This is a genomic window from Glutamicibacter sp., assembly GCF_050701915.1.
Lineage (GTDB): Bacteria > Actinomycetota > Actinomycetes > Actinomycetales > Micrococcaceae > Glutamicibacter.
Genome location: NZ_JBOGEG010000022.1, coordinates 1 through 54,442, shown reverse-complemented (window position 1 = coordinate 54,442; position 54,442 = coordinate 1). Strand labels below are relative to the sequence as shown.

At 62.1% G+C, this 54,442-nt stretch carries 58 protein-coding genes and 1 tRNA gene (1 of these 59 cut by a window edge); 32 read left to right on the top strand and 27 right to left on the bottom strand.

Translation table 11 applies throughout. The features are described 5' to 3' along the window. Both ACRDT3_RS13110 and ACRDT3_RS13105 read right to left on the bottom strand, forming a co-directional pair. Positions 1-701, bottom strand: partial view of an endonuclease/exonuclease/phosphatase family protein gene (locus ACRDT3_RS13110; RefSeq protein WP_431493394.1) — the 5' portion only. The gene continues 340 nt to the left of window position 1, outside the view; the window shows 701 of its 1,041 coding nt (coding positions 1-701); the start codon lies at positions 699-701; the stop codon falls past the left edge of the window. 70 nt (positions 702-771) lie between these two features. After that, the gene (locus ACRDT3_RS13105) at positions 772-2,442 is read right to left on the bottom strand and encodes a thiamine pyrophosphate-binding protein (RefSeq protein WP_431493393.1); all 1,671 of its coding nucleotides are present in this window, start codon (positions 2,440-2,442) and stop codon (positions 772-774) included. A 451-nt stretch (positions 2,443-2,893) separates the two neighbouring features. Here ACRDT3_RS13105 and ACRDT3_RS13100 point away from each other — a divergent pair, with 451 nt between their 5' ends. Further along, positions 2,894-3,175, top strand: coding sequence for a hypothetical protein (locus ACRDT3_RS13100; protein ID WP_431493392.1), 282 nt, complete (start codon positions 2,894-2,896; stop codon positions 3,173-3,175). A 60-nt stretch (positions 3,176-3,235) separates the two neighbouring features. Here the strand turns inward: ACRDT3_RS13100 and ACRDT3_RS13095 are convergent, their stop codons facing one another. Next, on the bottom strand, positions 3,236-3,397 hold the full coding sequence (locus ACRDT3_RS13095; RefSeq protein WP_431493391.1) for a hypothetical protein: 162 nt from the start codon (positions 3,395-3,397) through the stop codon (positions 3,236-3,238). A gap of 9 nt (positions 3,398-3,406) precedes the next feature. Here ACRDT3_RS13095 and ACRDT3_RS13090 point away from each other — a divergent pair, with 9 nt between their 5' ends. Then, positions 3,407-3,532: a hypothetical protein gene (locus tag ACRDT3_RS13090; protein ID WP_431493390.1), complete on the top strand. Its 126-nt coding sequence runs from the start codon at positions 3,407-3,409 to the stop codon at positions 3,530-3,532. 59 nt (positions 3,533-3,591) lie between these two features. Here ACRDT3_RS13090 and ACRDT3_RS13085 read toward each other — a convergent pair whose 3' ends face one another. Further along, positions 3,592-5,073, bottom strand: coding sequence for an amino acid permease (locus ACRDT3_RS13085; RefSeq protein ID WP_431493389.1), 1,482 nt, complete (start codon positions 5,071-5,073; stop codon positions 3,592-3,594). Positions 5,074-5,431: 358 nt separating this feature from the next. Between ACRDT3_RS13085 and ACRDT3_RS13080 the strand changes: the two genes are divergently transcribed. Then, the gene (locus tag ACRDT3_RS13080; protein WP_431493388.1) at positions 5,432-6,892 is read left to right on the top strand and encodes an HNH endonuclease; all 1,461 of its coding nucleotides are present in this window, start codon (positions 5,432-5,434) and stop codon (positions 6,890-6,892) included. A gap of 123 nt (positions 6,893-7,015) precedes the next feature. Here ACRDT3_RS13080 and ACRDT3_RS13075 read toward each other — a convergent pair whose 3' ends face one another. Then, the gene (locus ACRDT3_RS13075; protein WP_431493387.1) at positions 7,016-9,847 is read right to left on the bottom strand and encodes an FAD-binding and (Fe-S)-binding domain-containing protein; all 2,832 of its coding nucleotides are present in this window, start codon (positions 9,845-9,847) and stop codon (positions 7,016-7,018) included. Positions 9,848-9,977: 130 nt separating this feature from the next. Here ACRDT3_RS13075 and ACRDT3_RS13070 point away from each other — a divergent pair, with 130 nt between their 5' ends. From ACRDT3_RS13070 to ACRDT3_RS13030, 9 genes are all read left to right on the top strand, one after another. After that, positions 9,978-10,646, top strand: coding sequence for a GntR family transcriptional regulator (locus tag ACRDT3_RS13070; RefSeq protein ID WP_431493386.1), 669 nt, complete (start codon positions 9,978-9,980; stop codon positions 10,644-10,646). A gap of 4 nt (positions 10,647-10,650) precedes the next feature. Further along, positions 10,651-11,103, top strand: coding sequence for a hypothetical protein (locus ACRDT3_RS13065; protein WP_431493385.1), 453 nt, complete (start codon positions 10,651-10,653; stop codon positions 11,101-11,103). Between the two features lie 119 nt (positions 11,104-11,222). Next, complete coding sequence (locus tag ACRDT3_RS13060) at positions 11,223-12,608, top strand: rhodanese-like domain-containing protein (protein WP_431493384.1); 1,386 nt, start codon at positions 11,223-11,225, stop codon at positions 12,606-12,608. 32 nt (positions 12,609-12,640) lie between these two features. Further along, on the top strand, positions 12,641-13,180 hold the full coding sequence (locus ACRDT3_RS13055) for a rhodanese-like domain-containing protein (RefSeq protein WP_431493383.1): 540 nt from the start codon (positions 12,641-12,643) through the stop codon (positions 13,178-13,180). Positions 13,181-13,183: 3 nt separating this feature from the next. Next, on the top strand, positions 13,184-14,053 hold the full coding sequence (locus ACRDT3_RS13050; RefSeq protein WP_431493382.1) for a sulfite exporter TauE/SafE family protein: 870 nt from the start codon (positions 13,184-13,186) through the stop codon (positions 14,051-14,053). After that, the gene (trxA, locus tag ACRDT3_RS13045; protein ID WP_105658979.1) at positions 14,050-14,394 is read left to right on the top strand and encodes a thioredoxin; all 345 of its coding nucleotides are present in this window, start codon (positions 14,050-14,052) and stop codon (positions 14,392-14,394) included. Before ACRDT3_RS13050 ends, trxA begins: the two co-directional genes overlap by 4 nt. Positions 14,395-14,421: 27 nt before the next feature. Continuing rightward, positions 14,422-14,700, top strand: a complete 279-nt coding sequence (locus ACRDT3_RS13040) for a metal-sensitive transcriptional regulator (protein WP_105658980.1) — start codon at positions 14,422-14,424, stop codon at positions 14,698-14,700. A gap of 23 nt (positions 14,701-14,723) precedes the next feature. Then, complete coding sequence (locus ACRDT3_RS13035) at positions 14,724-14,882, top strand: hypothetical protein (protein WP_166650877.1); 159 nt, start codon at positions 14,724-14,726, stop codon at positions 14,880-14,882. A 114-nt stretch (positions 14,883-14,996) separates the two neighbouring features. Next, complete coding sequence (locus ACRDT3_RS13030; protein ID WP_431493381.1) at positions 14,997-15,980, top strand: diaminopimelate dehydrogenase; 984 nt, start codon at positions 14,997-14,999, stop codon at positions 15,978-15,980. A 20-nt stretch (positions 15,981-16,000) separates the two neighbouring features. Here ACRDT3_RS13030 and ACRDT3_RS13025 read toward each other — a convergent pair whose 3' ends face one another. From ACRDT3_RS13025 to ACRDT3_RS13005, 5 genes are all read right to left on the bottom strand, one after another. Further along, positions 16,001-16,453 carry a pyrimidine dimer DNA glycosylase/endonuclease V gene (locus ACRDT3_RS13025; RefSeq protein WP_431493380.1) on the bottom strand — a complete coding sequence of 151 codons (453 nt, stop codon included), beginning with the start codon at positions 16,451-16,453 and terminating at the stop codon, positions 16,001-16,003. A gap of 9 nt (positions 16,454-16,462) precedes the next feature. Then, positions 16,463-16,888: a DUF779 domain-containing protein gene (locus tag ACRDT3_RS13020; RefSeq protein WP_431493379.1), complete on the bottom strand. Its 426-nt coding sequence runs from the start codon at positions 16,886-16,888 to the stop codon at positions 16,463-16,465. Between the two features lie 168 nt (positions 16,889-17,056). Beyond that, entirely contained in the window at positions 17,057-18,088 is a 1,032-nt protein-coding gene (gene adhP / locus ACRDT3_RS13015; protein ID WP_431493378.1) for an alcohol dehydrogenase AdhP, read from the bottom strand. Positions 18,089-18,237: 149 nt separating this feature from the next. After that, positions 18,238-19,761: an aldehyde dehydrogenase gene (adh, locus tag ACRDT3_RS13010; RefSeq protein ID WP_431493377.1), complete on the bottom strand. Its 1,524-nt coding sequence runs from the start codon at positions 19,759-19,761 to the stop codon at positions 18,238-18,240. 164 nt (positions 19,762-19,925) lie between these two features. Then, on the bottom strand, positions 19,926-21,146 hold the full coding sequence (locus ACRDT3_RS13005; protein WP_431493376.1) for a GAF domain-containing protein: 1,221 nt from the start codon (positions 21,144-21,146) through the stop codon (positions 19,926-19,928). 209 nt (positions 21,147-21,355) lie between these two features. On the opposite strand from ACRDT3_RS13005, the gene ACRDT3_RS13000 reads away from it, so the two are divergent. The 7 genes from ACRDT3_RS13000 (at position 21,356) to ACRDT3_RS12970 (ending at position 27,157) form a co-directional block, all read left to right on the top strand. Beyond that, positions 21,356-21,706, top strand: a complete 351-nt coding sequence (locus tag ACRDT3_RS13000; RefSeq protein WP_431493375.1) for an ArsR/SmtB family transcription factor — start codon at positions 21,356-21,358, stop codon at positions 21,704-21,706. An 11-nt stretch (positions 21,707-21,717) separates the two neighbouring features. Further along, on the top strand, positions 21,718-22,701 hold the full coding sequence (locus ACRDT3_RS12995; RefSeq protein WP_431493374.1) for an SRPBCC family protein: 984 nt from the start codon (positions 21,718-21,720) through the stop codon (positions 22,699-22,701). 58 nt (positions 22,702-22,759) lie between these two features. Then, positions 22,760-23,461: a demethylmenaquinone methyltransferase gene (locus ACRDT3_RS12990; protein ID WP_431493373.1), complete on the top strand. Its 702-nt coding sequence runs from the start codon at positions 22,760-22,762 to the stop codon at positions 23,459-23,461. Between the two features lie 160 nt (positions 23,462-23,621). Next, positions 23,622-24,404 (top strand): CPBP family intramembrane glutamic endopeptidase, encoded by a 783-nt coding sequence (locus ACRDT3_RS12985; RefSeq protein WP_431493399.1) that lies wholly within the window; start codon positions 23,622-23,624, stop codon positions 24,402-24,404. 212 nt (positions 24,405-24,616) lie between these two features. Further along, positions 24,617-26,221, top strand: a complete 1,605-nt coding sequence (locus ACRDT3_RS12980; protein WP_431493372.1) for an ABC-F family ATP-binding cassette domain-containing protein — start codon at positions 24,617-24,619, stop codon at positions 26,219-26,221. Positions 26,222-26,296: 75 nt separating this feature from the next. Beyond that, positions 26,297-26,548, top strand: coding sequence for a hypothetical protein (locus tag ACRDT3_RS12975; RefSeq protein ID WP_431493371.1), 252 nt, complete (start codon positions 26,297-26,299; stop codon positions 26,546-26,548). Positions 26,549-26,566: 18 nt separating this feature from the next. After that, positions 26,567-27,157: a dienelactone hydrolase family protein gene (locus ACRDT3_RS12970; RefSeq protein WP_431493370.1), complete on the top strand. Its 591-nt coding sequence runs from the start codon at positions 26,567-26,569 to the stop codon at positions 27,155-27,157. Positions 27,158-27,236: 79 nt separating this feature from the next. On the opposite strand, the gene ACRDT3_RS12965 is transcribed toward ACRDT3_RS12970, so the two are convergent. Next, complete coding sequence (locus ACRDT3_RS12965; RefSeq protein ID WP_431493369.1) at positions 27,237-27,425, bottom strand: hypothetical protein; 189 nt, start codon at positions 27,423-27,425, stop codon at positions 27,237-27,239. A 4-nt stretch (positions 27,426-27,429) separates the two neighbouring features. Next, positions 27,430-27,502, bottom strand: a tRNA-Lys gene (locus tag ACRDT3_RS12960). Between the two features lie 160 nt (positions 27,503-27,662). Between ACRDT3_RS12960 and ACRDT3_RS12955 the strand changes: the two genes are divergently transcribed. The 4 genes from ACRDT3_RS12955 (at position 27,663) to ACRDT3_RS12940 (ending at position 31,489) form a co-directional block, all read left to right on the top strand. Then, the gene (locus ACRDT3_RS12955; RefSeq protein ID WP_431493368.1) at positions 27,663-28,328 is read left to right on the top strand and encodes a hypothetical protein; all 666 of its coding nucleotides are present in this window, start codon (positions 27,663-27,665) and stop codon (positions 28,326-28,328) included. A 63-nt stretch (positions 28,329-28,391) separates the two neighbouring features. Further along, positions 28,392-29,603, top strand: coding sequence for an MFS transporter (locus tag ACRDT3_RS12950; RefSeq protein ID WP_431493367.1), 1,212 nt, complete (start codon positions 28,392-28,394; stop codon positions 29,601-29,603). A gap of 237 nt (positions 29,604-29,840) precedes the next feature. Then, entirely contained in the window at positions 29,841-30,455 is a 615-nt protein-coding gene (locus tag ACRDT3_RS12945) for a hypothetical protein (RefSeq protein ID WP_286134404.1), read from the top strand. A 5-nt stretch (positions 30,456-30,460) separates the two neighbouring features. Continuing rightward, positions 30,461-31,489, top strand: coding sequence for an inorganic phosphate transporter (locus ACRDT3_RS12940; RefSeq protein ID WP_431493366.1), 1,029 nt, complete (start codon positions 30,461-30,463; stop codon positions 31,487-31,489). Here ACRDT3_RS12940 and ACRDT3_RS12935 read toward each other — a convergent pair. From ACRDT3_RS12935 to pstS, 7 genes are all read right to left on the bottom strand, one after another. Beyond that, a complete protein-coding gene (locus ACRDT3_RS12935; RefSeq protein ID WP_431493365.1) occupies positions 31,486-31,683 on the bottom strand; it encodes a helix-turn-helix transcriptional regulator in 198 nt (65 codons plus the stop codon). The two genes, ACRDT3_RS12940 and ACRDT3_RS12935, sit on opposite strands and share 4 nt — an antisense overlap. Beyond that, positions 31,683-32,174, bottom strand: coding sequence for a hypothetical protein (locus ACRDT3_RS12930; protein ID WP_431493364.1), 492 nt, complete (start codon positions 32,172-32,174; stop codon positions 31,683-31,685). Before ACRDT3_RS12930 ends, ACRDT3_RS12935 begins: the two co-directional genes overlap by 1 nt. After that, entirely contained in the window at positions 32,174-32,647 is a 474-nt protein-coding gene (locus ACRDT3_RS12925; RefSeq protein ID WP_431493363.1) for a hypothetical protein, read from the bottom strand. Before ACRDT3_RS12925 ends, ACRDT3_RS12930 begins: the two co-directional genes overlap by 1 nt. A 203-nt stretch (positions 32,648-32,850) precedes the next feature. Continuing rightward, positions 32,851-33,630, bottom strand: coding sequence for a phosphate ABC transporter ATP-binding protein PstB (gene pstB, locus ACRDT3_RS12920; protein ID WP_105659000.1), 780 nt, complete (start codon positions 33,628-33,630; stop codon positions 32,851-32,853). A 47-nt stretch (positions 33,631-33,677) separates the two neighbouring features. Continuing rightward, positions 33,678-34,817 carry a phosphate ABC transporter permease PstA gene (gene pstA / locus ACRDT3_RS12915; protein WP_431493362.1) on the bottom strand — a complete coding sequence of 380 codons (1,140 nt, stop codon included), beginning with the start codon at positions 34,815-34,817 and terminating at the stop codon, positions 33,678-33,680. Further along, positions 34,817-35,752, bottom strand: coding sequence for a phosphate ABC transporter permease subunit PstC (pstC, locus tag ACRDT3_RS12910; RefSeq protein WP_431493361.1), 936 nt, complete (start codon positions 35,750-35,752; stop codon positions 34,817-34,819). The genes pstA and pstC overlap by 1 nt, the downstream gene beginning before the upstream one ends. A 119-nt stretch (positions 35,753-35,871) precedes the next feature. Continuing rightward, entirely contained in the window at positions 35,872-36,987 is a 1,116-nt protein-coding gene (gene pstS / locus ACRDT3_RS12905; protein ID WP_431493360.1) for a phosphate ABC transporter substrate-binding protein PstS, read from the bottom strand. A 212-nt stretch (positions 36,988-37,199) separates the two neighbouring features. Here pstS and ACRDT3_RS12900 point away from each other — a divergent pair, with 212 nt between their 5' ends. From ACRDT3_RS12900 to disA, 3 genes are read left to right on the top strand one after another with little or no spacing between them, the layout of a single operon-like run. Further along, entirely contained in the window at positions 37,200-38,342 is a 1,143-nt protein-coding gene (locus tag ACRDT3_RS12900) for an FUSC family protein (RefSeq protein ID WP_431493359.1), read from the top strand. Between the two features lie 35 nt (positions 38,343-38,377). Then, the gene (radA, locus tag ACRDT3_RS12895) at positions 38,378-39,772 is read left to right on the top strand and encodes a DNA repair protein RadA (protein ID WP_431493358.1); all 1,395 of its coding nucleotides are present in this window, start codon (positions 38,378-38,380) and stop codon (positions 39,770-39,772) included. A 34-nt stretch (positions 39,773-39,806) separates the two neighbouring features. Further along, entirely contained in the window at positions 39,807-40,880 is a 1,074-nt protein-coding gene (disA, locus tag ACRDT3_RS12890) for a DNA integrity scanning diadenylate cyclase DisA (RefSeq protein WP_431493357.1), read from the top strand. Between the two features lie 6 nt (positions 40,881-40,886). Here the strand turns inward: disA and ACRDT3_RS12885 are convergent, their stop codons facing one another. Further along, positions 40,887-41,504 (bottom strand): hypothetical protein, encoded by a 618-nt coding sequence (locus tag ACRDT3_RS12885; RefSeq protein WP_431493356.1) that lies wholly within the window; start codon positions 41,502-41,504, stop codon positions 40,887-40,889. A gap of 123 nt (positions 41,505-41,627) precedes the next feature. Here ACRDT3_RS12885 and ACRDT3_RS12880 point away from each other — a divergent pair, with 123 nt between their 5' ends. Then, positions 41,628-42,536: an A/G-specific adenine glycosylase gene (locus ACRDT3_RS12880; protein WP_431493355.1), complete on the top strand. Its 909-nt coding sequence runs from the start codon at positions 41,628-41,630 to the stop codon at positions 42,534-42,536. Positions 42,537-42,600: 64 nt separating this feature from the next. After that, entirely contained in the window at positions 42,601-43,401 is an 801-nt protein-coding gene (locus tag ACRDT3_RS12875; protein WP_431493354.1) for a DUF1206 domain-containing protein, read from the top strand. 5 nt (positions 43,402-43,406) lie between these two features. On the opposite strand, the gene ACRDT3_RS12870 is transcribed toward ACRDT3_RS12875, so the two are convergent. Further along, entirely contained in the window at positions 43,407-43,916 is a 510-nt protein-coding gene (locus ACRDT3_RS12870; protein WP_431493353.1) for an amino-acid N-acetyltransferase, read from the bottom strand. 130 nt (positions 43,917-44,046) lie between these two features. Between ACRDT3_RS12870 and ACRDT3_RS12865 the strand changes: the two genes are divergently transcribed. Genes ACRDT3_RS12865 through ACRDT3_RS12850 form a run of 4 tightly spaced genes read left to right on the top strand, consistent with a single transcriptional unit; the run spans position 44,047 to position 46,580 of the window. Next, a complete protein-coding gene (locus ACRDT3_RS12865) occupies positions 44,047-45,264 on the top strand; it encodes an MFS transporter (RefSeq protein ID WP_431493352.1) in 1,218 nt (405 codons plus the stop codon). Between the two features lie 57 nt (positions 45,265-45,321). Continuing rightward, positions 45,322-45,666 carry a helix-turn-helix transcriptional regulator gene (locus tag ACRDT3_RS12860; RefSeq protein ID WP_431493398.1) on the top strand — a complete coding sequence of 115 codons (345 nt, stop codon included), beginning with the start codon at positions 45,322-45,324 and terminating at the stop codon, positions 45,664-45,666. Between the two features lie 48 nt (positions 45,667-45,714). After that, complete coding sequence (locus ACRDT3_RS12855) at positions 45,715-46,122, top strand: VOC family protein (protein WP_431493351.1); 408 nt, start codon at positions 45,715-45,717, stop codon at positions 46,120-46,122. 11 nt (positions 46,123-46,133) lie between these two features. Next, positions 46,134-46,580, top strand: coding sequence for an iron chaperone (locus tag ACRDT3_RS12850; RefSeq protein ID WP_431493350.1), 447 nt, complete (start codon positions 46,134-46,136; stop codon positions 46,578-46,580). Between the two features lie 32 nt (positions 46,581-46,612). Here ACRDT3_RS12850 and ACRDT3_RS12845 read toward each other — a convergent pair whose 3' ends face one another. The 6 genes from ACRDT3_RS12845 to ACRDT3_RS12820 all read right to left on the bottom strand — a co-directional run bounded on the left by ACRDT3_RS12845 (position 46,613) and on the right by ACRDT3_RS12820 (position 54,209). After that, positions 46,613-47,080 (bottom strand): hypothetical protein, encoded by a 468-nt coding sequence (locus ACRDT3_RS12845; protein WP_431493349.1) that lies wholly within the window; start codon positions 47,078-47,080, stop codon positions 46,613-46,615. A gap of 91 nt (positions 47,081-47,171) precedes the next feature. Next, on the bottom strand, positions 47,172-49,685 hold the full coding sequence (locus ACRDT3_RS12840) for an ATP-dependent Clp protease ATP-binding subunit (RefSeq protein ID WP_431493348.1): 2,514 nt from the start codon (positions 49,683-49,685) through the stop codon (positions 47,172-47,174). A 269-nt stretch (positions 49,686-49,954) separates the two neighbouring features. Further along, entirely contained in the window at positions 49,955-50,275 is a 321-nt protein-coding gene (locus ACRDT3_RS12835; RefSeq protein ID WP_105659017.1) for a histone-like nucleoid-structuring protein Lsr2, read from the bottom strand. Between the two features lie 137 nt (positions 50,276-50,412). Then, the gene (locus ACRDT3_RS12830) at positions 50,413-50,580 is read right to left on the bottom strand and encodes a hypothetical protein (protein WP_166650875.1); all 168 of its coding nucleotides are present in this window, start codon (positions 50,578-50,580) and stop codon (positions 50,413-50,415) included. Between the two features lie 2 nt (positions 50,581-50,582). Then, positions 50,583-52,097 (bottom strand): lysine--tRNA ligase, encoded by a 1,515-nt coding sequence (lysS, locus tag ACRDT3_RS12825; RefSeq protein ID WP_431493347.1) that lies wholly within the window; start codon positions 52,095-52,097, stop codon positions 50,583-50,585. Positions 52,098-52,235: 138 nt separating this feature from the next. Then, a complete protein-coding gene (locus ACRDT3_RS12820; RefSeq protein WP_431493346.1) occupies positions 52,236-54,209 on the bottom strand; it encodes a M13 family metallopeptidase in 1,974 nt (657 codons plus the stop codon). Positions 54,210-54,442: the final 233 nt, after the last annotated feature.

The window sequence follows — 54,442 nt, the reverse complement described above, 5'->3', positions numbered from 1 at the left end:
TCATCAACCTGGCGCGCCTTGGCGAATTCTTGGTCCTGCGCATCCGGCTGGGTTTGGGTCGCGAGAATATGCACCGGCTCGCCACGGTATTGGATGGGAATGTCCCACAGTCCGGTGCTCATCACCGGACTGGAAGCGGCCAGCACACCAGAGAAGTCGGTGTGGTGCATCATGTCGTGGGCAACGTCTTGCCACTTGAGCTGGGAAACGCTGGTGACCTGGTCTTGCGCGATCGGGTACTTCGATAGCACGACAATCGAACCCTGCTCGGCAAATGCGGCCTGGCCCCAAGCATCCTCAGCGCTGCCGATCACGCCGTCAGCGTTCAGATCGGCACCGCTTTGCAGGCCCTTGGATCCCACGGCCAGGTAGGAATACTCGTATTCCACATCGGCGCGGGCATCATCGGGATTGTTCAGATACTGGTCATTCAGTGCATCAACCGCGTCCTGGGTGGCGTCCATATCGGTCAGCACCACCACGTCTGCATTGGCGCTGCTGATCTTGTCCGCAACCTGGGCTGCCTGGCGGTCGGATCCGCGCATCAGATTTGCGGGCAGCTCTTCAGGGGTTTCGCCGCTGAGGTTTGCCTGGATGGTTGCCACGCGAAGCGAGGTCTCGGAAAGTTGGGCGGCACTGGCACCTGTTGAGTCGCCGGCTCCAGTGGGTGCAGCAAAAGCGCCGGTTGCGGGGAAGATCAAAAGTGCCCCTAAACCCAGACTTGCTGTTCCTACTAATAACTTGCGCACTCAACCACCCTACGACGTTCGGCTACCGCTTTCCAGCACCTTTACCGGATTGTAATGCCGCAGCCGCGGCGGCCTTCTTGTTCGCGGAAAGGACTTCTTCCATATAGGGAGCACGCACATGCGTCGACACACGGGCATCCACCAGGCACACGCCACGGGCTCCGGCATCAACCCATTGCTGGACCCCGGTGAGGTCTTCGAGCGTGTCAACGCGGATTCCAGTGGCTCCCATGGCGTTGGCAATGGAGGAGAAATCGACGGTAGGGATCAGCATCGGGTCTTCGTGCAGGCCGACGGATCCGTACTGGTGGATTTCCGCTCCGTACGCGGAGTCGTTATAGATGACGATTACGCCACTTTCCACGGTGCGCACGATCGATTCGAGGTCCGCCAGGCCCATCAGGAAGCCACCGTCGCCGGCGGCCAGCACGATCGTGCGCCCCTCGGCCGCAGGTGCTGCGCCCACCATGGAGGCAATGCCCAGGCCGATGGACTGGTACGCGGTACCCACACAGCTCAAGGAGCGCGCACCGGAGGTCGACCAGTACATAGGTCCCCAGCCAATGAAGTGGCCGCCGTCTTGTACCAGCACGCGATTGGCCGGCAGGATCTTCTCCAGTTCGCTGGCCACGCGGCGCGGATCAAGCTGCCCGTCGGCGGCCTGTTCGTCACCGGCCGGACGGGCGCGCAGGCCAGACAGGTCCAGGGATGAACGCCATCCACCCTGCGCCTGCTCCACCGCACCGAGCAGGTCCGCGGCGGCCAGTGCCGCATCGGCGGTGGCGAAATAGTCCACGCGCGGGTTGGTGGCGGCGCACCCCAGGTCGATCTGGATCAGGGTGGCGTCCGCCGCAACCAGATCGCCAAAACGCATGGTGAACTGGTTCAGCGAGGCGCCGAGTACCAGCACCGTATCGGCCTGCGCGATGATCTGGGCGTTGGCCTCGGTGGAGAAACCGCCGGTGATGCCCAAATCGAACTCGTAGTCCAGCAGGTCGCGGGCCAGCAGCGTGCCCGAGGTGGTGGCGTCCAGCTTCCGCGCCAGCGACTGGACCTGCCCTGCGGCGTCAATCGCGCCACGGCCATAGAGGATATGGGTGCGTTGCGAGGCGTTGAGCTTTTCGGCGATCTGCTCCAGTTGGGTGGAGTTCAGCTGCGGCGCCGGAGGGGTGCTGCGCAGGGATGCGAAATCCGGCAGCTGCTTTTCGAGGGAATCCGCCGCGGCCAGATCATAAGGAATAGCCAAAACGACCGGCATCCGTTCGCGCAGCGCATGGGCGGCCGCCTCCAGAGCGGTGGCACCCGGGTTGTTGCGGTCAACGACGTAGCGGGGTGCTCGCACTGCTGTATCGATTGCGGCCTGGTCGACGTCCCAGCCACGCAGGCCCGAAGTTGGCGCGTCGCCGGTGACGAACAGCAGGGGGGTTCGCGCCGCGGCTGCTTCAGCCAGGGCGGTGATGGTATTGGTGTAGCCGGCACCGTAAGTGGTCGAGGCGATGGCCAGCTTGTTGGCGATGCGGAAGTACGCGTCGGCTGCCGAAACGGCGGCCGATTCGTGGCGTACGGCGGTGTAGTCGAAGCCGGCACGCACTGCGGCGTCGAGGAAGTGGGCGTTGCCGTTGCCCATCAATCCGAAGATCCGCGGGGACAGCGGCTTAAGGGCATGGGCAATGGCAGCTGAAACGCTAGACATTATGGACTCTTTTCAAGAAATCGTGCTGAAGAAATTCCATATATGTCTGCCGTTACCGGTTGCTGGGCCGCAACGGGTATCGCCCCTTTTGAGAGCGCCGGAACCAGCTGGAGCTACGTTCCTGACTCACTGATGATAAGGCAGGAACCGCGCTTGGCGCTAGGCCGCTCACGCCCCTTCCCATTAACGCTGCGCGCAGGGCAATCGCGCAGCGTGCCTCGTCGTGCGCCTCGGTCCTGCCGCGCTTGGCTGCACCGGGCGCCGAGTTGCGCCACCGCGGCCTGAACACCGCGCACGAGGCCAAAAGTTTCGGCCCGGGCTGGGGATGCCAGGCCGGAGTGTCATCCGAAAGTACCATATGCAGCAATGTTCAGATTCGATACTATCGAAACAACAACAATTTGACTTGGTTTTTATAAGACAACTATCGGACATTATTGAGAAGGATCGCATGCTGAAGTACTTGGGAATCACCTCTGAAGCGCCTGCCGATGGATCTATCCCCGCATGGCAGGGCGTCTCCAAGAAGCACCGCAGCATCGCATTCGCCATTTCGCTTGCGCTGGGATTGGCCACGTTCCTGGTGACCCGATGGCTGCTTTCCGACCTGCCACCCCGGGGCTATTTGCCGTATGTTCCCTGGAACGCGGCCGCCGCCATTCTGCTCATCAGCACGCTGATGGCCGAGCGCGGATTGGTCCGCAACGTGCCCGCCGAAACCTGCGAAATCTAGGCGCCAGAGATGGGGGCGATACAGAAAAACCGTATCCTCCCCCAGCTTCGCGGAACCTGCCTAGCCGTTGGCCAACCACGCGGCGGCGTGGTTCACTAGCTGCTCCGGCGAGGCCGCAATATCCAGCACCACCCCGCGTTCATCGGCCTGCAGCTGGTCAAGTGCTTCGAACTGCGATTTAAGCAGCTCGACGGGCATGAAGTGCCCGGTGCGATCGGCCATGCATTCGTCATGGACGAGGCCAGCGGCCTGCGCGAAACGATCACCGAGCAGTTCAGCGACCTGCCCGGCTACGGCGAAACCGCTGACGGAGCGCTCTTCGACTACGGCTTCGGGCTCAGTTACCAGGGCAAGTAATTAAACAGGGCGGGACCCGGCATGCCGGGTCCCGCCTGCTTGCTGCGTGGCGGGTGCGACTACTTCTCGTTTTCGTGGCTGGCCGCGTAGTCCTGCGCGGTCATCTGGCCCAGGCGCGAACGGCGCCGGCCGTAGCCCAGGTAGGTTGCGGCGCCGGCGATCATCCAGATGATGAACACCAGCCAGGTGTGCCAGCCCAGCTGGCTCATCAGGAACAGGCATGCGAAGATGCCCAGGATCGGGGTGATCGGGTACAGCGGCACGCGGAAGGTGCGCTCGGCCTTGGGCTGGGTCTTGCGCAGGTAGATCACCGAGGCGCCCACCAGCGCGAAGGCGAAGAGCGTGCCGATGCTGGTGGCGTCGGCCAGCGCGCCCAGCGGGATGAACCCGGCAGTGACCGCCACCAGGATGCCGGTGATCCAGGTGCCGGCTACCGGGGTACCGGTGCGGGCCGACACCTTGCCGAATACCGGCGGCACCAGCCCGTCGCGCGACATGGCCAGCAGGATGCGGGTCTGGCCGTAGAGCACGGTCAGCACCACCGAGGCGATCGCCAGCACGGCAGCTACCGCGAAGACCAGCACGAAAACCGGCTGCCCGGTCAGTTCGCCGATGATCTGCACCAGCGGCGCCTGCGCGCCTTCGAACCAGTTCCATTCGCGCGCGCCGATCGCCGAAACGGCCACCAGCACGTAGCTGATGGTCACGATCAGCATGGAGAGCATGATCGCCCGGGGCAGGTCGCGCTTCGGGTTCTTGGCTTCCTCGCCGGCCGTCGAGGCGGCATCGAAGCCGATATAGGAGAAGAACACGCTCGATGCCGCCGCGGTGACGCCGGCGGCGCCCATTGGCAGCAGCGGCTCGAAGTTGCCGGCGTTGAAGGCACTGAAGGCGACGACCGAGAAGAAGACCAGGATGCCGGCCTTGATGGCCACGACGATCGAGTTCACGATGGCCGATTCGCGCGCCCCGCGTACCAGCAGCAAGGTAGCCAGCGCGACGACGATCAATGCCGGCAGGTTCACCACTCCGCCTTCGGCTGGGCCGCCAGCCAGCAGCTCGGGCAGTTCCATGCCGAAGGTGCGCAACGTTTCATTCACGTACTGGCCCGAGCCCACGGCCACCGCGGCCACCGACACCGCGTATTCGAGCACCAGGCACCAGCCGCAGATCCAGGCGATGCCTTCGCCCATGGTTGCGTAGGAATAGGAATAGCTGGAGCCGGAAACCGGAACCATGCCGGCCATTTCGGCATAGGACACTGCCGAAAGCAGCGCGGTGATGCCCGCGATCACGAACGAGATCCAGATGGCCGGACCGGCGATCGGCACGGTATCGCCGAGGATCACCAGGATGCCGGTGCCCATGGTGGCGCCGACGCTGATCATGGTCAGCTGCCACATGCCCAGGGTGCGGCGCAGCTGGCCTGCTCCTGCATTGGTTTCCGCTTCGGCGATCATATTCGTTATCGACTTGCGGCGGCGCAGCTGCGCACCCAGCATGGCAGCTGGGCTGGAGCTCACGGACGGTTTGTGGTTCATCGCGGATCCTCAATGGGAATGGTATTGCCGCCTCGCCCCAGCCTAGGATGTGGCCGGGCGCTGCGCGTGGAAGTTCAGAACTGGAATATCATGTCATGATCCAGCGGACCCAGATTTTTCAGATATCCGATGGGATCTCGCTAATTGCGGTCCCTTCTTGGACTTTAAGCGTATTTTCGTGTCGGACGGCATTCTGCTTTTGAGATGGATTTCATTATCAGGGATGCATAATTATGCACAAATCGCCGACTGCCGCCCGCTCCGCAGGCGTCCCAATCCTCTCTACGCACATCGAAAACCGCCGAGGTTTTCCACAATACTAGAAGACATATTCGAATTAGCGAAGTATAATTAGAACATGTCCGAAGCAAAGGCGCACGGAAACAGCCTCACGCCACCAGCACCGCAAGAGCCCTTCGACCTGCATCTGGACCAGCTGAACGACGACCTCGTCCAGCTCGAAGAACACGGCACCAAAGCCGAATGCGCCCACGCCATCGAAGGCCTCGAAGCACTAGCCTCCTACATCCGCTACCGGCAGGCCTGCCTCTCCCACCAGATCGAGAAGAGCTTCGTGCGCGACCACGAGGAACGCGGCGTCCACATGGATGACCAAACCCGCGGCGCCGCCGCCTGCGTCGCCTTGGCCCGCAAGCAATCCCCGCACGGCATGCGCAACTACTTGGTCAACTGCCGCATCCTCTTCGAAGACACACCTCACCTGGCCGCCGCCTGCTCCCGCGGAGAATTCACCGAAGCGCAAACCCAGGCCATCTTGACCCCGCTCCAGGACCTCAGAGCCCAGCGCCGCACCGAATTCGACCAGTACTTTGCCCAGAACCCCGACATGTTCGACTCCATGGGCACCCGCCAAATCACTCAAACCGTGCGCAAGTTCGTCCTTTCCTACACCTCCGACCCGGAATCCATCAAGCAGAAAACCATCGAGGAACAACGCAACCTCACCCTGGAAATCGACCAGAAGCACGGCTGCATCAAGATCCGCGGCGAATACCCCTTGCTGCCCGGAATGTGCCTCAAGCGCTATCTGGACGAGGAATCCAAGACCCTGCGCAAGAAAGGCGACCCGCGCACCCGCACCCAGATCCGCGCCGATTTGCTGTTCAGCTACATGATGATCGGCGAGCCCTCTAAAATGCCCGTCGCCCTGAACATCGGGGTGATCATGACCGACCGGGCCCTGTTCGCCGGGGAACGCGAACCAGCGCTATTGGAAGGCTACGGCTACATCCCTGCCCAGAGCGTGCGTGAATGGATCGGCGGGCACCAGATCCCCAACGATCTGACTTTCGAGCAGATGGAAGCGAAACTCACCCGCGAAAACATCGAGCAAATCGAAGTGCGCACCGAACTCGCCCGCTTCTACACCGCGCCGGGCGACCAGGAACTGATCTCCATGGACTCCAAGGCACGGCTCTTCCCGGAGAAGCTCAAGAAGTTCATCGCCGTGCGCGACCGGCACTGCCGCACCCCGTTCTGCGACGGCATCGTGGAAGAAATAGACCACGTCAAGCAATACGCCCGCGGCGGCAAGACCACGGTCTTCAACGGCGATGGCCGCTGCGCGGCCTGCAACAAGGCCAAGCAAGCCGCCGGATGGTACGAATACACGACCTACGGCAACGGGCATTCCATCATGATCTGCCCCGGCTCGGCCATGTCCTACAAATCCACCGCACCGCCAGCCACCGGGTACGCGCACAAGCCGTTCCCGCAACTGATGCGCGACGGAACCTGGCTGCAGAAACTCAAAGAACGGCTGAGGCCACCTGATGACCCCGAATGTGTCGCCGCCTGATAGGCGGCGAGCAACTATTGCGCACTTTCTTGGCTCGCAATCCGCTCCAAGCCGCTGGCTTCGGGCAGAAGGATATGGCAAAGCCGCCTGGAAGTTGCCTCCCAGGCGGCTTGGTTCCGGAATCTACTTGCTGGCGGCTTCTGCCAGCAGTTCAACGATGTGGCGGTACTCCTTGCCCGTCGCACGGGTCATGCCCAGTTCACAGGTGCGGTTGCACGAAGCGTGTTCCTGCGCATCCAGTTCACGGACCTCGGCGGCCTCTCGAGCGGTAGCCGACTCGGTCAGCTCTGGATGCAGCATGCCGCGGTCACCGGCAAAACCGCAGCAGCCCCAGTTCACCGGGGTATTCACGGTTTCTGCCACAGCCTCTGCGATCTTCTGCATGTCCGGGTTCAGGCCCATCTGCGTGGATGAGCAGGTTGGATGCAAGGTGACCGAGGAAATCTTCTGGAGCGCTGGCAGCTTGTCCAGGAGGTGCTGCGAAGCGAACGCCAGTAGGTCAACGACTTCGTAGCCGTGCTCGGCCAGGGTATGCGCAAAGCCTTCCGTGCAGCTGGAGGCATCCGAGATGATCGGCAGGTTCTTGCCCGGCATGGCCGCACGGACTTCTTCCAGCACCCGCTGGCCCATGACCTCGTGGCCCTGTTCGTAGCCCTTGGAAGTCCAGGGGGTACCGCAGCAGGTGGATTCGATGCCCTCGGGGACGTAAACCGAGACACCAGCAGCGTGCAGCAGCTTGGTGAATGCCGGGGCAACGCCTTCCCCGTCGCCGGCCGGGCCGAACATCGAGTTCACGCAGGCTGGCAGGTAGATGGCCAGCGGCTCGGTGCCGGCTGCGCCCAAGTTGCCGGCCATGGGCTTGCGCGCCTTGCCGCCTCCGGGCAGATCGGCGTCGTAGCGCGGCATGGTGTCGGTGCTGATCACCTTGCGCGCAGCATCGGTGGCGCCGCGGACCAGGGAAGCCGGGAATTTGTCGGCGACGCTCAGGGCCAGCGAACCGACGCGGGTGGCGCCGCCCCAGCCCTTGGCCGCGGCCTTGAAGCCCGCTTCCAGCACCGGGTGCGCGTCTTCGCGGCGCAGGCGCTTGACCAGCAGGCCGGTGTTGATGCCCACCGGGCAGGCGGTGACGCACATGCCGTCCACGGCACAGGTCTGCACGCCGTTGTATTCGTAGTCGCGCTCCAGTTCGGCCGCCAGCTCGGCGTTGCCCTCGGCCTCGGCCTTGGCGATGGCCCGGCGCACGACGATGCGCTGGCGCGGGGTCAAGGTCAGGTCCTTGGACGGGCAGACCGGCTCGCAATAGCCGCATTCCACGCAGTGGTCGGCCTCGATCTCGATGGTCTCGTTGAGCTTGATGTTGCGGATGTGCGCGGCGTGGTCTTCGTCGATGATCACCCCGGGGTTCATCATCAGGCGCGGGTCGCAGGCGGCTTTCAGCTCCAGGTGCACCTCGTAGAGCTCATCGCCGTACTGCGCGCGCACGAACGGCGCCATGGCGCGGCCGGTGCCGTGCTCCGCCTTGAGGTTGCCGTCCTTGTCCAGAATCAGCTGGACCATCTTGTCGTTGAAGGAGTTGTACCGGTTCAACGCCGCATCGCCTTCGAAACGGTCGGTGAGCATGAAGTGGATGTTGCCGTCCTTGGCGTGGCCGAAGATCACCGAATCCGCGTAGCCGTACTCGGTGAACAGCTCCTGCAGGCTGTCGCAGGTTTCGGCCAGGGACTCTACCGGGACCACGACGTCCTCGAGCAGCGCGGTGGTGCCTGTGGCGCGGGCACCGGCTACCGAAGCATACAGGCCCTTGCGGAACTTCCACGCGGCCTGGCGGTTCTTCGCATCTGGGGACAGCACCGCGGGGGCGCGCAATGCCGATGCGTCGAGCAGCGACTGGCCGGCGGAGCGCAGCCCGGCCAGTTCCTCTTCGGTGTCCGCATGGTATTCGACCAGCAAGGCGGCCTGCTGGTCGACGTCGAAGCCCATGATGGCATCGGGCACGCCGGGCAGCGACTGGCCCACGCGCAGCGAGGTGGAATCCATCAGCTCCAGGGTGGCCGCGCCGGAATCCACGAGTTCAGGCAGCGCCCGGGTGGCCAGATCCAGGCTATCGAAGACGGCCAAGGTGGCGATGGCCAGCTTGCGGATCGGCACGGTGCGGAAGACGGCCTCGGCGACGAAAGCCAGGGTGCCCTCGGAGCCGATGATCAGGTGGGCCATCAGCTCTGCCGGGGTGTCGTAGTCCAGGAAGGCATTGATGCCGTAGCCCATGGTGTTCTTCAGCGCGAAGTGCTTCTCGATCTTGGCGACCGAGGCCGGGTTGCTGCGCACGCGCTGGCCCAGCTTGTCCAGCGTGGCGACCAGTTGCGGTTCAGCGGCGGCCAGCTTGCGGTCGGCCTGCGGATCCGCGGTGTCGATCATGGTGCCCGAGGGGAGCACGAAAGTCATGGATTCCAGGGTGCGGTAGGTGTTGAACTCGGTGCCGCAGGCCATCCCCGAGGAGTTGTTCGCGATCACGCCTCCGATGGTGCAGGCCGCCTCGCTGGCCGGATCCGGCCCCAGCTTGCTGCCGTAGACGGCCAGGCGCGCGTTGACCTGGCGGACGGTGGCACCGGGCTGCACGCGCACGCGCGCTCCGTTATCGAGCACGGTGATGCCGCGGAAGTTGCGGCGCACATCAATCATCAGTCCATCGCCGCTGGCTTGCCCGGCCAGCGAGGTGCCGCCCGAGCGCAGGGTGATCGGCTGGTTGCCGCGCGCGGCCGCAGCCAGCAGCGCGGAGACTTCCGCGGCGTCCTTGGCCAGCACGACAGCTTGCGGCGTGTACAGGTAGTGCGAGGCATCCGAGGCGTAGGCAACGCGGTCGATGGATCGGGTCTTGACGCGATCCTGGTCGCCGACCAGATCGAGGATGCCGGATGAAACCGTCGTTTCTCCGAGTGCTGGCGTGCTCAATGCCATGGTGCGCTCCTGTGCAGTTGGCAAGCGGCGCTTGCCGAATACGAAAATTGTCTTACAAGTACACAAGCCATAGTAGTACTATTCATGGGATACTTGTTAGGTAAATTTTCCGCGGCTCGAAAGGACCCTGATGGCGGCCCGTTTAGGTGTGGTTTCCGTGGTTCAGGCCGTCATCAAGTCACTGCGTGCCCGGATTTTCAGCGGGGAACTGTCCCCCGGCACCCCGCTGGGCGAAGTGGACGTCGCCGCGCACTATGAAGTGGCCCGGCCAACCGCCAAGGCCGCGCTGGAGAACCTCGTTGCCAGCGGCCTGCTGACGCGCAACGCGCATCAGAGCGCGAAAGTCACGCTGCTCTCATCCGCCGACGCCCGCGACATCTACCGCACCCGCGCCATCATCGAAGCAGAGGCCGTGCGGCTGCTGGCCAGCACCGGACAGGTCCCGGAAGCTGCACGTGAGGCCAATGCCGAAATCACCGCACTGCGCGATGCTTCCCCGATCCAGATCGTCGATCCGGATGTCCGCTTCCACTCCGCACTGGTCCAGGCCCTGGATTCGACGCGTACCAGCGCAATCTACGGCCAGCTCAGCGATGAGATCCGCCTGTGCATGACCCACGTCCAGGATGCAACGCTGCTGAACACCGCGGATATCGCCAGCGAACATGAACGCCTGCTCGAATGCATCGCCGCCGGCGATGCCCAGGGCGCGGCAGAGGTTTTGGCCCAGCACCTCTCCCGCGCCAGCACCCGATTGGCCGAGCACCTCGACAGCCTTTCCCAAGGTAGGCGAAGATAGGAGCATGGGCATTTTCGCAAGCAGGAAAAGCATTGAGCAGGACTTCGCGCGCATGACTCAGCGACTGGATGCGGTAGCTGCCTTCCAGGCCGAGGGGCTCAGCGCGAAAGCGCGCGTCCTGGCCACGGGCCTGCGCAAGATTGTTCCCGAAGCCGGGTTCGAGCTGGCTGCCAAAGATGCCACCGCATGGATCCACGCGCACGAGGCCCTGCGCCTGCTGGAAGGCACCATCTCGATCCTCGAGGGTTGGAACGGTTCACCCGACGCGGTCTTCATCTCCAGGGCGGCGAGCGCATCGCCCGATTCCCCGGCTGGCGAGGCGATGTCCGATGTTCCAGCCGATCACCTGGGTATTCTGCGCCCCGCAGACGACGGCACCCTGCAGCTATTGGCAACCTTGGACCCCGCGGAGCAGCTGCGGCTAACCGGCTGGCTGCGCACTTTCACCCGGGCATAAAAACACCTTTCCCGCCTAGCGGCTTTGCGGGCCCCTGAATATACCCCCACCCGTATTTTTGACATACCCCCGGGGGTATAGTTTAGGCTGGTTCCAATCCACCTTGAAAGGAACCAACCATGCTGCTTGAACGCCTCTACGACGAAGATCTCGCGCAGGCCAGCTACTTCATCGGCTGCCAGGCCAAAGGCGAAGCTCTCGTGGTCGACGCGCGCCGCGACATCGCCGACTACCTTGCCCTGGCTGCCAAGCACGGCATGCGCATCACGGCCGTCGCTGAAACCCACATCCACGCCGACTACCTTTCCGGAACCCGCGAACTGGCCGCCGCCACCGGCGCCACCAGCTACGTTTCAGGCGAGGGCGGCAAAGATTGGCAGTACGGATTCGAGGCAGAACGTTTGATGGATGGCGATATCATCACGCTGGGCAACCTGCGCATCGCCGCCCGCCACACCCCGGGCCACACCCCGGAGCACCTGGCTTACGCCATCACCGACGGAGCCTTCAGCCAAGACCCTGGCTACCTGCTCTCCGGCGACTTCATCTTCGCCGGCGACCTAGGCCGTCCGGATTTGCTGGACGAGGCCGCCGGCGGCGTCGATACCCGCTTCGAAGGCGCCCGCGATCTCTTTGCTTCGCTGAAGAAAACCCTGGCAGAATTGCCCGATTACATACAGGTGCATCCAGGCCACGGCTCGGGCAGCGCCTGCGGCAAAGCGCTGGGCGCGGTCCCTTCCACCACGTTGGGCTACGAACGCGAGTTCGCCTGGTGGAGCACCTACCTGGCCAACGACGACCAGGACGGCTTCATCGCCGAACTGCTCAACGGCCAGCCTGACGCCCACGCCTACTTCGGCCGCATGAAGCGGCAGAACCGCCTGGGCCCAGCCATCCTGGGCCAGCTCGACCCCCTAGCTGAAATACCCGTCCAGCAGCTCCTCCAGCAGCTGGAGGCGGGGGTCTCGGTGTTCGTCGATACCCGTGGGCACACCCAGATCGCCGCAGGCACCGTTCCCGGCGCGCTGTCCATCCCGGGTACGGCGAAGACCGCCAGCTTCGGCGCCTGGGCCTACGATCCGGAAAAGGACCAACGCGCCCTGATCGTGCTGGCCGAGACCGGCGAACACGCCGCGACGATCCGCGCCCACCTAATGCGCGTGGGCATCGACGCGGTCAAGGGTTTCACCACCAGCTTGGAAGGCCTGCCAACGGTGAAGCCGAAGTCGATCACCCCGGCACAGCTGGCCGATTTCGAGTACGAGATGCTGCTGGATGTACGCAACAAGACCGAGTTCACCGCCGGGCATATCCCGGGCGCCAAGCAGCTGTCCGGCGGTCGGGTGCTGTGGAATCTCGATCAGCTGCCCGCCAGCGGCACCATCGTCACCTACTGCCAAAGCGGCATGCGCAATGCCGTGGCCGCCAGCGCCCTGCGCGATGCCGGCTACAACGTCGTCGAGCTTGAAGGCAGCTACCTCGGCTGGTCCTCCTTCGCCAGCTAGCCACCCCTGCAACGAAAGCTGAACTGCATTCAATGACTACCCCTTTGACCACCATGGACGCCGAAGCACTTAAATGCCTGGTGAAAGCCCCCGACGCGGACCTCGCCTTGATCGACGTGCGCACCGCGGGCGAATTCGAAACCCTCCACATTTCCGGCTCGTACAATGTGCCGCTGGAAGAATTCACCGTCAACGCCACCGAGGTGCTCGCCAAGATTCCAGGCAAGCCGGTACTGATCTGCCACAGTGGCAATCGCGCCGCCAAAGCGCAGCGTGCCCTGCAGGAGCAGAAGATCGAGCACAGCACGGTGCTGCTTGGTGGCGTCACCGCCTACGAAAATGCCGGTGGCATCATGGTGCGCGGCGTGCAGCGTTGGGCGCTGGACCGCCAGATGCGCATGACCGCAGGTTCCGTGGTGCTCGCCGGGCTGCTCGGAGCCAAGTTCATCTCCCCGAAGTTCGCCTATCTTTCGGCGGCCATCGGTGGCGGACTGGTGTTCTCGGCCCTGCGGGATTCCTGCCCGATGATCAGCTTCCTGGGCAAGATGCCCTGGAACAAAGTGAAGAAGTAAGCCATGGAGTTCGGACCGCTGCTGGTTCTGGCCCTTGCACTAGCAAGCATCGTCGGGCTGTCCCTGGGACTGTTCGGCGGCGGCGGTTCAATCCTGATGGTTCCCCTGCTCAGCTATGTAGCCGGGTTGCCCGCCAAGGAAGCGATCGCCACCTCCCTGCTGGTGGTCGGTGCGACCTCGGCAGCGAGCCTGATCCCGCATGCCCGCAAGGCCAATGTGCGTTGGAAACAGGGGATGGTCTTCGCGGCCACCAGCATGCTTGGCGCCTTTGGCGGCGGGCTGCTGGCCAGCGGGATCCCTGCCCAGCTGCTGATGCTCGGTTTCGCGATCATCATGCTGGCCAGTGCCCGCGGGATGATCCGCGGACGGAAAAACACTGGCAGCGCAACACAGCCGTTGTGGCTGTCCGCCCCGGTCGGCTTGGGCATTGGCATGGTCACCGGCCTGGTCGGTGCCGGGGGCGGTTTCCTGCTCGTCCCTGCACTGGCTTTGCTGGCCGGGCTGTCCATGCAACAGGCGGTGGGCACCTCCCTGCTGGTGATCACCCTGAATTCGATCACTGGCCTGGCCGGGCAGTTGAATTCAGTTGCACTGGATTGGCCGCTGGCCGCAGGGCTGGCGACCACCGCGATCCTCGGTTCGTTGATCGGCGCACGGCTTTCGCGCAGGATCGACGAACGCGCTTTGCGCAAGGGTTTCGGCTACTTCGTCTTGGCCATGGGCGTGTTCGTGCTCAGCCAGGAACTGCCGGCTCCCGGCGGGCTGGTCGTAGTTGCGGTTGCAGCCCTCGCGGGCGCATTGGTGCTGCTGTGCAACAAAATTCCGGCGATGGGGGCGCGCTGCCCGCTCGTTCTGAAAGGAGAAACCCGATGAAGCCGCTTGAATTGTCAGCTTCGAACTTCGCTGGGTTCATCGCAAGGAACCGGCTGGTGCTCGTGGATTTCTGGGCGCCTTGGTGCGGTCCTTGCCGCGGCTTTGCCCCGATTTTCGACGAAGCATCCGCGGCGCATCCTGAAATCGCCTTCGCCAAGGTGAATACCGAAACCCAGCCGGATTTGGCGCAGGCAGCCCGGATTGCATCCATACCGACGCTCATGGCGTTCAAGGATGGGATACTTGTACATTCAAAACCCGGAGCGTTGAGCTCTGGCGCTATGGAGCAGTTGCTCGTCCAACTCAAACACCTGGATGCCGAAATTGCAGAAGACGACTAACCCGCTACCCGTACCAAGGAGAAATTGATGCGTACTGCTGACGAAGCGACCCGCAAGCGGATCCTCAACCGCCTTAAGCGTGCCCGAGGCCAGCTTGATGCGGTGATCAACGCCGTGGAAACCGATGGTTCGTGCAAAGAGGTAGTCACTCAGCTGGCCGCCGTCTCCACCGCGCTGGACCGCGCCGGATTCGCCATTGTCTCCACCGCGATGCAGTACTGCATCGCCGATCCCGAGAAGGCTTCCGAGGAAGAAGACGGCCTGAGCGTCGAAGAACTCGAAAAGCTCTTCCTCTCCCTGTCCTGATTACTGACGAAAAGGAAAAAATTATGTGCCGCCAGGTTCAATGCAAGATCTGCCAGAAGACCACGTGGGCTGGCTGCGGCCAGCACGTTGAAGCAACTATGCGCAATGTCCCCAATAAGGACCGCTGCCAAGGCCACGAAGCCGAACCGAAGAAGGGCTTCTTCAAGCGCCTGTTCGGCTAGGCCGGGGTCATAGAGGGTCAAGGGTTTCACTGCCCCGGGATTCGTTGGCATAATCCGAAGTATTTAGCCCATCCGCGGCTGAGCAAACTTCACTCCCCCAAGGAAACGGCAGGCATGACTTCAAAGATCCGCATCGGTATTGCTGGCTATGGAAATCTGGGACGCGGCGTCCAAGCCGCGATCGCCAAGAATCCGGATATGGAGCTGGCGGGCGTCTACACCCGCCGTGATCCGCAGGCCCTCCAGCTGGCTCAGCCGGCACCGCGGTTCGGCATCGATGAGCTGGAAAAGCACGCCGCGCAGATCGACGTATTGATCCTTTGCGGCGGCTCGAAGTCGGACTTGCCGCAGCAGGGCCCGAAGTTCGCGGCGCTGTTCAACACCGTGGACAGCTTCGATACCCACGCCCGCATCCCCGAGTACTACGCGTCCATCGACGGCCCGGCGAAGGCAGCTGGCAAGACCGCGCTGCTCTCCGTGGGCTGGGATCCGGGCATGTTCTCGATCAACCGGGTCTTCGGGGAGGCCTTGCTGCCTGACGGCGAAACCTACACCTTCTGGGGCCGCGGGCTGAGCCAGGGGCATTCGGATGCGATCCGCCGCGTCCCGGGCGTCGTCGCCGGCGTGCAGTACACCATCCCGAGCCAGGAGGCTATCGACCGGGTCCGGGCCGGCGAGCGCCCTTCCTTGAGCACCCGCGAGAAGCACCAGCGCGAATGCTTTGTCGTGCTCGAAGACGGTGCCGATCCGGAGTCGGTGCGCGAAGCCATCGTGACCATGGAGCACTACTTCGACCAGTACGACACCACGGTGCAGTTCATCGACGAGCAGACCTTGGCCGCCGAGCATTCGAATATGCCGCATGGCGGGTTCGTGATCCGTTCGGGCAATACCAGCGACGAGCAGAAGCAGGTCATCGAGTATTCGTTGGCCCTTGGCTCCAACCCGGAATTCACTTCCAGCGTGCTGGTGGCTTACGCCCGGGCCGCCTTCCGGATGAACCAGCGCGGTATTACCGGCGCGCAGACCGTTTACGATGTGGCCCCGGGACTGCTCTCGCCCAAGTCCCCCGCGCAGCTGCGCGCGGAGCTGCTCTAGGACTTTGCCGGGCAAGCGGCTCATCCGCCGGCGAGCGTATCCTTCTCCCAGGTCTCCACGGGCCCTGGGACCTGCACGAACAGCGGATGCAGGGCCACCTGCCCTGCCGGTTCCAGGCGGGCGATGCGCGCGGGATCCCGGACGGAGAGCTTGCGCAGCAGGTGCTCGCGTTCGAAGTGCACCTGCCCCTGGGTGACCGGGATCTTCTCCAGCTGCGCGACGGCTGCCGGATGCAGGATCTTCGAGGCGTCGAAGCGATAGCCCCGGGCAGCAGCTTCGTCCCACAAGCCCTGCAGGTAGCCGCCCATATGCTCCAGCGGGGCGGGCTGCGCCTTGAACCGGAGAAGCTGCGGGTGCTCGGTATAGCCCTTGGTCTGGCCGGCGAGCACCTTCTGCGCCAGCAGCGTTTCGCGCCAGCAGGCAACGAGCCCTTTGGCGTCGAGCAATGAGGGGTTCAGGGACCAGAGTCGCATAGGCCAAGCCTAGTCGGGGTCCTGTCCAGCCGGGAACTCGATGATCTCGCTGCGGATCAAGAAGCGCTTGCCCTCCGGGGCCTCGACGGAGAAACCGGAACCCCGCCCGTTGACCACGTCAACGGTGAGCTTGGTGTGCTTCCAGTATTCGAATTGCTCCTTGGACATCCAGAAATCGATGTCGCCCAGGGCGGTGCCATCGGAGTCGACCAAGGCGAGCACCCCGAGCCGGATGTCCGATCCCCCGGTGCGGAATTCGCCGGCCGGATAGCACATCGGCGAGGACCCGTCGCAGCAGCCTCCGGACTGGTGGAACATCAGCGGGCCGTGGATCCCCCACAGCTTGCGCAGCAGATCCAGGGCCCCGGGGGTGAAAGCCACCCGGGAGAAGTCTTCTCCCTCGATTGATGCCCGCGTTTCGGTTACGGTGCCCATGGCCTGCTCCTGCCTCGTTTTCCACGTCCGGATTTATCTCGTTGTGGCCAGTGTCCTCTTTTTGGGCCACACCGTCCATCGCTCGGCCAGAGCGGCCAAGACACCGGTACCGGATGCCGCTTCGAAAAGCCGCATCCGGTACCGTGCCATCAACCGCTTCGGATCCGGCTACGCCTTGCCGGCGTAGTCGATGACAACGCGCCCATCGATCTTGCCATGGCGCATTTCGTCGAATACGGCGTTGATATCTTCCAGCGGGCGGGTATGGAAGGTCGGCTTGATCTTCCCTGCCGCATAGAATTCCAGCGCCTCGATCATGTCCTGCCTTGTTCCCACGATCGATCCGCGGATGGTCAGGCCCTTGAGCACGATGTCGAAAATCGGTGCGGGGAAATCACCGGCGGGCAGCCCGTTGAACACGATCGTACCGCCGCGCCGGGTCATGCCGATCGCTTGCCCGAACGCCTTTGGATGCACCGCCGTGACCAGCACGCCATGCGTTCCGCCAACCTTCTGCTGGATGATCTCGGCCGGGTCCTGGGCGAATGCATTGACGGTGATTTCCGCTCCATGCTTCGAGGCCAGCGCCAGCTTGTCATCGGCCACGTCAATGGCGATCACCCGCATGCCCATGGCCACCGCGTACTGCACCGCGATATGGCCCAGTCCGCCGATACCCGAAATAGCCACCCACTGGCCGGGCTTGACCTCAGTCATCTTCAGGCCCTTGTAGACAGTCACTCCCGCGCATAGCACCGGCGCGATTTCATGGGGATCCGAGCCCTCCGGGATGTGCGCGGCATAGCGGGAATCCACCAGCATGTACTGGCCAAAGGAACCGTCCACGGAATACCCGCCATTGGACTGGGCTTCGCACAACGTCTCCCAGCCAGTGCGGCAGTACTGGCAGTGCCCGCAGGCGCTAGCCAGCCACGCGTTGCCGATCATGTCCCCGAGCGCGACCTCGGTGACTCCTTCCCCGAGCTTTTCCACGATGCCCACGCCTTCATGCCCGGGAATCAGCGGAAGCTTCGGTTTGACCGGCCAATCGCCCTCGGCGGCGTGCAGGTCGGTGTGGCAGACGCCCGAGGCGATCAGCTTCACCAGCACCTGGCCGGGGCCGGGTTCGGGGATCGCGGCGTCCTTCACCTGGAACTCTTCGCCGAATCGTTCAACTATTGCAGCTTTCATCTTGCTCATGTACTTTGTCCTTTGCATGGCATTCGAAGGTGCGGGGAGCCGGCTGGCGTGCGGGGGATGAGGCCAATCGATCCCCGGACGCCGTCCCGGCTGGCCCCGCACCTTCGAGGTCTGTTGTCATCTCATGCTGCTCGTGGCAGCTACTGCTCCTAGAAGAAGCCCAGCTTGTCTTCCGAGTAGGAAACCAGCAGGTTCTTGGTCTGCTGGTAGTGGTCCAGCATCATCAGGTGGTTCTCGCGTCCGATGCCCGAGGACTTATAGCCGCCGAAGGCCGAGTGCGCCGGGTAGGCGTGGTACTGGTTGACCCAGACGCGGCCTGCCTGGATGGCGCGTCCGGCACGGTAGGCCACGTTGCCGTTGCGGCTCCACACGCCCGAACCCAATCCGTACAGGGTGTCGTTGGCGATGGAGATCGCGTCGTCGTAGTCCTTGAACTTGGTCACCGCGACCACCGGCCCGAAGATCTCCTCCTGGAAGATGCGCATGTCGTTGGTGCCCTCGAAGATGGTCGGCTGCACGTAGTAGCCCCCGGACAGTTCTCCGCCCAGATCCGCGCGTCCCCCGCCGAGCAGCACCTTGGCACCCTCGGACTTGCCGATGTCCATGTAGGAGAGGATCTTCTCCAGCTGGTCGTTGGATGCCTGGGCACCCATCATGGTCTCGGTATCCAGCGGGTGGCCCTGCTTGATGGCCTTGGTGCGGGCCACCACGTCGCCCATGAAGCGGTCGTAGATGCTTTCCTGGATCAGCGCCCGCGATGGGCAGGTGCAGACTTCGCCCTGGTTCAGCGCGAACAGGGTGAATCCTTCCTGCGCCTTGTCGTAGAAGGCGTCATCCTTGGCTGCGATGTCCTCGAAGAAGATGTTCGGGGACTTGCCGCCCAGTTCCAGGGTGACCGGGATCAGGTTCTCCGACGCGTACTGCATGATCAGCCGGCCGGTGGTGGTTTCGCCGGTGAAGGCGATCTTGCGGATGCGCTTGTTGGATGCCAGCGGCTTGCCGCATTCCACGCCGAAGCCGTTGACCACGTTCAGCACGCCAGCTGGAAGCAGATCGCCGATCAGTTCCATGAGCACCAGGATGCTGGCAGGGGTCTGCTCGGCCGGCTTCAGGACGATCGCGTTGCCGGCCGCCAGGGCCGGGGCGAGCTTCCAGACGGCCATGAGCAGCGGGAAGTTCCACGGGATGATCTGCCCGACCACGCCCAGCGGCTCGTGGTAATGGTAGGCGGTGGTGTCCTCATCGAGCTGGGAGAGGCTGCCTTCCTGGGCGCGGATGGCGCCGGCGAAGTAGCGGAAGTGGTCCACTGCCAGCGGGAGGTCGGCGTTCAGGCACTCGCGGATCGCCTTGCCGTTATCCCAGGTCTCGGCCACGGAGAGCATTTCGAGGTTTTCCTCGATGCGGTCTGCGATCTTGTTCAGGATGACCGCACGTTCGGCCGGGCTGGTCTTGCCCCAGGCGCCGGCCGCCGCGTGCGCCGCGTCCAGCGCCACTTCGACGTCTTCTGCAGTGGAACGGGCCACCTCGCAGAAGACCTTGCCGGTGACCGGGGTGATGTTCTCGAAGTACATGCCCTTGACCGGGGCTACCCATTCACCGCCGATGTAGTTCTCGTAGCGGGGCTTGAAATTGACCAGTGCTCCATCGGTATTCGGGTTTGCGTAAACCGCCATTGCTCCACGTCTCCTTTATCGGATGTCCTGGCCGCGATGGCATCATCGCGGAACCTTGCTTGTGACTCTAGTCACACGAAGGTTGCAGCCAGGTTGCAACGGGATCCCGGATGCCCGCATCGGCAAGTTCCCGCTGGCCAGCAAGAGAATCGAGGATTGGGCCACTAGTTCTCCAGGGCCTGGACTTCGGCGACGACAAGTGAGCGGGCTGGCGATTGCGCAGGCAATTCGCCCAAGGCCGCACGCAAGAGGGCGGGGTCAGCCAACTGGCGGCCCAGGTTCAGCAACTGATGCGCAGTGCCTCGATCCAGCACCATTTCACGCAGCGCAGCTTCGGTCCGGTACAGCAGCGCTACGATGCCTGGCGCTTGGGAGCGGGCCAGCAGGCCCGGCGAGAACAGCGGCAAGGCGGAATCAAGATCGCCCTGTTCCAACGCACGCCATAGGCGGCCAATGGTCGTATGCAGGTCCCACTGAAGGCGGTACGGGCGTGAAGTCAAGGCGCGGCCAGTTGAGCCCGCGAGCACCTTGCGCAGCCTGACTATTTCGGCACGGACCGTGCCTTCGGCCGCAGCATCAGGACGCTCGAACAGTTCTTCCACCAGCTGGGCAGTGCTCAGGCCCTCCCGGTAATGCGCCAGAAGGGTCAAGATCTCCGCATGGCGGAGGGAAATCGGCGCTGATCCCAGATGGGCCCCGTCAGGGCGCCCCAAGTCCAGGTAGTCGGGATCGGCGACGACTCCGGCACCCGGCAAGAGCAGCTGCGTTTCCGCAGCCATGACCGCAGCCTGCAGCAGCGGCAGGGAGTGCGTGGCGATGGCTTCCGGGCCACCGGTCAGATCTATTGCGCCAATTACTTGCCCCGTGCGCGGATCACGGATCGGTACCGCCGAGCAGCTGTAGCGATGGGCTTGCTCGTAGAGGTGCTCAGCCCCGGACACCTGCGAGCCGGTCCCCGTCGCCAGCGCCATTCCCGGCGCTGATGTGCCAACACTCTTTTCAGCCCAGTCGGCACCTGCCATGAAGCCCACGTCTTCGGCTTGGCTCATTGCGCCATTTCCACCCGCTACCCACAGCAAGGTTCCACCAGCATCCGCAAGAGCCACCAAGAGATTGGCATCCGCGGCAGCCGGGACCAGGAGCTTTTCGAAAACGGGCCAGATTCGCTGGAGTTCACTTCGTTCACGGGCGAGACGCAGGTGGTCATCGCTCAGTACCGACGGGACCCGGAGATCAGCAGAATTCTCCAGGGACCGCTTCCAGGATTCACGCACATCCCGCCGCAACGGGAGCTCGGCAACGCCGGCGCCACTGGACCCCAAAAGCTCATGAGCATGCTGAGCGCGACGCGATGCGCCGGGCCAATCAATGGCGAACCCACTCATGCAATCCCCTCGCTAGCAAGGCTTGTTTTCCGCAGTTCCCACAAGCCTAGGCGAAGGGTCGGGCCTTGAGAAGAGCCCTCCTTGTCCAGCAAGCCCGAATAGGCGATAAATCATCTGAATTCACGCCGAAAAGTAGGTGACAAGTTGACTAGAAAATTATTTTCGGCCATTTCCCGGATTCCCCTTTACTGGTTGCAGTGAAGGGAGTAATGTACAACCAAATGGTTGTATATGAGTTGAGCGAAGAACAGGTGAACAAGGTCTTCCGCGCCTTGGCAGATGCCACACGAAGAGACATCGTGCGGCGGACACTCCACGCCGAGGTCAGCATTACGGATCTGGCGTCAAGCTACGACATGTCTTTTGCCGCAGTGCAGAAGCACGTTGCCGCCCTGGAAGCCGCAGGCCTGGTCAGGAAAATCGCACGTGGCCGCGAGCGCATCGTTCGCGGGCAGCCGGACACCATCCGGCACGCACAAGAACTACTCTCATCCCTAGAGGAGATCTGGCGCCAGCGCATCAGCCGGCTCGATGATTTCCTCGCCGACGAGGCTACCTAAGGAGCATTCCCATGCCCGTCACATCTATCGTCAAAGATCCAGAAGCCCTCTCGCTGACCGTCCACGCAGAATTCCCGGTGAAGGTTGCCAGGCTCTGGGATGCCTATCTGGATGCACGGCAACTTGAGAAGTTCTGGGGACCCGCCGAGTACCCAGCAACTTTCACCCGCCACGATGCCGCTGCCGGCGGCCGCTCGAACTACCACATGACCTCTCCGGAAGGAGAAGAATTCCACGGCTACTGGGAATGGAATGAAGTCGTCGAGCACAAGTTCTTCGAGGTCACCGACGGCTTTGCGCATCCCGATGGCACGCCGAACACCGATCTGCCCGTCAACCGCATGGTCTTTTCCTTCGATCCAACGCCAGAGGGAACAAAGCTGACGATTACCGCTGCCTTCGATTCGGCTGAAGATATGGAACAGGTTGTAGCGATGGGCATGATCGACGGCACCCGTTCGGCCATGAGCCAGATCGAACAGGTTCTCATCGACCTGCGCAACTACTCCCAGACCTTCGCCACGGAGGCCGAACTTGTCTCCGACACGCAGGTTCGCGTCGTCCGCCTGGTTCGCGGCACCCGCCAGCAGGTCTGGGACGCCCACCACGACGCGGCCCTGGTCAAGCGTTGGCAATACGGGCCCGATGGCTGGAGCATGACCAAATGCGATCTGGCCTCCGGCATCGGCGAGAGCTACCTGCTGTGGTGGGCCCCGGAGGATGGCGGCCAGGGGTTCGGATTCAGCGGAAAGATCCTCGAACGCGTTGAGGGCCACTACGAATCCAGCACCGAGCAGCTCGAAGGGGGGGAGGAAATTCTCGGTTCCGGCGTGCCCGGATCAGTCAACCAGCAGACGTTCACCGGCACCACGGGTGGCACCTTGGTAACCACGTTGATCACGTATCGCGACAAGGCCGCTCGCGACGCGATGCTCGCCACGGGAATGGCCGATGGAATGGAAGCCAGCTACGCCCGGCTCGAATCGATTCTCTAAGGGCGATTCGCCCCACATCCGGCGCCTTCGCGCGCGCAAATATGAAAGACTTAGACCCATGAGTTCTCAGAATGCGCGCGCAGGCCTGGATAAGAAGGCCGATCAGGTTCAGGAAATGTTTGACAAGCTGGCTCCTCGCTACGACTTGCTCAATACCTTGATGACCGGCGGCATCGTGAACTACTGGCGCAAGATCACCACCGAAGCGATCGCGCCAAAGCCCGGCGAGCGCATTCTCGACCTCGCCGCAGGTACCGGCACCTCTTCGGTGCCGCTCGCGGAAGCCGGCGCTGACGTCACCGCCTGCGACATGTCCCACGGCATGCTGGATGAGGGGCGCAAGCGCTACCCGCAGCTGAACTTCGTCTACGGAGACGGAACCGACCTGCCATTCGAGGACAACACCTTCGATGCAGTGACCATCTCCTACGGGCTGCGCAATATCGCAGACACCGAGAAGGCCCTGTCCGAAATGCGCCGCGTGACCAAGCCCGGCGGACGCATCGTCGTCGCCGAGTTCTCCACTCCGACCGTCGCTCCGATCAAGGTGGCCTACAAGCAGTTCCTGCCGCGCGCCATTCCTGCGCTGGGCTACCTGGTTTCCCCTAACCCGACCGCTTACGCCTACTTGGCTGAATCCATTGCAGCTTGGCCAGACCAGGACGAGCTGGGTGCCAAGTTCGTCAACGTTGGCTGGAAGAACGTGGAATACCGCAACCTGACCGGTGGCATCGTCGCCGTCCACCGCGCCTGGAAGTAGCGCTTCCCCAGAGTTCTCTTTTTGGCCCGCATCCACTGGTGGATGCGGGCCAAAATCCCTTAAGCGCCTGATCCGCGAACCCGGACGGTGTTTTTCTGCCCGCCCAGGTGGCATGCTGGTGTCCGTGAGCCAGACCCCGACCGAATCGCACCGCTCCGCGATGAGCTGGAAGCTGCTGCCGGCCTCCTTGCTCTCGGGGTCCGCAGTGCTGCTCTTCGGCGCCGGCAATGACCCGGTGGGCTATAGCCTGCTGGGCCTGAGCCTGCTGTGCGCAGCGGTCATCCAGCGCAGGCTCGCTCGGCATCTGGCATTGATCGCGGCAGGGCTGGTGATCATCAGCATGGTTCCGCTCAACGCCGATCTGGGCCTGGGCCACATGGCGCTGATGGGCGCGGCGCTGGCCGCGGCAGCCCTGCTGCCCTGGCTGGTCTCGCGCTTCGCCTTGCGCGAGCAGATCATCAAGTTCCCGGTGAATACCGGCCGCAAGTGGCCGCTGGCAGCGAAGCTGTACTTGCTGGGGGTGGTGGCGTTGGGCTTCTTCATCCTCCCGGTGTACCTGATCAGCACCGGTGTCTACCAGAACTGGCCGGACGCCTCGGACCCAGCCATCTTCTGGCGGCTCTTCCTCGGAGTTAATTCGGTAGGCATCTGGGACGAGCTGTTCTTCATTTGCACGGCATTCGCATTGCTGCGCCAGCACTTCCCGGACTGGCAGGCCAACATCCTGCAAGCGGTGATCTTCTCGTCATTCCTGTGGGAGATCGGCTACCAATCCTGGGGGCCGTTGCTGACCTTCCCCTTCGCCCTGCTGCAGGGATATACCTTCAAGCTGACGAAGTCCTTGTCCTATGTAGTTAGCGTGCACCTGATCTTCGACCTTGTCCTGTTCCTCGCGCTGGTCCACGCGCACAACCGGGAATGGCTCCCGGTCTTCTTGTACTGAGGGGTTAACACCCGAATCCCTCCCTGCTACACTCGTTGGCATGGATACCTACTGAGCCAGCCGATGACCCCGCACCGATTCCGACCGGTGCATCTTGTTCATTTCGGCTACCGGCTTCGGTATCCTTTTCTTTTCCGGCTCCCCTGCGAGGTTGAGCCAATTCTGCGATCCCCCAAGCCGGCAGCCCCTTCGCATCCGCGGGAGGAACCTGCATGTCTTTGACACCACCCATTACCCTGAATAACCTCAGCTTTTCCTGGCCCTCGGGAGAAAGCGCCCTGGCCAATCTGGACGGTACGTTTCCTTCCGGACGGACCGGGTTGATCGGCGCCAACGGCAGCGGCAAATCGACGTTGCTGAAGCTGATCGCCGGGCAGCTGCACCCAACCAGCGGGACGGCAGAAACAAACGCACCGCTGAGCTACCTTCCGCAAACGCTGGCTTTGGAACAGGACACGACCGTCGCCCAGCTGCTGGGGGTTCATCGGGTCCTGGCGGCTTTGGAAGCTATCGAGTCCGGCAGTGTCGATCCAGCGGATTTCGATGCGGTGGGCACGAACTGGGATGTGGAAGCCAGGGTTCGAGCTGAACTGGCGCCGATGGGCTTCGACGGGCTGGATCTGGGCCGCAGGGTAGCCACGCTATCGGGCGGGGAAGCAATGCTGCTGGCAGTGATCGGCTTGCGCATCGCCGATTCACCCATCACGTTGCTCGACGAGCCGACGAATAACCTCGATCGCCCTACCCGTGAATTGCTCTACGACCTGGTTCGCGCCTGGAAGGGCACTCTGGTCGCGGTCAGCCACGATATTGATTTACTCGAGCTCATGGAGCATACGGTGGAGCTTTACGACGGGAAGCTCAGCGTTTTCGGAGGGCCCTACAGCGCATACCTCGAGCAGCTCGAAACCCAACAGCATGCAGCCGAGCAGACAGCCAGAACTGCCCAGGCGTCCCTGAAAGTGGAAAAGCGCCAACGGGTAGAAGCGGAAACGAAATTGGCGCGGGCCAAACGCAAGGGGCGGGCCACGCAGCTTTCCGGAGGCATGCCGAAGATCCTGGCCAACCACCTTCGCCAGAAATCCGAGGCGAACGCCGGGAAGATGCGTTCCAACCTGGATGGCAAGGTCGATTCCGCCCAAGCCAGGCTCGACGATGCCGATCAGCGGGTTCGGCAGCCCGAGCACATCAACATCGAGCTGGCCGATCCCCGGCTGCCCTCGGGCAAGCAGGTCGCGGCGCTAGGTCCAGCGGATCACCAGTTCATCATCCAGGGAGCCGAACGCGTGGGCCTTGTCGGCCCCAACGGTTCCGGGAAAACCACGCTGCTCCAGCAGATGCTCGCGGGCGAAGCTCCCGGCCCCGGACTGGGCGGAAAGCTCTTCCTGGACCGGGTTGGGTATTTGCCCCAGCGCCTGGACGGACTGGACGGGGAACTGAGCGCCATCCAGAACGTGGCATTGGTGGCGCCGGCAGCAACCGCGAACGACGTGCGCAATATGCTTGCCCGGTTGCTGCTGCGCGGGGCCAGCGCCGACCGGCCATTGGCGGCGCTTTCCGGCGGCGAGCGTTTCCGGGTCTACCTGGCGACGCTGCTGCTGGCGGAACCAGCGGCGCAACTGCTCATCCTCGATGAGCCCACCAATAATCTGGATATGGACAGCGTGCGCCAGCTCAGCGAAGCACTGGGTGCCTATAAGGGTGCGTTGCTGGTAGTCAGCCACGATCAGCATTTCCTGTCGCAGCTGGATCTGGACTATTTGCTGGAAGTCGGTCCCCAGGGAACCTTGACGAAGTCCTACCCGAATCCAGTTTGATAACCCCACGGCGGTGTGCTGCCGGTTTAGACTTGTTCAAAGCACACCGCCAAGGACCCCGAAAGCAAGTTGAGTATGTCCTACCCCCAGCGCACCGTCGAAGTCGTCAAGAGCGGCCTCGTAATCGACCAGTCCGCAACCCTGCTCTGGCAGGACATCAAACGTGCCTTCATCTATGAAACGGGTTCCGGCCAGGAAATCCTCACCTGCGCAGAATTCATGCTGGTCGAGGGATACAGCGTGGAGATCAATAGCCAGATGCCCGGCTGGGAAATGGCCATTGAGCACCTGCCGCAGCGCATCGAGAACCTGGTCGACGAACGCTAGAAACCACTAGGAGCACCCATGGCTACGATCGTTCTTTTCCATCACGTCCAGGGCCTGACCCCTGGGGTGCAGGAGATGGCCGCAGAATTGCGCGCCGCTGGGCACACCGTACACGCACTGGATCTGTATGCCGGCAAGCTGCCCAAGGACTTCGACGCCGGGATTCGCATGGCCAGCAAGATGACCGCGGACAAGATCCAGGAACGCGTCGACAAGCTATTTGGCAAGCTGCCCGAAGAGCTGGTCTACATCGGCACTTCTTGGGGCGCGGCCCTGGCCCAGCAGTGCGCGCAGCAACGTCCCAGCGCCATCGCCGCGGTTCTGCTGGAATCCTTCGTGGATCTGGACGCCGACTGGAGCTTCGGGCCCTGGCCGGAAAATGTCCCGGTGCAGATCCATGGCATGGACCAGGACCCGTTCTTCGCAAAGGAAGGCGACCTGGAGGCAGCGCAGCGCTTCGTTGAAGCAGAGGGCAGCGATGCGGCCCAGCTCTTCACCTACCCGGGCAAGCAGCACCTGTTCACCGACAGCTCGCTTCGCTCTCATGATCCAGAAGCTCGCGCCTTGGTGATGGAACGCATGATCAAGTTCCTTCAGCCCTACGTCTAGCTCGAAGGCAACCCGCTGGACATTTCGCTGGCCCAAGGCTTCGAGCTCCTGGACCCCGGCCAAGGCGCAAGGCCGGATTCTAATAGCGGGGCGGCACAGCTAGCGTGGCCGGTTCCGGAATGCGCCGCGGCTGGTCGAATGCAGGCTGGCATTCGGCAATAGCGCAAGGATCGCGGCCCACCGCAGCCAACGGGTCCAGGCGCTCGGTGCCCGGCACCACAGAAAAAACCGGACCCGGCTTGCGCTTGCAAGCCGGGTCCGGTTCCATTGTGTGCGCCCTGCGGGGATCGAACCCGCGACCAATGGATTAAAAGTCCAGTGCTCTACCAGCTGAGCTAAAGGCGCACGGCACAAGGCCAAAATCCATACTACCTGATGGACCGGCATGAGTATTAATCGGAGTATTCCGCAAATCCGCAGCCCGTAATTTCCGCTGGATCTTGGGGTTCGCAAGCTAAATCACTTGTTAGCGCAGAACTCAGGATCAGCGAGTATTCTGGAGCGCATGAGAGGTGCACGTGCAGGATCAAAAGTTGCCCAAGATGCGGGGTTCCGCCATCACAAACCACGACCCTTCGCCCCGGCAGATTTCGAGCCTTACGAGGGAGGCGCTGATCCCGCGCGCGTATCCGAGGCAGCCCATTTGTCCGCCCAGGCTTTCGTGCAGCGCGGCATTGCCAACGACGACCCCGAAGTTTCACGCCGGCTGATTGCGGTTGCTGAAGAAGAGGGCCTGGAGGTGCTCGCGCAGTTGTGGAGCGAGGCTCCCGCCCACTCCCTGCCAGGTGCGCTGTGGCGCTTGTACGCGGTACGCGCCGCCACCATGGGCAAGCCGGAAGTGCATTCTGCACGCTTCCAGGCCGGAGCCCACCGCGCCCAGGTAGAACGCATTGTCGCCGGGGTGGCAGAGCCGCCGACCGCCGAAGAAATGAAGAAGATGACCGGGTCGATTCTCTCCGGCGCCTTCAACGGCGACTTCGCCCACGCCCTGGAACGCACCGCCGCCTATTGCCGGGTATTGGCCTTGGGCATGACCGAGCATGCCGATGCGGCGGATTTTTCCAGCAGCGATCGGGGAACCAAGCTGACGCAGCAGGCCAAGGCCCTGATGCGTACCGCCGCGGATCTGGAAGCCTGCGCCCGGCTTTGGCGCCAGGACGCATTGGACTGAAACATGATCCCGCGCCTCTAGGATGGATTGAGGAAGTTACCCCTCAATTTTAGGCAGGTGGGTGTGGGCGCCACATCGAGGACCAACTCTTCAGGGCTCGTACGCTGGTTGCTGATCCTGATCGCAACGGCGCTGCTTTCCCAAACGGCGCTGAACCTCATCCGGCCGGTAACCACCTACAAGCTCATCTCCTTCGGCTCCGGCGCGTTTACCGTCGGCGTGGTGACCGCCGCCTATGCGATCCTTCCGCTGTTCACCGCGATGATGCTGGGCCGGGTCAGTTCGCGAATCCGCAGGATCCGGTTCTTGATGGTCGCCGGCGTGGCCTTATTGGCCGTTGGCGGCATCGGCATCAATTTCTCGCCGAATGCCTTGACCGTGGCGCTGGCAAGTGCGGTGCTCGGGCTCGGGCACTTGATGTTCACCATTGGCGGGCAATCTTCCATTGCCCGATTCTTCCCCGACAGCGATCTGGACAAGGGATTCGGCTGGTTCACGGCCGCATATGCCGCTGGGCAATTCATCGGGCCGCTGATTGGCGGATTGGTGCTCGGCTCCGGTACCGATGCCGCCTCCCCTGAGCGCATCGCCGATATCAGCCTGTCGCTGTGGATTGCGGCCGGGTGCTCGTTGCTAGCTGTCCCCTTCCTGCTTCCGAGCTGGCAGCCGAGGATCTCCAAGACGGCGCCGCATACCCGTCCGCCGAAGTCCGAAGCCTCCATTCCCTCTGTCTTGCGCGTCAAGGGCATGGCTTCGCACATGTTCGCCTCGATGACCCTGCTGGCCATGCTGGACATCCTCACAGCCTTTTTGCCTCTGGTGGCGGAGAAACATGGCGTCACACCGGAGGATGTTGGTGTGCTTTTGGCCATTCGGGGTTTCGCTTCGGTAGTTTCGCGGCTGTTCATCCCGAAGCTCTCGGCCCACTTCGAACGCAACCACCTGCTGGTCACCAGCTTGTACGTTTCGGGCATAGCCATCGCGCTGGCCCCGGTATTCATCGATTCACTGTGGGCTTCCGGGGCCGCGTTGCTGGTCGGCGGCTTCTTCCTGGGCCTGGGCCAGCCGATGACCATGACCATGATTTCCACTTCGGTGCCGGCGGTGGACCGCGGTGCCGCATTGGCAGTGCGGCTCATGGGAAACCGGGTCGGACAAGTAGCTTTGCCGATCATCTCAAGTACCGTCGCCGCTGGCTTGGGTCCGGCGGGCGCGATCTGGTTCTGCTGCGCGCTGCTCTGCCTGAGCGGAGCGGAGAAGAGCGTGCGCCGCTAGCGTGAGAAAACGCACGAGCGCCGCCCTGCGGTTGACAGCACCCCGGTAGGGCGAGAACACTAGGTAACGGTGTCGGGCCGCTGGTAACCCCGGGCTCCAAAATTCTGCCGCTTCGAGCGGCCTTCCGCCGAGAGGCGTTCCCGGTCCGGCACCATCAAATACCCGGTGTTAACTTCCACGTCGTAAACTGTTCTGCGTTGGTACCAAAAGCTGTCGAATCGAATGGTGCGCCGTAAAGTGAAGTTCCAGATCTTTCCCTCCGCCTCGCGTGGCATCGAGTTGCTGTGCGGGTTGACGACGACCATTCGCACCTCCGTTGCCAATGTCGCCGAGATGATCGGCTCACCCGATACCCGTGCGGACCAGCTGCGGGATCTGGCCTCCGCGGAAGCCGAGGCATCCGACCTGGTGCACGCGGTGCTCACGCACCTGCGAACCAGCTATATCAGCCCGCTTCCCCGCGAAGACATGTACACGCTCTCGCGCTTGCTGCACGAAACCATGGAGCAGCTGCGCGGCACCGGCGAACTGATCATGACCGTTGGCTCCACCCCGCTTTCCGAGCGTTCCTCGGAGCAGCTTGAACTCATTTCTCAGCTGGCCGAGCTGGCCTCCGATTCGGTCCAGCGCCTGCACAACCTCGATGACCTGGAAGATAACTGGCTGCAGATGCTGCAGTTCTCCAAGCGCGCGGCTCGCACCCACCTGGTGTGGGTCAATGAGATCGCGAAGTTCGCCAAGCCAGGCACCATCCACCGCCACCAGCGCGTGGCAGACCACCTGATGCTCACCGCCAACACCCTGCGCCAGTTTGCCGACCACCTGGGTCGCGTGCTGGTGAAGGAGTCCTAGGGGATATGACCATCCTTTCGGTCCTCACCGGATTCGCGATCGTCCTCACCCTGGGCTATGGCGTGCTCAACGGCTTCAGGGATGCTTCTACGGCCGTTGCGGCCTCAGTCCGCACCAGGGCGCTGCGCCCGGCCATTGCGGTCTCTGTGGCGGCGGTATTCGCCTTCCTCGGCACCCTGGCGACCTCGGGGCTGAGCGTGGCGCTGGTGGACAAGCTGAACTTCAACGTCCCCGACGGCGTCGTCGGCTTGAAGCTGCTGATCTGCGGCCTGCTGACCGCCGGCGCGTGGGGCCTGTATTGCTGGTGGCGCGGCCTGCCGGTCAGTTCCACCCATGCGCTGTTTTCCGGCTTGGTGGGCGCCAGCGGCGCCTCGGCCTTCATGGGCGATCTGTCGATGTCCGGGGCCTGGGGGCTGCTGCTCGGCTCGGTGCTGCTGCCCATGCTGGTCACCCCGGTCATTGCCTACCTCTTGTCCTATGCGCTGGTGATTCCGGCGACCTGGCTGATGCGCCACAACTCCTCGCGCTCGGTCAACAACGGCTCACGCGCAGGCCAGGCCATCACCGCCTGCGCCGTGGCCCTGGGGCTCGGGCTGCAAGATGGCCAGCGCACCGGCGCGATGATCGCACTGGTGCTGATCACCGGCCATGCGATGGACCCGGGGCCCATGACCTGGGCCATCCAGCTGGCCGCGGGCACGGCGCTGGGCCTTGGCGTGCTGCTGGGCGGATGGCGCATCACCTATACGCTCGGCCGCCGGCTGGTGAACTTCGATCCGCTGCGCGGCATGATCGCCCAGGGCGTGGCCGCGGCAATGCTGTTCCTCGGCTCGCTCGTCTTGCACCTGCCGCTGTCCACCACGCAGGCGGTAACCAGCGGCATCGTCGGCGCCGGCAATAACCAGGCTTTCGAATCGGTGGTGTGGCGCAATGTCACCAAGGTGCTGCTGCACTGGGTGCTGACCCCGATCGTCTGCGTGGCCTGCGGCGCGATACTCACGCTGGCGGTGCACCCGCTGCTGGGCAACGCCTAGTCTTCGCCTGGAATGAAGAGGTCTTCGATCTTGCAGCCGAAGACCGCCGAGAGCTTGAACGCCAGCGGCAGGGACGGGTCATAGCGGCCTTTTTCGAGCGAGATGACGGTTTGCCGCGAGACTCCCAGCAGGTCGGCCAATGCTTGTTGGGAGAACCCGCGTTCCCTGCGGTATTCACTGAGATTGTTCTCCACTAGCTTTCGGCTCGCTTAATCAGTTGGTACCTAATCGTGTAATCGAGCAGGGCGATCCACACCAACCCCGCAAAGACCAATGGTACCGGCCAGGAAAGCATCTGGTCAGCGATCAGTGACACCAACGAGAGCACCGCGCAGCCGAGCCCCAGAATGATGACCAGGTCCCGGTAAACGCCGGCCTGGGCGCGTGTGCGCCAGTTCTGTTCGACCGTTTGCCCGGGATTCCTTGCGGGCTTGGGCAGCGACTTCCGGTCAACAAGGAAGAACCATGAGATTGCGGAGGCGGGAAACCAGAAGGCCAGCGCCAGGCTGGTCCATGCAGCCCATTTCCCTTCTTGGAAGTCGGCGAGCAGGTTGATTGCGGTGCTCAGCGCGGCCGCAGCAAGCAGGCCGCTTCCCAGGACGAGGAGCAATTGCCGCACGGGTCCCCCGCCGAAGCGGGAACGGCCCAAGGCAAAGGCGCGGAGTTCGGAATCCCGCTTGCGCATTAGCCTTCCACCTTCCTGATCACCAGGTAACGCACGACCGTGTCCACCGCGGCTAGCACTACGACACCGACAAGCATCGTCACCGGATCAACGTCGATGCGCAGAATGCCCAACGCCAAAGCCCCCAGTCCGCAAATGGCGATCAGATCATGGAATGCGCCGAAAACCGCCTTTTCGTACCACTTTCCTTCGATAGATGAATCGGGATCGCTCACGGCTCCGGCAAGAGTATCCCTGTCCAGCATGAATACCCAGCACAAGGCGGAAGCCGCAGGCAGCATCAACACCGCAAAGACCACTCCTGCCAGGATCCTGCGCTGCTGATCGGCTTCGGCTCCGAACATCCACCAAACCAGCGCAAGGGCTGCGGAGAGCATGAGGCCCCCTGACAGCGACAAGAATATTAGCAGGGCTGATGATCCGCCAAAGCGCGAACGGCCCCATTTGCTCTGGCCAACTGCTTTTGAATCCATCGTTGTCCCCTATCCCTATTGATGTAAACCTCACTTTACTGACAAGCTAACTTTACAGTCAAGTGTGCTTTACATGAATAGTTAAAGTGCAGCGGCGCACCGCAATCGGTGCGCCGCTGGCGGTGATCCCCTCCAGGATCCCCGGAAGACCCCCCTTCCGGTCCGGCTACCGCCGGCTCAAGGAGCGGCGGTATCCGAAATCTTTATCCGAAGCGTCCGGAGACGTAATCCTCGGTGGCCTTCTGCTCCGGGTTGGAGAAGATGGCTGCAGTGTCGTTGTACTCGATGAGCTTGCCCGGCTTGCCGGTGCCCGCAATGTTGAAGAACGCGGTCTTGTCGCTCACGCGTGCAGCCTGCTGCATATTGTGGGTCACGATCACTACGGTGTAGTCGTTCTTCAGCTCGTTGATCAGGTCCTCGATAGCCAGGGTGGAGATCGGGTCCAATGCCGAGCAAGGCTCATCCATCAGGATCACGTCCGGCTTGACCGCAATGGTGCGGGCGATGCACAGGCGCTGCTGCTGGCCGCCGGAGAGTCCCGAGCCCGGCTTGTCCAGGCGATCCTTGACTTCGTTCCACAGGTTGGCGCCGCGCAGCGACTTCTCGACCAGGGCATCGGCATCGGACTTGGAAATCCGCTGGCCGTTCAGCTTCACTCCGGCGAGCACGTTGTCCTTGATGGACATGGTCGGGAACGGGTTCGGACGCTGGAAGACCATGCCGATCTGGCTGCGCACGGTGACCGGGTCGACGCCGGCGCCGTACAGGTCGTCGCCGTCCAGCAGGACCTGGCCCTCTACGCGGCCGCCCGGGATGACCTCGTGCATGCGGTTCAGGGTGCGCAGGAAGGTGGACTTGCCGCAACCCGATGGGCCGATGAAAGCGGTGACGGACTTTGGCTCGATGTTGATCGAGACCCCTTCAACGGCGAGGAACTTGGAGTAGTAGACGTTCAGGTCGTTGACGTCAATGCGTTTTGCCATGATGTAATCCTTGAAAAGTTTGGGTTTGTCCGGACCGGAGCCTTAGCTCAACGGCCCTTCTTTGGGGCGAAGATCGAAGCGACCAGGCGGGCGATGAGGTTCAAAGCCATCACCATGAAGATCAGCAGCAGGGCGGCAGCCCAGGCGCGCTGCACCGACGGGTCGATGTTCGTCGGGCTGGTCGGAGTCAGGATCTGGTAGTAGATGAACGTCGGCAGCGTGGACATCCAGTTAGCGAAGACATTCATGTTGATCTGGCTTGCGATGCCTGCCGTGACCAGGATTGGCGCGGTCTCGCCAATCACGCGGGCGATAGCCAGGGTGACACCCGAGGCGATACCGGAGATCGCGGTAGGGATGACAACCTTCAAGATGGTGCGCCAGCGGCGCACACCCAGCGCGAAGGAAGCTTCACGCAGTTCGTTGGGAACGATCTTGAGCATTTCCTCGGTGGAGCGAACCACCGTTGGGATCATCAGCACGCTCAACGCGACCGCCGCGACGATGCCCATGCGGGCATTCGGACCCAGGATCATGCCGAAGAAGGCCGCTGCGAACAGGCCGGCAACGATCGAAGGAATACCGGTCATCACGTCGACGAAGAAGGTGATCGCCTTGGACAGCGCCTTGCCCTGGCCGTATTCCACCAGGTAGACAGCGGTCAGCATGCCCACTGGAACGGAGATCAAGGTGGCCCACAGGGTGATCAGCAAGGTGCCCATCACGGCGTGGTACGCGCCGCCGACTACAGGGGCGCCATTGGCAACGGATTCGTTGTCCACCGCGCCGGTCACGCCGTTCATGGAGCTGAACAGGAAGTGGCTGTTCATGCCCGGCATGCCCTTTTCCAACACCGTATACAGCACGGATACCAGCGGGATCACGGCGACGATGAACGCGGCGTAGATCAGGTAGGTCCACATTGCGTTCTTGCCGCGGCGCTTGCCTTCCGCTGCGGTGGTGATCACGGAGGCGGCCACCAGGAAGATGAGCGCCGAGTAGATGGCGAAGGAGGCAACGTTGAATCCGGTCAGCGTGGACGCTGCTGCGCCGGTAATGATGGCACCTGCGGCGATCGCCCAGATGGCCCACTTCGGCAGCTTGCCCTTGGCCAGGGAGTTGCGCTTGCGCACCGGTGGAGTTGGGATCCCGGGCTTGTTGCTCTGGTTAGTGGTCATGGTGCTCATCAGTTAGCTCCCGAGAATTCCTTGTGGCGGGCGATGATTCCACGAGCGATCATGTTCACGACCAGGGTGATCAGGAACAGGACCAGGCCGGCGGCGATCAGCTCTGCCAGGCGCAGGCCGAAGGCCTCAGGGAAGTTCAAGGCGATTTCCGCGGCGATGGTCTGGTTGCCGGTCTTGATCAGCGATGGGATCAGGTTGCCGGTGGAGAGCACCAGCGCGACGGCCATGGTCTCGCCCAAGGCGCGGCCCAGGCCCAGCATGACGGCGGAAATGATGCCCGGACGGGCGAATGGGATCACCGCGGTGGTGATCATTTCCCAGCGGGTTGCGCCCAGGGCAAGTGCGGCTTCCTCGTGCAGCTTGGGAGTCTGCAAGAAGATCTCGCGGCTCAGCGAGGTGATGATCGGCAGCACCATCACGGCCAGCACGATGCCGGCGGTGAGCATGGTCTTGCCGGTCTGGCTGGCCGGGCCTTCGAAGATCGGGATGAAGCCCAGATTCTTGGCCAGCCATTCGTAGCCTGGAACCAGGGCCGGAGCGAGCACCATGTAGCCCCACGCGCCGTAGATCACCGAGGGGATCGCGGCGAGCAGGTCGATCAGGTAGCCCAGCGGGCCTGCGACCTTGCGTGGAGCGAAGTGCGAGATGAACAGCGCCACGCCGATGCCGATCGGGGTAGCGATCAGCAGCGCGATAGCCGCTGCGATAACGGTGCCGATAACAATCGGCCAGATGTAAGCGAAGAATCCTGCGCCGCCGGAAATCTCTGCTGGATCAGCAAAGAACGTCGGCAGGGCTTGGATCAGCAAGAAGACCGCGACCGCGAAGAGCGTGATCAGGATCAGGACACCGGCGCCCAGGGCGGCACCGGAGAAGATCTTGTCACCAGTGCGGCCGGAAGTCGATGACTTGCTTGTCAAAGCATTGGTAGTCATGGCTAGAGCCTTTACGAAACGGGGGTGGTGCAGTTTTCACTGCGGGGGTGGAGGGGTACTGCTGGTGCGGGTGGGTGAGTTCGTCCACCCGCACCTGGTGCCGGTTACCCGGCGGGGTACTACTCTGCGACGGTGATGCCGTCGATCGACTTCTTGGCCTTCTCGGCAATGGCTGCCGAGATTGGGGCGTTGCCTGCCGAAGCCTGCGCGGTCTTCTGGCCATCTTCGGAGATGACGTAGTTGCCGAAGGCCTTGACCAGATCGGCAGTTGCCTGGTCCTTGTAGCTGCTGCAGAAGATGTGGTACGAAACCAGGACGATTGGGTAGGTGCCCGCTTCGGTGGTGTCGCGCTCCAGATCCAGGGCCAGGTCGTTCTCGGCCGCACCTTCAACTGGGGTTGCGGTCTCGAGGGCCTTGGCAGCTGCTTCAGCAGAAATCTTGGTGTATTCCTCGCCAACCTTGACGTTCACGGTGGACAGGCCGCCCACTGCGGAGAAGTCAGCGTAGGTAATTGCGCCGTTGGTGGAGGTGGTGGTCGAAACCACGCCAGAGGTGCCCTTGGCATTCTCCGACTGGATGTCGCTTGGCCAGTCGCCGGAAACATCGTAGGTCCAAACGTCAGCCGCTGCGGCCTTCAGGTACTCGACGAAGTTCTCGGTGGTACCGGACTCATCGTTGCGGTGCACAACGGTGATGGCGGTGTCTGGCAGCTCCGCATCCGGGTTCTGCTTGGCGATAGCCTCATCGTTCCACTTGGTGATTTCCTTCTTGAACACCTTGGCGATGGTAGCTGCGTCCATGTTGATCTCTTCAACGCCTTCGAGGTTGAAAGCGATCGCGATCGGCGAAACGTAGGCCGGGATGTTGAATGCGCCTTCTGGGCCGCAAACTTCTTTGGCCTTTTCGGCTTCGTCTTCCTTCAGGTAGGCATCCGAGCCGGCGAACTGCGCGCCACCTGCCAGGAATGCTTCGCGGCCTGCGCCGGAGCCATCTGGCGAGTACTGCACGTTGGCTTCCGGGTTGGCAGCCTTGAAGCCGGTGGCCCATGCTTCCATGGCCGAGTTCTGGCTGGATGCGCCGATGCCGGTCAGGGTTCCGGTGACACCGGATGCTGCCGAGGTTTCTGCACCTTCGGAACCTGCAGCGGCGGTTGGGTTATCCGAGCCGCAAGCGGTCAGCGCGAGTGCCGCTACGGAAAGAACGGCAGCTGCGCTGCCAAGGCGATTGAGCTTCACGAGATTTACTCCCCATGTTGGTAGATCGATGTAAAACTTTCAGCGGCTTCTTCCCGCTTCACCTATGACGTTAAAGATCGAAAGTAACCAGCTCCCCCGGCAAAGGTGAACATAAGGTTAACAACTTGTTCGCGGCCGGGTGATCCTGCTCACCAGCGCAATATCCCGGCAGCTTCTGCCACATGCCGCCGTACGCATGGAAGACTGAAGCCATGGCAACTGGGCGGAAAGTCAAGCGCATGCCAGCGCATCTATTCGGATTCATAGCGCAGCGCAATCGTGCTGGGCTGATACGCTCGCGCAACTCCCTGCCTAGAATCCTGCGCATGACGCTGGGCGCCATCGGCGCATTCTGGATCGCCGAAAGCATCTGGGGACATTCCCAGCCGATTTTCGCGGCCACCAGCGCGCTGGTTTCCCTAGGCTTCGGCGCCTCCACCACGGTGCGCAAAACCGCCGAAGTCGCCCTGGGGTGCACCCTGGGCGTTGCCCTTGGCGATACCCTCATGCACTGGTTCGGGCAGGGAATCTGGCAGGCCGCCCTGGTGATGTCGCTGAGTCTGGTCATTGCCCGCTATTTGGATTCCGGTGCCATCTTCTCCACCCAGTTGGGCATGCAATCGGCGCTGGTAGTGCTGTTGCCCATCAGCGCGGATGGGCCCTTCGCCCGTTCCATCGATGCCCTGACAGGGTCCCTGCTTGCCTTGCTGGTGATCATTTTCTGGCCTACCGACCCGCGGCGCAGCCCGGTTTCCGCGTTGTCGGATCTGTTCAAGGAGCTCTCCGAAGCGCTTTTGGAATGCGCCTGGGCCATCCGCGACGATGACCGGCGCGCGGCCTTCCACGCACTGATCAAGGCTCGCGGTACCCAGAAGCACCTGGATAAGCTGCCAGCTGCCTTCCGCGCTTCCAAGGAAATCGCAACGATTTCCCCCACCGGGCGGCGCCACCGCCATGAACTGAACCGGTTGTCCAAACGTTTCAACCACTACGACTGGGCCGCCCGCAACTCGAGGGTCTTCGCCCGGCGGCTAGCCTCGGTGCTCAGCAATAGTGCGCTGACCCCCGAAGGCGCGCTAACCTTGGCTCCCCTGATGCGCGAGCTATCCGAGGCGGTCAACACCATGGCGCACTCGGTGCGCGAGACAACGGTGGCTGGCCAACGCAAATACGAGAAGGCCGCCCAGCTGCAGCTGGAAGGCGTCGCCGCCCAGCTGGATCCGCGCGCCCTGGGAGTTGAAGGGCTCCAGGGCGAAGGCCTGGTCTTGTTGCTGCGTCCAATGGTGGTGGATCTGCTCGAAGCTGCCGGCCGCGAACACGAAGAAGCCATCGAAGTGCTGCCCAAGCTGTCCTGAACAAAAATGTCCGCATAGCTCGATAGCATTGAGCCATGGCCAAAACCTCCACTCGCAGCAAGTCTTCCGCATCGTTCAAATGCTCTGAATGCGGGTGGACCACGATTAAATGGGTGGGCCGCTGCGGCGAATGCCAGGCCTGGGGCACCGTCGAAGAAGTGGGTGTCGTCTCCGCCCGCACCGTAGCCGCGGCCAAGGTTGCCCACCCAGCCAAGCCGATTGCGCAGATTGATGGCTCCGAAGCGGCCTTCCGCCCCAGCGGCGTCTCCGAACTTGACCGCGTGCTCGGCGGCGGCCTGGTCCCAGCAGCCGCGATCCTGCTCGCCGGCGAACCTGGCGTGGGCAAGTCCACGCTGCTATTGGACGTTGCCGCGAAAGCGGCGCAAACAGGCTTGCGCGTACTCTACCTAACCGGCGAAGAGTCCGCCGCGCAGGTTAAGTCCCGCGCCGAACGCATCAACGCCATCGCCGATACGCTGTTCCTGGCCGCCGAAACCGACCTGGCTCTGGCCTTGGGGCAGATCCAGGAGATTGATCCGCAGCTGCTGATCCTGGACTCGGTGCAGACCTTCTCCTCGGCAGAGGTGGACGGCGCCGCCGGTGGCGTTTCCCAGGTGCGCGAAGTCGCTGCCTCGATCATCAATGCGGCCAAGACCCGGGCCATGTCCACCATCATGGTCGGCCACGTAACCAAGGAAGGTTCGGTCGCCGGTCCGCGGCTGCTCGAGCACCTGGTGGATGTGGTCTGCCAGTTCGATGGCGAGAAGCATTCGCGGTTGCGCATCCTTCGCGCGCTGAAGAACCGCTACGGTGCCACCGACGAGGTGGGCTGTTTCGATCTGAATGAAGACGGCATTGAATCGCTGACCGATCCTTCCAAGCTTTTCGTCACGCGAACCCGCAACCCGGTACCAGGCACCTGCATCACCGTCACGCTGGAGGGCCGGCGGCCGCTGGTTGCCGAGGTGCAGACCTTGCTCTCGCGCAGCAATGCCCCGGCTGCCCGCCGGACCACCAGCGGCTTGGATGCCGCGCGGGCGCAAATGGTTGTGGCGGTACTGCAGGCTCGCGCGCAGATGGACCTGTCGTCCATGGACTCGTATATCGCCACTGTGGGTGGCGTAAAAATTGCCGAACCCGCCTCGGATCTGGCCTGCGCGCTGGCGTTGGCTTCTTCGATGAATGAGTTCCCGCTGCCGCAGGATTTCGTGGCCTTTGGCGAAGTCGGCTTGGCCGGCGAAGTTCGGCAAGTACCGGAAATATCAAGGCGCATCACCGAAGCCCAGCGTTTGGGCTTCTCTTTCGCGATGGCTCCGGCGACCCCGGAACCGTTGAAGAATATCCCCGAAGGCATCCGCGTATTCCAGGTGGAGAACCTCGCCCAGGGCCTGGATATCGCTTTCAACCAGCGCCACAAGCCAACGCGATAAACTTGATTGTTGCTGCCCGCCGAAAGGACGCAAGTTGAAAGCGCACCCAACCCCCGGATTCCTTGCCGTTCTGGCCCAGATAGCCCCGGGTACCGAGCTCGCCCAGGGCCTTGAACGGATCCAGCGCGGCCGTACAGGCGCTCTCATTGTGCTGGGCCATGACAGGCTCGTCGAGTCGATCAGTTCCGGCGGCTTCCGGATCAACACCGAATACACGCCTACCCGCATCCGCGAACTGGCCAAGATGGACGGTGCGATCATTCTGGACGGCACCGGACGCCAGATCCTGCAGGCCGGCGTGCAGCTGATGCCGGATGCGCAGATTGAAACGCAGGAGTCCGGCACCCGCCACCGCACGGCCGAACGCGTAGCCGCGCAAACCGGGTTCCCGACGATTTCGGTTTCGCAGTCCATGCAGACCATCACCCTCTATGCCGACGGCGAGCGCCATGTGCTCGAACCTGCCGAGCGCCTGCTGGCCCGCGGCAACCAGGCTATTGCTACCTTGGAACGGTATCGCCACCGTCTGGACCAGGTCACCAGCGCCCTGTCAGCGGCGGAAATTGAAGATGTTGCCACCGCGCGGGAAGTGCTGGCTGTCTTGCAGCGTACCGAAATGCTGCGCCGTACCAGCGAAGAAATCTCCCGCTACGTGCTGGAGCTGGGCATCGATGGGCGCCTGCTGGCGGCCCAGCACGCGGAATTGCTCTCCGGCATCCAGGCAGATAACCAGTTGCTCTTGCGGGACTATTCCGATGCTGAGGGCCAGGAGCTTGATATCGAGCGCGCCTTGGAGACGCTGCATGAGGTTTCCGATGCGCAGCTCATTGAGCTTGATGGCCTGACCAAGATCCTGTTCCCGCACTCCACCATTGGCCAAGACGACCAGCTGACCCCGAAGGGATACCGCCTGCTCTCGCAGATCCGCACGGTGCCCAAGCTGGTCGGGGACCGTCTGGTGGCGGCTTTTGATAATTTGCAGCTGCTCATGGCCGCGTCCACCAGCCAGCTCATGGAAATTGAAGGCGTCGGCGAGCAGCGTGCACGCTCCATCCGGGAAGGGCTGGCGCGAATGGCAGAATCCTCGCTGCTGGATCGCTACATCTAGGCGTTTTCACTCCAAGGTGAAGGTGACCGGCTCCGAAACGTAGTCGCCGATAGCCGCGGTGAACTTGTAGGTTCCCGGACGAGGCTGCACGCTGACCGACTTGCAACCGGGAGCCGAACGCTCACGGTTCCAGGTGAAGCGCGCGTTCTCCTTCTGCCCCGGCTTGAAGGTCAGGTTCACATCCTCTGCGCCGTCGAGGCAATCAATGGTGGAGAAGATGCGGTCCGCACCGCTGGAAACCAGGAACTCCTGCTGCGTGGTTCCGACGTTCAAGTCGCATTCGCGCTTGGAGACATTTTCGATGCCCAGAAGCAATGTCGGCTTCTTGTCCGAGGCGTAGCTTTTCGCATCGGTAGTCGCGGTAATCTCGATCTCGTCGTCCTTGCACTGCTTGGCCGCAGCTTCGTCGTCTTGCGGCTCTGGCGACGGCGTTGGAACCGACTGGGTTTGCTGGGCGCTTGGTTCATTGCCCGCAGTTTTCTTCTCAGCAGGGGACAATAGTCCGGCCAGGGCAACGACGCCCCAGATAAGCAGGCCGACGAGCACCAAGGCAAGTACTGCCACGGTGATCCGCCTGCGCCGGTAGACGCTGGCCGATGGTTTCCCCCCTGATGCGTTGCTCATGGCTTAAGGCTAATTCATTTGCCTGCCCGAACCCGGTAATGGCGTAGGATCCGGGGCAAATCGCGTTCTCCAATCCATTTCCGCGGATTCCGAGCGGCCGGTGCGCTGGCTTAGAGTGGTGGGGTGCAGCAAATCCACAACACCATCAACGACTGGTACCTAGAGAACGCCCGCGACCTGCCTTGGCGTCGGCCCGGGGTGAGCGGCTGGGAAGTCATGGTCAGCGAGTTCATGCTCCAGCAGACTCCCGTAGTTCGTGTCTTGCCGGTATGGGAAGAATGGATGCGTCGCTGGCCACGTCCACAGGATCTGGCTGCGGAACCGCTGTCTGAAGCACTGAAAGCTTGGGGACGGCTGGGCTATCCGCGACGCGCGCAGCGCTTGCATGCCGCCGCCGTGGAGATCACTACCGAGTACAACGGCGAAGTCCCACGCACCGAAGCTGAGCTCTTGGCCTTGCCGGGCATCGGCGGCTACACCGCGGCCGCCATTGCCTGCTTTGCCTTCGGCGAGCGCACCGTCGTCGTGGACACGAATATTCGTCGCGTACATGCCCGGCTCTTTGGCGGCATGGCATTGCCCGAACCAAGTCCGCGTGCCAGTGAATTTGCCCGGGCTGGTGAAGTCCAGCCCGAGGATCATCAGGCAGCAAATCTGTGGAATGTCTCGGTGATGGAACTCGGTGCACTGGTGTGCACGGCTCGCAGCCCGAAGTGCGAGCAATGCCCGGTCTTCCAGCAGTGCGCATGGATTGCCGAGGGCCAGCCGGCCCCGCACTACACTCCGAAGGGACAAGCCTGGAAGGGTACGGATCGCCAGGTCCGCGGCGCCATCATGGCGATCCTGCGCGAACATGAGCAGGCGGTGCCAGAGCAGTCCTTCCTGGCCGATCTGGCCCGTGAATCGCATGCAGGGTATGTGGCGCTTGACCGATTGCAGTCACCATTGGAGCAGCGCGAACGTGCACTGGCCGGACTGCTCAAGGATGGCCTGGCGATCGCCGAGGAAGATGGAATCCGCCTGCCTTCGTAGCACCTGCCCGGAACGAGCCAGTGGCGGCTAGCTTTATGCGCGGGTGCCTACCTATGCTTAGCCCATGAACGCTTCAGTTGATCCGGCCGGTACTGTTCGCCAAGTAGCCAAGCATCCATGGTTCGAACGCGCCGCACGCCTGGGATATGTCGCCAACGGCGTACTTCACGCAACCGTGGGAATCCTCGCAGCTTTCGTCGCTGCCGGCGGCAAGGCTGAAGCCGATCAGGGTGGAGCCATGGGAGCCTTGGCAGATCAGCCTTTCGGCATGGTTTTGCTGTGGATCTGCGGAATCGGCGCACTATTGCTGGGCCTGTGGTCATTGGCGCAGGCCTTCTTGCCCGAGAACGAGCTGAAAGACCGGCTCAAGTCCGCGGCAATCTCGGTGTCCTTCTTGGCTGTCGGCTTCACCTTTGGACGATTTGCGATGGGAAATCCCAGTGATTCGGGAAAGGCTGCCACCGGCTTCAGCGGAGAAATGATGAAGACCGGACCTGGCCGGGCGTTGCTGATCGCCTTGGGCCTCGGCTTGCTGGCCATGGCTGGCTACTACATCTACAAGGGTGCCACCCGGAGGTTCTTGAAGGATCTCTCCGGTTCCGGAAAAACCGAGGTATCACGCGCGATCAAGGCCTCGGGCATGTTGGGCTACCCGGCCAAGGGCGTAGTCCTAGGTGCTGTGGGCCTGTTATTCATCGTGGCCACGGTACAGCGCGACCCGGAAGAGGCCAGTGGCATCGATGGCGCGTTGAAGGCCATCCAGGATCAGCCATTTGGGCCGATTGCCTTGGTCGCTATCGGTGCAGGCCTGGTTTGCTACGCGCTCTACCTGGTGTTCCGTGCGCGCTACGACCGGATGGACTAGAAGTATCAGTCCAGCGTAATGATCATGCGGGTGTTGCCCAAGGTATTTGGCTTCACACGTGCAAGATCCAAGAACTCAGCGACGCCTTCATCCCGGGAGAGCAGGATCTCCTGGTATACGGCTGGATCCACGGCACTCTGGTCAGCCATCACCTTGAAGCCTTGGCGTACGAAGAAGTCCACTTCGAAGGTCAGGCAGAAGACGCGGGAGACCCCGACTTCCTGGGCACGTTTCAAGAGTTCGGAGAGCAAGATATGGCCTACGCCCTTGCCCCGCAGCTCGCCCGCGGTCGCCAAGGTACGGATTTCGGCGATGTCTTCCCAGATGACGTGCAAACCGCCGCAGCCGACAACATTGCCGCCTGCGTCCTCGGCTACTAGGAATTCCTGAATGGACTCGTAGTAAGTGACCGCTTCCTTATCGAGCAGGATTCGTTCCTCGGCCAGCGGGCGCACAAGATTGCGGATTGCGTTGACATCACTGGTTCTGGCTTGGCGGACGGTAAAAGAGTTCACGTTCTAAATCCTATGCCTCGCAGTTTGCAGAATCGAAGAAGATGCCGGATATGTCATAGAAGGAACAACCCGCAACACAGCCCGCCAAGATAAACTTGAACATTGAAGTCGCACCGAAGCAAGGATGAGGATGCCAGCTAGAACAGCACGCCCCGGATTCGGGTTGCTTGCCATCCTCCTATCCGCCGTAGGCATCGCTCCCCTGCTTAATTACGGGTTGAGCGCCACCAGCGACCTGGTCATCAGGGATTTGAGAATCACCGAATCCCAGTTCGGCCTGTTGGCGACAGTGTGCTTCGGCTGCGCCGCACTGGGCAACGCCGCCTTTGGGAAGTTCTCCGATAGGCAACCGGATACCCGGCTGATCCTGCTGATTTTTGGCACCACCGCGGTCGCGCTGGGCTTGGCAGCAATTCCCTCCGGCTACGTACTGCTCCTGGTGGCTTCCGGCCTGGCCGGTTTCGCCCAGTCGTTCCCCAACGGGGTCACCAACCGCATTCTGGCCCAGCGCGTCCCTAGTGCCCAGCGCATCACGTGGACCGGCATTAAGCAGTCTGGCGTGCAGGTTTCACAGCTCATAGGCAGCGTGGGCTTCCCGATGCTGGCTGCGTTCATTGGCTGGAATGGCGCGTCGCTGGCCGGCGCCGTGCTCGCCGCGGTCCTCGCGGTTATCGCTGTACGGGTTATCCGCGCGACTCCCATGCTCGCCATGCCTGCCCCGCAAAAGGCGGCAACGGGCGCGAGCAAGCCGGCCGCTGCGGCAGCCCCTTCCACGAAGTTCGTCATTTTTGCGCTGGCCCTATTCGGTTTCATCAACGGTGTCGGCGTACAGGCAACCAACGTCTACCTAGCGCTCTTCGCGGTCCGCGAGCTGGAATTCTCCTTAGTGGCTGGCGGCCTGACTGCCGCGGTTGCTGGCGTCATTGGCGTTACCGCCCGCGTCGGATGGGGGCAGATGATGGCTCGCGGTGTTTCAGCGCCTAAGCTCTTGCTGCTGCTGGCGTCGCTGGCCACTGCGGGCGGTGCCAGCTTCTTGATGGCGCAGCAATTGCACTCGGTGGCCTTGCTCTGGCTAGCGGTCACCTTGCACGGCGCCTCGGCCCTGGGAGTTTCGGTGGTGCTCATGGCGGGCTTGCTGCGTGCGATCCCTGCAAGCCGCCTGGGAAGTGCCAGCGGAATCGTCTCGGCAGGCCAGTTTGGCGGTTTCACCGTTGGGCCCTTGGCCATGGGCCTGCTGGTGGGCTCGGCCGGTGGATTCACCGCTGGCTGGATCACCGTCACCGGGATCTACCTGTGCTCAACGGTGCTGGGTGCATTCCTTGTCCTGCGGGCCAGGAATCGAGGCTAGCCGGTGGATACCGAAGCGCTGAAAGCCCTGGCGCACCTGCGTCGGGCCAGGGACCTGATGGACCGGCACTATGCGGAACCGCTGGATGTGCCTGCGTTGGCCCAGCGTGCTTCCATGTCTCCTGCTCATTTTTCCCGGGAGTTCAAGCGGGTTTATGGCGAGACCCCGCATTCCTATTTGCTCACTCGCCGCATCGAGCGCGCCATGCATCTGCTGCGCGCATCGGTCTCGGTAACGGATGCTTGCATGCAAGTGGGATGGACCTCTCTGGGATCGTTCAGCACGCGCTTCACCGAAGTGGTCGGGGAAACGCCCTCGTCCTACCGGGAACGGGACCATTCAGCTACGGAGCAGATCCCTGCCTGCATTGCCAAGATCCTCTTGCGTCCCGAAAGATTCTGAGCAGTTTTGAAGAAGCGCTATCTGGTCGGCACTCTCTAGGCTGGAGCCATGACAAGCATTTCAATCAATCATGTCCCATTGACCGTGCTCGATGTAGATGAGGCTCTCGCGTTCTACCGCGATGCGCTGGGCTTCACGGTAGTCTCCGATGTCGCCAACGGCGGTTTCCGCTGGGTGGCCCTTGGCGGCTCCGATGGCACCGGCACCAGCCTGGTGCTTTCAACTCCGGGCGCCGGCCGCTCAGATGCCGATGCGCAGGCCCTGGCCGAGCTGGTAGCCAAGGGAACGATCGGTCCGCTGGTGCTTTCCACCACTGATCTGGATAAGGTCTTTGAAACCTTGAGCGCGTCGGGCGCTGAAGTTCTGCAGGAGCCGATGGACCAACCGTGGGGTCCACGCGATTGCGCGTTCCGCGACCCTTCGGGAAATATGGTCCGTATCAACCAAGCGGTTTAGGGAGAGGAAGCATGAGCAATTCAGAACAAGAAGGCTTTTCGGCCGCTGAGAAGGCAGCGATGAAAGAGCGCGCCGCTGAGGTGCGCACTTCGAAGAAGCGCATGACCAAAGCCGAGAAGGCGGAACAGGCTCGCAAGGAAGTGGAAGAGAAGATTGCTTCCTTCGAGGGCAACGACAAGGTGCTAGCTGAAAAGCTGCACCGAATCATCACCGATACGGCTCCTGAATTGGAGCCGAAAACCTGGTATGGCATGCCCGCTTACGCCTTGGACGGCAAGATCTTGTGCTTCATGCAGGATGCCAAGAAGTTCGGTACCCGCTACCTGACTTTCGGCTTCAACGATGTTGCGCAACTGGACGAGGGCACGCTATGGCCCACGTCTTTCGCCATTACCGCGCTTGATGAGCAGCTCGAAGAAAAGCTTGCCGAGTTGGTAGCCAAGGCAGTGTCCCGCTAATCCCAGCCCGTAAAGAGACCCTCGATTGCCCTTCAGGCGTCGAGGGTCTCTTGCTCCGCCTGGGGCAATGCCTTGGCCAGCAGCCCGGCAGAAAGCGCGAAGACCCCGACCAGTCCAAGCAGGCCCACGCCAATAGGCAATGAGCCTAGCTGTGCGGCATCTTCTCCCATGGCAGCGAAGATCATGGCAGCACCCAGTCCGAGGATTCCGAAGCCAGCAGCCAAGAAGCAGACCACAATCGATTTTGGCCCCGGGTTCCAGTGCCCCAATGTGGTGAAGTCGCGGTAGGCAACGATGCCGATGGCAATACTGAGCGTGGCCACGGCACCAATAACCAGAACCACCAGCCAAGTCGGGCCGTATCCGGAGCCATCGGCTCCGGCATGGCGCACCAGTTGTTCAGGAAGCTGGGGACGGAGGAAAAGGTAAAGGGCTAAATAGGCCATGACGGCGAGGCAGGAAACGGCAATCACCTGTTGCCCTTTGCTTCGCTTCTTCATGTATTGAGCCTACGACATGGCCAGATTAAAGCCAATAGCCGTGGAACTGAATATTTTCAGTTCCACGGCTATTGGTTATGGCTCTGGTGGCCTAGCTTTCCAGGGCTGCCGGTGCCGGCTCGCCTTCCAGCTGGCCGTTGCCGCCTTCAGCGTGGAAGACGAACTTGCGGTTCTCGCCTTCGCCTTCGACGTCGACGGTGACCTTCTGGCCCGCAACGATCTGGCTGAAGAGGATGCGCTCGGAGAGCTGGTCCTCGATATCGCGCTGGATGGTGCGGCGCAGCGGGCGTGCGCCCATTGCTGGATCGTAACCTCGCTGGGCCAGCAGGCGGCGGGCAGCCTGGGTCAGCTCGATGGTGATCTCGCGTTCCTTCAGGCGCTTGGCCAGGCGTGCGATGAACAGGTCGACGATCTCTTCGATCTCGTCCTGGTTCAGCTGCGGGAAGACCACGGTGTCATCAACACGGTTCAGGAATTCAGGGCGGAAATGCTGACGCAGTTCTTCCTGGACCTTGGCCTGCATGCGCTCGTAACCGGTCTTGGTATCCGCGGCCGACTGGAAGCCGGTCATCACTCCCTTGGAGATGTCGCGGGTACCGAGGTTGGTGGTCATGATGATGATGGTGTTCTTGAAGTCCACCACACGTCCCTGGGAGTCGGTCAAGCGGCCGTCTTCCAGGATCTGCAGCAACGAGTTGAACAGGTCCGCATGGGCCTTCTCGACCTCGTCGAAGAGCACGACGGAGAACGGACGACGGCGGACCTTCTCGGTCAGCTGCCCGCCCTCTTCGTAGCCGACGTAGCCTGGAGGGGCACCGAACAGGCGGGAAACGGTGTGCTTCTCCGAGTATTCGGACATGTCCAGGGTGATCAGCGCATCTTCTTCGCCGAAGAGGAATTCTGCCAGCGCCTTAGCCAGCTCGGTCTTGCCCACGCCGGTTGGACCGGCGAAGATGAACGAGCCGCCTGGGCGGTTCGGGTCCTTCAGGCCGGCACGAGTACGGCGGATCGCCTGCGAGATGGCCTTGATCGCCGAATCCTGGCCGATAACGCGCTTGTGCAGCTCGTCTTCCATGTTGAGCAGTCGCGTGGACTCTTCTTCGGTCAGCTTCACAACCGGGATACCGGTGGAGTTGGCAAGAACCTCGGCAATAAGGTCCTCGGTCACCTCGGAGACCTCGTCCATGTCGCCATTGCGCCAGGACTTCTCCTTCTCGTTGCGAGCCTCGATCAGCTTGGATTCCTTATCGCGCAGCGAGGCAGCCCCTTCGAAGTCCTGCGCATCAATCGCAGCTTCCTTCTCCAGGCGCACGGTGGCGATTTCCTCGTCCATTTCCTTCAGGGCCGGAGGAGCGGTCATGCGCTGGATGCGCAGGCGTGCGCCGGCCTCATCGATCAGGTCCACGGCCTTGTCCGGCAGGAATCGATCGGAGATGTAGCGGTGCGCCAAGGTGGCAGCGGCCTGCAGCGCGCCATCGGTGATGGTCACGCGGTGGTGCGCCTCGTAGCGGTCGCGCAGGCCGCGCAGGATCTGCGTGGTCAGCTCTACCGAAGGCTCCTTGACCTGGATCGGCTGGAAGCGGCGCTCAAGCGCTGCATCCTTCTCGATATTCTTGCGGTACTCATCCAAGGTGGTTGCACCGATGGTCTGCAGTTCGCCACGAGCCAGCATCGGCTTGAGGATCGACGCGGCATCGATGGCGCCTTCGGCGGCACCAGCACCAACGAGGGTGTGGATCTCGTCGATGAACAGGATGATATCGCCACGGGTGCGGATTTCCTTGAGGACCTTCTTCAGGCGTTCCTCGAAGTCGCCACGGTAGCGGGAGCCGGCCACCAGGGAACCGAGGTCCAGGGTGTACAGCTGCTTGTCCTTGATGGTCTCGGGCACATCGCCACGCACGATCGACTGGGCCAGGCCCTCGACGACAGCGGTCTTGCCGACACCAGGCTCGCCAATCAGCACCGGGTTGTTCTTGGTACGGCGCGAGAGGACCTGCATGACGCGTTCCATCTCGTGCTCGCGGCCAATCACTGGATCGAGCTTGCCTTCGCGGGCAGCTGCGGTGAGGTTGCGGCCGAACTGGTCGAGCACCGCCGAGCCTGCCGGGGTACCTTCCTGCTGTCCGCCCGAGCTGACGCCAGCGGAGGCAGTTTCCTTGCCGCCCTGGTAGCCCGAGAGCAGCTGGATGACCTGCTGGCGAACGCGACCGAGGTCAGCACCCAGCTTCACCAGGACCTGGGCTGCGACGCCCTCGCCCTCGCGGATCAAGCCGAGCAGGATGTGCTCGGTACCAATGTAGTTGTGTCCCAGCTGCAACGCTTCGCGCAGCGAGAGTTCCAAAACCTTCTTGGCGCGAGGAGTGAACGGGATATGACCGGAAGGCGCCTGCTGGCCCTTGCCGATAATCTCCTGAACCTGCTCACGAACGGCACCCAGCGAAATATTCAGCGACTCGAGCGCCTTTGCGGCGACACCATCGCCTTCGTGGATTAGACCGAGCAACAGGTGCTCGGTGCCGATGTAGTTGTGGTTGAGCATGCGCGCCTCTTCTTGGGCGAGCACGACAACTCGACGGGCACGGTCGGTAAATCTCTCAAACATCTTCGGCACACTCCTTGCTTACCAATAATTCGATGCTACGCACCATGCGCCGGCAATGCGCCCTTGTTCGCCACAGGGATAACCGAAGCGGCCCGCTGGTGCTGGAAATCAGTAATTGAGATGCAATTTATTTTCAGAATTACTTGGCTCACCAATATTGCGATCTTCAATGAAAGTACTGGATGAATTACGAACGTCGTTATAAGAATAAGAGCCGGCACGCATTGCGTGCCGGCTCTTATCTTGAGACTTGTTCAAAACCTCGCGAATTACTTCGCGCGGTTTCGCCCACCCTTTCGCATTGCAGCATTGTAGGCGTCTACAACTTCTGCATTAAGGCGTCCGCGTGCGTTGACCTTGATGTTGTTTTCCTTCGCCCATGCGCGGATTGCTGGAGCTTCACTCGCTGCCGTCTGCTTCGACGAACGCGCCGCATCAATGTACGGCTCGATGGCTGCATGGAACTGAGCAGCATGCTCGTCGTTCAGGTCGATTTCAAAATGCTGACCAGCGACGCTGAACGCGATAGATTCAGTTGCCTCGCTACCATCAATATCGTCGATCAGGGCAATTTGAACCTGACGTGCCATTTAGGAATTCCTCCGAGCTTGAATGTACTGGACCGACTGACATTCGATCATCAGCCCATTTCAAACACCAAGCATATACAAATAGCCACGCTAAATTCTAATTATCATCAGAATTCACAAGGTTCTTTCAGGAAAGCCTAATTCTCGTTTACTGGATTATTAGAATCCGAACGATTTTGAATTAGCGCATCAGCTTCGGCTTCAGCTTGGCGTTCTTTTCGATCCGCGTTTGTAATTGCTTTCATCACGTACCAGAAAAGCAGCGCCAGACCGATTGTCGGGACGATCGCCTCAATATATGGCATTCTTATGCCTCCGGCTTTAGCAGTGGGAACAGAATAGTTTCACGAATACCGACGTTGGTGAAAAGCATAACCAGACGATCGATACCCAAACCGATACCGCCCATTGGCGGTGCACCGTATTCCAGGGCACGCAGGAAGTCTTCGTCGAGCTGCATTGCTTCTGGATCGCCGCCGGCAGCCATCAGGGACTGTTCGGTCAGGCGCTCACGCTGGATCACTGGGTCAATCAGCTCGGAGAATGCGGTACCGCGCTCCATGCCGCCGATGACCAGGTCCCATGCTTCAATGACGCCGGGCTTTGAACGGTGCGGACGTGCCAGCGGCTGTGCCAGTGGCGGGTAGTCGCACACGAAGGTCGGGTCGATCAAGGTTGGCTCGACGATTTCGCCGAACAGCTCGATGACCAGCTTCTGGGCACCCCAGGCCGGATCGATCTTCACTTCGTGCTTCGCAGCGACTTCACGCAGCACCGCGGCGTCGGTTTCCGGGGTGATCTCTACGCCAACAGCTTCGGACAGGCCCGGGTAGACGCTGACCCAGCGCCATTCGCCGTCCAGGTTGGCGGTACCCTTTGGAGTCTCGATGGTGCGGCCGGCGCCAATGGCGTCAGCGGCGTTGAGAATGATTTCCTTGATGCGATCAGCCATGACGTACTGGTCGGCGTAGGCTTCGTAGGATTCCAGGGTGGTGAATTCCGGCGAGTGGGTCGAGTCGACGCCCTCGTTGCGGAAAATGCGTCCCACCTCGAAGACGCGGTCAACGCCGCCAACGACGCAACGCTTGAGGTACAGCTCGGTTGCGATGCGCAGGGTCATTTCCTGGTCGAAAGCGTTCAGGTGAGTTTTGAATGGACGAGCCGAAGCGCCACCGTGAACCAGCTGCAGCATCGGGGTCTCAACCTCGACATAGCCGCGGCTCTCCAGGGTATTGCGTACGGCGCGGACGATCGCGGCGCGCTTGTAGACCATTTCGCGGGCCTCATTGCGCACAATCAAGTCGGCGTAGCGCTGGCGCACACGGGTCTCTTCGTTCAGGTCGGCGTGCAGCACCGGCAGTGGGCGCAGGGCCTTGGAAGCCATTTCCCATGCATCTGCCATGATGGACAGCTCGCCACGGCGCGAGGAGATGACCTTGCCGGTCACGAACACGTGGTCGCCCAAGTCGACGAGCGACTTCCACTGCGCCAGGCGCTCTTCGCCAACGTTGGCCAGGGAGAGCATGACCTGCAGGCGAACTCCTTCGCCCTTCTGGCCGCCTTCCTGCAAGGTGGCGAAGCACAGCTTGCCGGTATTGCGCATGAAAACGATGCGGCCGACGACACCGACGACGTCTTCGGTCTCTTCGCCAGCTTCGAGGTGCTCGTACTTGTCGCGGATTTCCTGCAACGAGTGGGTGCGAGCTATGCCTACCGGGTAGGCTTCCTCGCCCTTGGCCAGCAGTTGGTTGCGCTTATCGGTGCGCACCTGTCGCTGGTCGTTTGGATCTGGGGCCTGTGCGGAATTATTTTCGGAAGTCACAATAGACCATTCTACGTGTCATGGCGTGCAGTTGAAGCCCTTCATGATCAGCCTTACACAGTGATCTTGGCCCGCAACGCCGGATAGGGCAGGGGCAAAGCTGGCTTTGCCCCTGCCCTATCCATTCAATTTTGCGGTTTACCAGATTTCTACGCGGTCAGCTGGATCCAGCCACATGCCATCGCCCGGCTTGGTGCCGAAGGCATCATGGAAGGAAGCCAGGTTCTTCGGTACCTGGTTGCAGCGGAATTCCCCGGGTGCATGCGGGTCGGTGGTCACGCGCACCACCGCAGTTTCCGGTCGGATCAGCGTGCGCCAGCATTCGGCCCAGGAGTAGAAGAAGCGCTGGTCGCCGGTGATACCGTCGATCACTTCATCTTCCTGGATGCCGCGGGCTGCCAGCTCGAGCTTGTAGGCCTTGTAGGCGATGCCCAGTCCGCCGAGGTCACCGATGTTCTCGCCCAAGGTCAGCGCACCGTTGACGTTGTGTTCCGGGGCCTCTGAAGGAGACAGTGCGTTGTACTGGTCCACCAGCTTGCCGGTCAGCTTCTCGAAGGAAGCTCGGTCCTCATCGGTCCACCAGTTGGTCAACTGGCCGGTGCCATCGAACTGCGAACCCTGGTCATCGAAGCCGTGGCCAATTTCGTGGCCAATGACCGCGCCGATGCCACCGAAGTTCGAAGCGATGTCGCGGTTCACGTCGAAGAATGGTGGGCGCAGGATTGCCGCTGGGAACGCGATTTCGTTCAGCAACGGGTGGTAGTAGGCGTTCACCGTCTGGGGGAACATGAACCACAGTTCGCGATCTACCCCGTCATCGATCTTCTTCAGTTCACGAGCGAACTCGAATTCGTTCGCCGAGGCAAGATTCGCGATGACATCCAGTTCATCAGTGTGGATGGCAGAGTAATCGATCCATTGGTTCGGGTAGCCGATCTTTGGACGGAACTTGGAAAGCTTATCCAGTGCCTTTTCGATGGTCTCCGGCCCCATCCAGGACAGTTCGCTAATCGAGATGCGGTAAGCCTCGATGAGCCGTTGAACCAGCGCGTCCATGGCATCCTTGGCCTCTGCCGGGAAGTGCTCAGCCACGTACAGCTGGCCGATGTCTTCGCCTACAGCACCTTCGGTGAATGCAACACCTCGCTTCCAACGTTCCTTGAGCTGTTCTACTCCACCGAGCTTGGCCGAGTAGAAGGAGAAATTCTCATTGACGAAGGCGCTGGACAGGTAGGGAGCGAACGAGCGCAGCACCTGGACCCGCAACCAGTTCTTCCAGGCATCCAGCGGCTGGGAGCCGAATAGCTCAGCCAGCCCTTGAAGGTAGCTTGGCTGCCAGACGACAACTTCGCTGTAGTACTTCTGCTCAATGCCGGCACCTGCCAGCCAGGTTCGCACGCCGGGGAATAGCGCGGAGAGCTCTTCACCGGACATCAGGTTGTAGCGTGCCTGAGCGTCGCGGACCTTGACCCGGTCCCAGTGATGCGAGGCCATGGCCTTCTCGAGCTCTACGACATTGGCGGCCGCGGCTTCGGCACCAGCAATACCGCCAAGGGCCAGTAGGCGACCGAGGTGGTCCTGGTAGTCGGATACTGTTTCAGCGAACTGTTCTTCGTGGTAGTAGGACTCATCAGGCAGGCCCAGGCCACCTTGCAGGAAGGTCAGCAGGTTTCGGTCTGGATTGCCGGCGTCGTTCATCGCGCCGATTTCCATGAAGCCGCTGATGCCCTTGCGTTGGAAGAAACCGCATACCTCGAGCAGGTGCTCGGTGTTCTGGATGTCCGAAATAGTATTCAGGAAGACAGCAACCGGATCTGCACCGCGTTCTTCGATAACGGCTTCATTCATGAATGAGCTGTAGAGGTGGGCAATGCGCTGGGTGGCAGCGTCAGTTTCTGCACCGGAATCGACCTTCTGCACTGCTTCATTAATGATTCCGTGGACAGCAGCCTCAGCCTGGTCACGGAGTTCCATGAAGGAACCGTAGATTCCTTGATCTCCTGGAATGGTTGCTGTCTCGAACCACTTGCCATTGCTATGGCGGTAGAGATCGTCCTGGGGACGAATTGAATCGTCGCGGTATGTCAGTGGACTCGTAGTCTCGGTGGTCAAGGAAAGCCCCTCGCGTAGAAGATCTTGTTATTTCTACTACACACCTTATCTACTTCCATGAAGATAAGAAGGGTGAGGGCTGCCGATGCGCGTACGGCTTAAATAGTCTGGTTAAACAGGTGAGGCCCCCTAGCACCAACAGGTGCCCAAGGGGCCTCACACACATAAGTTAAGTCCGGCGGTGACCTACTCTCCCACACCCTCACGAGTGCAGTACCATCGGCGCAGTGGGC

What these genes read in the sequence shown, in the direction of transcription:
- ACRDT3_RS13060 (WP_431493384.1), top strand. Translation starts at nt 11,223, where the DNA reads ATGCTGCTTGAACGCCTCTACGACGAAGATCTCGCGCAGGCCAGCTAC.
- pstB (WP_105659000.1), bottom strand. Translation starts at nt 33,630, where the DNA reads ATGGCAAAACGCATTGACGTCAACGACCTGAACGTCTACTACTCCAAG.
- ACRDT3_RS13080 (WP_431493388.1), top strand. Translation starts at nt 5,432, where the DNA reads ATGTCCGAAGCAAAGGCGCACGGAAACAGCCTCACGCCACCAGCACCG.
- ACRDT3_RS13065 (WP_431493385.1), top strand. Translation starts at nt 10,651, where the DNA reads ATGGGCATTTTCGCAAGCAGGAAAAGCATTGAGCAGGACTTCGCGCGC.
- ACRDT3_RS12885 (WP_431493356.1), bottom strand. Translation starts at nt 41,504, where the DNA reads ATGAGCAACGCATCAGGGGGGAAACCATCGGCCAGCGTCTACCGGCGC.
- ACRDT3_RS13070 (WP_431493386.1), top strand. Translation starts at nt 9,978, where the DNA reads ATGGCGGCCCGTTTAGGTGTGGTTTCCGTGGTTCAGGCCGTCATCAAG.
- ACRDT3_RS13035 (WP_166650877.1), top strand. Translation starts at nt 14,724, where the DNA reads ATGTGCCGCCAGGTTCAATGCAAGATCTGCCAGAAGACCACGTGGGCT.
- ACRDT3_RS12860 (WP_431493398.1), top strand. Translation starts at nt 45,322, where the DNA reads ATGGACCGGCACTATGCGGAACCGCTGGATGTGCCTGCGTTGGCCCAG.
- ACRDT3_RS12830 (WP_166650875.1), bottom strand. Translation starts at nt 50,580, where the DNA reads ATGCCATATATTGAGGCGATCGTCCCGACAATCGGTCTGGCGCTGCTT.
- ACRDT3_RS13075 (WP_431493387.1), bottom strand. Translation starts at nt 9,847, where the DNA reads ATGGCATTGAGCACGCCAGCACTCGGAGAAACGACGGTTTCATCCGGC.
- ACRDT3_RS13025 (WP_431493380.1), bottom strand. Translation starts at nt 16,453, where the DNA reads ATGCGACTCTGGTCCCTGAACCCCTCATTGCTCGACGCCAAAGGGCTC.
- pstC (WP_431493361.1), bottom strand. Translation starts at nt 35,752, where the DNA reads ATGACTACCAATGCTTTGACAAGCAAGTCATCGACTTCCGGCCGCACT.
- ACRDT3_RS12955 (WP_431493368.1), top strand. Translation starts at nt 27,663, where the DNA reads ATGAGAGGTGCACGTGCAGGATCAAAAGTTGCCCAAGATGCGGGGTTC.
- ACRDT3_RS12925 (WP_431493363.1), bottom strand. Translation starts at nt 32,647, where the DNA reads ATGGATTCAAAAGCAGTTGGCCAGAGCAAATGGGGCCGTTCGCGCTTT.
- ACRDT3_RS13050 (WP_431493382.1), top strand. Translation starts at nt 13,184, where the DNA reads ATGGAGTTCGGACCGCTGCTGGTTCTGGCCCTTGCACTAGCAAGCATC.
- ACRDT3_RS12995 (WP_431493374.1), top strand. Translation starts at nt 21,718, where the DNA reads ATGCCCGTCACATCTATCGTCAAAGATCCAGAAGCCCTCTCGCTGACC.
- ACRDT3_RS13005 (WP_431493376.1), bottom strand. Translation starts at nt 21,146, where the DNA reads ATGAGTGGGTTCGCCATTGATTGGCCCGGCGCATCGCGTCGCGCTCAG.
- pstA (WP_431493362.1), bottom strand. Translation starts at nt 34,817, where the DNA reads ATGAGCACCATGACCACTAACCAGAGCAACAAGCCCGGGATCCCAACT.
- ACRDT3_RS13085 (WP_431493389.1), bottom strand. Translation starts at nt 5,073, where the DNA reads ATGAACCACAAACCGTCCGTGAGCTCCAGCCCAGCTGCCATGCTGGGT.
- ACRDT3_RS12965 (WP_431493369.1), bottom strand. Translation starts at nt 27,425, where the DNA reads ATGGAACCGGACCCGGCTTGCAAGCGCAAGCCGGGTCCGGTTTTTTCT.
- ACRDT3_RS13000 (WP_431493375.1), top strand. Translation starts at nt 21,356, where the DNA reads ATGTACAACCAAATGGTTGTATATGAGTTGAGCGAAGAACAGGTGAAC.
- ACRDT3_RS13055 (WP_431493383.1), top strand. Translation starts at nt 12,641, where the DNA reads ATGACTACCCCTTTGACCACCATGGACGCCGAAGCACTTAAATGCCTG.
- ACRDT3_RS12865 (WP_431493352.1), top strand. Translation starts at nt 44,047, where the DNA reads ATGCCAGCTAGAACAGCACGCCCCGGATTCGGGTTGCTTGCCATCCTC.
- ACRDT3_RS13095 (WP_431493391.1), bottom strand. Translation starts at nt 3,397, where the DNA reads ATGGCCGATCGCACCGGGCACTTCATGCCCGTCGAGCTGCTTAAATCG.
- ACRDT3_RS12980 (WP_431493372.1), top strand. Translation starts at nt 24,617, where the DNA reads ATGTCTTTGACACCACCCATTACCCTGAATAACCTCAGCTTTTCCTGG.
- ACRDT3_RS12970 (WP_431493370.1), top strand. Translation starts at nt 26,567, where the DNA reads ATGGCTACGATCGTTCTTTTCCATCACGTCCAGGGCCTGACCCCTGGG.
- ACRDT3_RS12855 (WP_431493351.1), top strand. Translation starts at nt 45,715, where the DNA reads ATGACAAGCATTTCAATCAATCATGTCCCATTGACCGTGCTCGATGTA.
- ACRDT3_RS12840 (WP_431493348.1), bottom strand. Translation starts at nt 49,685, where the DNA reads ATGTTTGAGAGATTTACCGACCGTGCCCGTCGAGTTGTCGTGCTCGCC.
- radA (WP_431493358.1), top strand. Translation starts at nt 38,378, where the DNA reads ATGGCCAAAACCTCCACTCGCAGCAAGTCTTCCGCATCGTTCAAATGC.
- ACRDT3_RS12900 (WP_431493359.1), top strand. Translation starts at nt 37,200, where the DNA reads ATGGCAACTGGGCGGAAAGTCAAGCGCATGCCAGCGCATCTATTCGGA.
- ACRDT3_RS13030 (WP_431493381.1), top strand. Translation starts at nt 14,997, where the DNA reads ATGACTTCAAAGATCCGCATCGGTATTGCTGGCTATGGAAATCTGGGA.
- ACRDT3_RS13040 (WP_105658980.1), top strand. Translation starts at nt 14,422, where the DNA reads ATGCGTACTGCTGACGAAGCGACCCGCAAGCGGATCCTCAACCGCCTT.
- ACRDT3_RS12975 (WP_431493371.1), top strand. Translation starts at nt 26,297, where the DNA reads ATGTCCTACCCCCAGCGCACCGTCGAAGTCGTCAAGAGCGGCCTCGTA.
- ACRDT3_RS13100 (WP_431493392.1), top strand. Translation starts at nt 2,894, where the DNA reads ATGCTGAAGTACTTGGGAATCACCTCTGAAGCGCCTGCCGATGGATCT.
- ACRDT3_RS12940 (WP_431493366.1), top strand. Translation starts at nt 30,461, where the DNA reads ATGACCATCCTTTCGGTCCTCACCGGATTCGCGATCGTCCTCACCCTG.
- ACRDT3_RS12850 (WP_431493350.1), top strand. Translation starts at nt 46,134, where the DNA reads ATGAGCAATTCAGAACAAGAAGGCTTTTCGGCCGCTGAGAAGGCAGCG.
- ACRDT3_RS12990 (WP_431493373.1), top strand. Translation starts at nt 22,760, where the DNA reads ATGAGTTCTCAGAATGCGCGCGCAGGCCTGGATAAGAAGGCCGATCAG.
- adhP (WP_431493378.1), bottom strand. Translation starts at nt 18,088, where the DNA reads ATGAGCAAGATGAAAGCTGCAATAGTTGAACGATTCGGCGAAGAGTTC.
- ACRDT3_RS13020 (WP_431493379.1), bottom strand. Translation starts at nt 16,888, where the DNA reads ATGGGCACCGTAACCGAAACGCGGGCATCAATCGAGGGAGAAGACTTC.
- ACRDT3_RS12930 (WP_431493364.1), bottom strand. Translation starts at nt 32,174, where the DNA reads ATGCGCAAGCGGGATTCCGAACTCCGCGCCTTTGCCTTGGGCCGTTCC.
- ACRDT3_RS12845 (WP_431493349.1), bottom strand. Translation starts at nt 47,080, where the DNA reads ATGAAGAAGCGAAGCAAAGGGCAACAGGTGATTGCCGTTTCCTGCCTC.
- ACRDT3_RS12985 (WP_431493399.1), top strand. Translation starts at nt 23,622, where the DNA reads ATGAGCTGGAAGCTGCTGCCGGCCTCCTTGCTCTCGGGGTCCGCAGTG.
- adh (WP_431493377.1), bottom strand. Translation starts at nt 19,761, where the DNA reads ATGGCGGTTTACGCAAACCCGAATACCGATGGAGCACTGGTCAATTTC.
- ACRDT3_RS12835 (WP_105659017.1), bottom strand. Translation starts at nt 50,275, where the DNA reads ATGGCACGTCAGGTTCAAATTGCCCTGATCGACGATATTGATGGTAGC.
- ACRDT3_RS13090 (WP_431493390.1), top strand. Translation starts at nt 3,407, where the DNA reads ATGGACGAGGCCAGCGGCCTGCGCGAAACGATCACCGAGCAGTTCAGC.
- trxA (WP_105658979.1), top strand. Translation starts at nt 14,050, where the DNA reads ATGAAGCCGCTTGAATTGTCAGCTTCGAACTTCGCTGGGTTCATCGCA.
- ACRDT3_RS12875 (WP_431493354.1), top strand. Translation starts at nt 42,601, where the DNA reads ATGAACGCTTCAGTTGATCCGGCCGGTACTGTTCGCCAAGTAGCCAAG.
- ACRDT3_RS13105 (WP_431493393.1), bottom strand. Translation starts at nt 2,442, where the DNA reads ATGTCTAGCGTTTCAGCTGCCATTGCCCATGCCCTTAAGCCGCTGTCC.